Source organism: Massilia rhizosphaerae (assembly GCF_016093545.1).
Classification (GTDB): domain Bacteria; phylum Pseudomonadota; class Gammaproteobacteria; order Burkholderiales; family Burkholderiaceae_D; genus Telluria; species Telluria rhizosphaerae.
This window is the reverse complement of record NZ_JADKYX010000013.1, coordinates 112,272-168,217: the sequence shown is the minus strand read 5'-3', so window position 1 is coordinate 168,217 and position 55,946 is coordinate 112,272. Positions and strand designations below refer to the sequence as shown.

The following is a 55,946-nucleotide window of genomic DNA, read 5'->3' as shown; positions in this document are numbered from 1 at the left end:
CTTGCGTAACGCGAAACTCATCCTCTTTTGGGAGGTCAAGTGAAGCGTCTCGGCCTGTCGGGTGTGTTCTTGATCGTTGGATTTCTCACGACGTGGGCTGCTATGTTCGCTGGCAGTCACATGCCACAGTGGTTTGGCATCAATTTGGCACACCATGGTTCCTCGGGTTGTTACGAAATTGGGCCGTGCTCTGTGCCGTGGTGGGCGACCGCCCTTCTCGCGACGTATTTTCTTGGTCCGTCGCTTGTTTTTTCGGTAACTGGATGGATAAGCGCTCGCCCTGGCGTTTCAACGTCTAAGAAAATTGGCAGGCTCCTGGCTCTAATAGTCATCACCTCTCTACTGTATCTCGTGGCCTATGCCATAAAGAGATGACGGAAATTTACCAGCTTGCGACACACCGGACCTGCGAAATCAAGCAGGCATAACCGCCCTCTGCACGGGGCCGCATCCTCATATCAGCCGGATCGGCACAGCGCGCCCATGTCCCAGAATTTTTCAGCCATATATCACCTCAGTGAGCAGCCCTTTCGGGATGCCTGGGTAACGCCGTTTACCCTAAATTTTCATGAGGCCAATATGACTCTTCGCATTTCCTGTCCCCGCTGTAACTCTTCTCGCATTACTACTCGCGACTATGCCCGCAAGGCCGGTAGCGCTGTCGGCACAGTTGCCGGTGCAGCCGGTAGCGCCGCCGCCGCACTCGGTGGTGCTGAAACCGGCGCTGCGCTCGGCATGGTCGCCGGTCCCATCGGTTCAATTTTCGGTGGGTTGGCGGGCGCGCTCATGGGCGCGCTGCTCGGCGGTGCGGCCGGCTGCGCCGCAGGCTCCACGGTTGGCGAACAGATCGATACACATGTGCTCAATAACTATACCTGCCATGAGTGCAACCATACGTTCAGTAGGCCGCGAACATCCTGACGCCCGGTTTCGCGAGCGTTCACCCCTTATCCCTTTTAATGCCTACAGCCCCTTCCGGGGCTGTAGGCATTTTTCTTCAACTCTCGACGCCTCAAGGCGAAACAACCAAACGGGCAACAAGCCCGAAGGCTCCTCTTCGGGCACATTAGGACCCGCTCACAGCGCTCGGCGGGTCTATCAACAGTTCGGCCATCTCGACGCCCAACGCAATCGCAATTTTCTCGATATTTCGCAACGAGATATTGCGCTCTCCGCGCTCGACCGAGCTGATGTAGTTCGGATGCAGCTCCGCGCGCTCGGCAATTTGTTCCTGCGTGAATGCTTTGGATTTTCTAATGCGCCGCATGTTCATGGCAAAGCGCACCTGAACATCCAGCGTTTGAGTTGGGTGGGACATGGCCGCAGTTTTGCGGGTTGCACCTCCCAAATCCACACACTTTGGGTTTGGTTTGCTATATTCATCACGCCAAACCAAACCCAAAGTGTTATTTATTACTATTTTAACAAGAAAGGTGATTCATGCCGCAGTTTTTTACCAACCTCCGAACCGCTACATTGATGACTATCTTCCTCGCAGGATGTGGAAGTTCAGATATCGCCACCGTCAAAAATGCGTCCCTTCCAGACGTTCAAACCCACACATATGAATCAGCATTGTCTGGTCGCGCCTCCTGTGAAAGTGAGGAGTGGCGGACATTCAAGGATGACAGTAATCGCCCAAGCGTTGAATATCGATGCGTCTTAAAAGGCGCACCAGCACTCATGGCATCTATGCGCACACGACGAATCAACGAAACCAACAAGGAGTTTCAAAACTATTACCAAGCTTTTGATCAACGGATAGAGGAAGCAAAACGTTCTCCTGCTGAGGAAGCTGATCGAGCTAAACAAGCACAGCAGAAATTGGCACAAATTGAGGCCGAAGAAACCAAGGCAAACCAGCAATTTGCGCATGAAAACCCTATATCTGCCATGAGACGTGCCGCAATTCGCAATGAAATGGGTTCTCTTGCCAGCGCACGATCAATAGCGGAACGGTCCCAAGCGGCGGCCAGCGACACGGCATCCAATTTGGAACGCAATCTCGCCAGCTTGCGGAGCGAGAAGGAGCGTTATGAAAGAGATGAGAAAAATACTCTTACTGAAATTGAAAGAAGCTTTGGCAATGTCACCAAAGTTACACAAGTTTTCCAATGGGTCGTCAATGACAAGAAGGTTTTCCCAAATTGGGCTGGCATTGAAATTCAAAAGCAAGACGGCGCCACAGTTCGCACAAGTAGGAACTGGACCATGACAATTCGCGATCTCCTGCATCATCGCGGTGACGATCATGTTCATTACGCTTTGGACATACCGGCCGACGTTACCCCCGGACAATTTCAGACCGCAGAAATTGCCGAGAAAACGTCATCGTCCGTCCATGTTCACGAAGCTGAAAACTCAAAAGAGGCGTGCTATGACAACAAGCTGAAAGGCTTCAAGAGTGGAATGGGGGACGATGCGCCTGTGAGCAACGACATGATGCAGGAGTGGCGAAATCAGTGTGGTCTGCCACCGACCTGAGCCCATTACCTGTAGTAAACGCGACTTGATCTGAAATTTTCTGTCAGTTGGGTTAGAGTTTCGAAAGCAATGCAACGGATAAGTTTGGATAGTCAATGGAACACGAGATGTTCTCTGCTCCTGATTTCTGGAGGTGTCAGTATGCCCAGCGATTTGCACTCCCTTCAAAACCCGAACACGGCTAAGCTCCACCTGTATGTCATGCAGAACGCTCACGGCCTAATCAAGATCGGGCGAAGCTCAAACGTTGATCGACGTCGGTTGCAACTTGAACAGCAAGGGCGGTGCAGTATAGAAATCATCCATTTCATTCCCGCATTCGGCCATCATGAAGAACGGCTGCATCTTCTACTTCAACAATACCGACTCAGCGGTGAATGGTTTTCTGGGAGCGATGACGCCCGAAGGGCCATCTCTGCGGCCCTTAACATGACCCTGCATTGGCGGTTTGCGCTGGATGTTGGAGGAGCCGAACGCTGGCTAGAAACTCTGCTGGATGGGGTTGCAGATCGTTATTGGCGGAAGCGTGAACGCGCAGTGGTCTCAAGGCTGAAGGCGGCGGTCACCGGATACGGCCGGTTCGAGCGGTTCAAAGATGCCGGCTGGTATCAACTTGATGCGGACATCGCCGGGGTATATGGAGTAGACGGCGGTGCCACAATGTACGAAGGTCAATTCTACGACGCGGGCGACCGTATCTTTGGGACGTACCGGCCGAGGGCAGGGAAAGTCATCATGGCGCCCGTGAAAGTCGAAATTCCACCATTTACCCGGTCAATGGAAGCCGCTGTGCAACTGTGGTTGCCGACGGACTCTGCAAGCCTCCGAAGGCCCGTCGCGAACGCGCTGGACTGCTGCCTCGCGGCCCTTTGCGATAGATGGTGTATTGCAGAGGAACGGATTAAGCCACGGGATACGCGTTAGGTCCAACAAGCAGTCCAAACAGATCGTTGTTATCACAATCCCGGATGCGTTTGTCGAAGGGGGCGCGTTGAGGCTTGAGCTACCGCCTAACTGACAGTCTCTGTTAGCTCAAGATCAAGCTACTACACATTACCCAACCTGGGAAAGTATGAACTGCCTGCTGCGTGGCATTCATACCTCCCAGCCCTCCCCGGCAGCTATGCTAACGGTCGAAATCTCGCGTGCCAAACAACTTGTCATCCTTTGTTCGCGTTCTCGGAACTTGATTGGCTTTCGTCATGTAATTCTCGATGAATAGCTGAAGTGAGTCCCGTTTCGAATCTCGGTGACGATTAACCTGTCCGATGCCTACTCCCCATCGGTATTCCAGCCGCTCTTTATCGGCGTTACTATTTCTATATGCACCCCATCCTTTCGTAATTATTTCGGACCAATACTCGCCCAATTGTCTAGCAATCATGACATCGGCACGTCTCTTACCGGAATAAAAAACCACAAGGTGCAAGTGTAGTCCACCCGACCATTGACCTTCCTCCAACTTCCAAATAAGACCACAAATTTCGCCTAGCAACGGATGATCGTCAGACTCCATATAGTCAAAAAATCTGTCTCGATGTCGCTGAACCGTTCCTAGCGTAACATCGTCACGATATTCCTGCTTATAGTTAAGTGTAAGAAACAACACCAGATAACGAGATCTCCGATCAAACATGCGCGCTTCGAATTCCAACCCTCTTCTTCTATTTCTTCGGCTTCTTGTTTGCTCCGCTTTACGGCGCCTTACTTCATCGCCATTATTTACGCAATTCACACAATTCTCTTCAACGGAAAACATTACTGACCTCACTGATATTGACATCAACAAATCAGCGTTGTCAGTTTATTTTTATCCTATCAATTATCACCAAGAATAAATTTCTCAACATATATTACATAAGAAGCAAAAACGCAATATCACAAAACAACGAACGATTAAATAAAAATACCGTCGCCGTTCGCAGCCAACGCCAATGGATGTTACTTTTCCGTATGGACTTTTATGTCGCCACAATACGCCTATTCGAACCGCTACCAAGGTGCCCTTTCCCTCGCTGTGTATTGATCAAGCATTTCGCCTATCGCACATGGGTCACCGAGTTCATACGTCCTTTGACGTTGCCTTACTTGCCTTACTTGCCCTGCTTGCCCTGCTTGCCCTGCTTGCCCTGCTTGCCCTGCTTGCCCTGCTTGCCCTGCTTGCCCTGCTTGCCCTGCTTGCCTTACTTGCCTTACTTGCCCTGCTTGCCTTACTTGCCCTGCTTGCCTGGAATGCCCCGCGTGTTCACGATCTCCATTAAACGGCGAATCGACTTCGCGGCCCTCGGGCCATGACCACTGATGCCATCGGTCCCCACTGCCGTCGCGTATCCTTGTCGAAATCACACCCAGTTTTTCATAGGCGCCCCGCAACATCTTCTGCGTAATGCCCTCTTTTTCCGCGAAAGCATAGGCTTTCGTTACAGCAATCGGCCCATCGTCCAGAAGACGAATCAGGAATTCCTGCGCTCGATTAGGCGGGCAGGTTGCCATATCTTCCTTGGCGCCTTCTGCCCATCGGCGTATGTCCTCGGCGGCGCCTGGGCGTACCTCGCTATGCCACTTGAGCCGTGTTGTATCGATCTCGCGGCCATCGATGGCATTCACTCTTGCCGGATGAATCTCGTAGACTAGCCCACCGCCGGGCTTGCCAATATTGGTCTTAGCCCGGATCAAAACCCCCACGGAGGGAGCATCTTCATCCTGCTCAGGAACATTGACGCGCATGGCAATCAATACATGACGCGCAAGGTTGCTGAAAGCTTGGCTGCCAGCAAGGCTTTTGACCAATCCGCCTTTCTTCGCTTCCTTGACGAGGTGAGCGATACCGATAACGGTGATGCGGTATTTGTGCGCGAGATCAACCAACTTAATCAAGTCCTGACGGACTTTCTTGGCATTTGTACCTCCGCCTGAAACGACCTCCATGACCGTGTCGATCACCAGCATTTTGACATCGCCAATCCGCTTGATTTCCTCGACCAGTCGCGGCAGGTCCTTCGTGAAGTCGAAGCGGCGGCGGTTGCTGAACTCCACGACATCACCGACGAAATAAATTTTCCCGTAGTTCGCGTCGGCCGCATCCAGGCGGGGCTTTAGGGTACGCTGCAAATCGTCTTCGCAAGACCAGATCAGGGCGCTGCCGCGCTGGGCCGGTGTCCCATCGGGAAAGACACCACCACGCCTACCGCTATTGCTCAGGGTCGCAGCCCAATCCAGCGCGATCAATGTCTTGCCTGCGCCCCCATCTCCACCCAAGATGACGAGTTCGCCTTCAGGAAGCCAGCCTTTCATGTGCCAATCCGACGCGACGGAATCAACTTCGTCGGCGCGAACAAGTTGCACGCCATCGTCAGGAGACGGGTAATGGATAATCTTGGACATATGCCCCCTCACATGCCGCTGGGCAGCTTGGTTGCCGTGTGCTGACGGCTCTCCAGCCAAGCGTCTACGTCAGATTCAAGCCAGCCGATTGCTCCGCCAGGACCGGGACTTGCGCTAAGGCGAATCGGACGCGGGAACGAAGCGTCGTAATACTTGCTGCGCGGGTTCATCTTGTTGTATAGGCTCGCGACGGACATCGCGAGCTTTTCCTTCATGTGCTTAACGCGCAGAACTTTCTTCAACTGGGAGGCACTTGCACTCATCGATATTCTCCTTTCGTGTGTTTGGAATCGATGAGGCAACTTTATGCGGCATTGGAGGGACGCCACCAGACCAGTTTGGCGGCAAACTGCGGCGGTTTGCCGCCAAACTGTGGACTTTTTTTTACGAAACGTGGTCCATCCGCCCCAAACAGCGTTGGGCGGGCATGACACAGCTACTTGAGAGTTCTGCTGGAGGGAAATAAATTGACTGCATCAGGCATGTCCTTGAGCCAGCCATCAACGGTCCGCCCAAAGCTCTTCGGCTTGATATTCGGTAGACGAGTAACTTTATCGTCCCCCTGGTAGGCTTTACCGGCCTCCCGAGCCTTCTGCTTTTCAACTTTGATTTCTGCTGCTTTAGCGTCCGCAAGCGCTTTCTGCTCGTTGCAGAATTCCATAGTAGCTTTGGCTATGACTTCAGCAGCGTGACTACGAGAGTCCCACTTCATGCCCGGCCGTCGCGCATACCGCAAAGCAAACTCTCGGATGGGTTGCCAAGCGTCGCTGCGTGCTGCCGCACCTGATTTCGCGTTCTCGCTCGCCGCTTGCGCTTCGCCTTCTGCACGTGCCTCAGTTTGAACCTCAGAGATGAGCGCTCCGACGCCCTTGCTCGTATTCGCTACACCACACCAGAACATGGCATCTGCCATGTTTGACCAAGCCAGTTCATTAAAACCGCTTTTAATGTTCGCCCGCGCCCTCACGCAGTACGCGGCCGAGACAAGGATTGGCCCGAACGGCTGTGCGGCCACCCAATCGACGCCTTTCGCCCTGAGTTCCGCCCCGAGGAACTGCATGATGATTCCTATCGGATCAACAACGGATGGGCTGTCATGTTTCGCGACCATGTCCATGACCTCCCTGAGGAAGTCTTTGGTAGTCGAGCCAGGTCTAAGCTCGGCGTGGCAAGTCGCCAAGTTCAAGATGGCTAGGTCACACATTTGCTTTACACCACGTTCGGGGGCCTGCGGCTTCTTCGTCTCTGTCATCGTTCACTTCCAGTCAAGTTATCAAACGCCTGTCGCGCCGAACGCGTACGAACTCGCGCTAGGCTTAACCGAATGATACCGAACAGCGAACGTGCCAGAGATCAACTTTTGCCCGGTGATGGGCTGTGTGATGGGCTGAAAAACAAAAAACCCTGTAAGTCTTTGAACTTACAGGGTTTTCCGCTTTATCTTGGCGGAGGCGGTGGGATTCGAACCCACGATACAGGTTTAAGCCCGTATGCTTCCTTAGCAGGGAAGTGCCTTCGGCCACTCGGCCACGCCTCCAGTCAGCTTCAACGTTTATGCGTCAGCGCTGAGTGCACGCATATTAATGTCCGCACTTCGTTTGGTCAAGGAAGCACGGACATTTTTTTGAAAAAAGTTAAGCTTGCTCCAGGTTAAACGCCTTATGCAGCGCGCGTACGGCGAGCTCCATGTACTTCTCGTCGATCAGGACCGAAATCTTGATTTCCGAGGTCGAGATCATCTGAATGTTGATGCCCTCTTCCGACAGCGTGCGGAACATCTGCGAGGCCACGCCCACGTGGCTGCGCATGCCGACGCCCACGGCCGACACCTTCGAGACCTTGGCGTCGCCCAGGATCTTCGCGGCGCCGATCTCGGCCTGCACGCCTTCCAGCACGCTCATGGCGCGCTGGAAATCGTTGCGCGACACGGTGAACGTGAAGTCGGTCTTACCGTCGACCGACTGGTTCTGTATGATCATGTCGACCTCGATATTGGCCGCCGAGACCGGCCCGAGGATGTGGTAGGCGACGCCCGGCTTGTCGGGCACGCCCAGGACGGTGATTTTGGCTTCATCGCGGTGGAAGGCGATGCCCGAGATGACGGCTTGTTCCATGTTGCTTTCTTCCTCAAACGAAATCAGGGTACCCGAGTTGGCTTCTTCTTCCAGGGGCATCAGGGGGTCGGTCAGCGACGACAGCACGCGCGTCGGCACGCGGTAGTTGCCGGCAAATTCCACGGAGCGGGTCTGCAGGACTTTCGAGCCCAGCGACGCCAGTTCCAGCATTTCCTCGAACGTGATCTTGGACAGGCGGCGCGCGTCGCTCACGACGCGCGGGTCGGTCGTGTAGACGCCGTCGACGTCCGTGTAGATCAGGCATTCGTCGGCCTTCAGCGCGGCCGCGATCGCGACGGCGGAGGTGTCCGAACCGCCGCGGCCCAGCGTGGAGATATTGCCTTCATCATCCACGCCCTGGAAGCCGGTGATGATGACGATCTTGCCGGCGTCCAGGTCGGCGCGCACGCGGCTGTCGTCGATCGACTGGATGCGAGCCTTCGTGAACGCGGAGTCGGTCTTGATGCCGACCTGCCAGCCCGTGTACGACACGGCATCCTTGCCGCGCGCCAGCAGCGCCATGGCCAGCAGGCCCACCGACACCTGTTCGCCGGTCGATGCGATCATGTCCAGTTCACGGGGGTCCGGCTGCGACATAATCTCTTTCGCCAGGCCGATCAGACGGTTGGTTTCACCGGACATTGCCGAGGGGACAACAACGACTCTGTGGCCGGCGTCGTGCCATTTGGCGACGCGGGCCGCGACGTTTTTAATGCGTTCCGTCGAACCCATCGACGTACCGCCGTATTTGTGGACTATTAAGGCCATGACTGAAGGGATTTCCGCTTGTAAAAAATCAAATGAGCCTTTTACTCTACATGCTGCGGCGCGGAATCACAAGCCGTCAGGCCGGGAAATCTATACCGAATAGGAATATGGTAATGCAGAAAGGACATTATCCGGGGATGGCCGGCGTGGCGCTTTCCCAACGCAATGCGACGCGCCCCGGCCCGTCTGCCACGTGTCGGCAATCCATGCCGAGTCCCGCGGCGAACAACAGGTCGAAGCCGGCATTGACGATGGGCAGGCGCCCCCGCTCCCAGGCCCGGATGCCGCTCGCCTGGTAATGCATCTTGAGACTGCGCGTGGGGCGGTTGGGCGCCAGCTTGAGCCGCTCGCCGCCCTTGCGGAAATCGATCTCGAGACATTGCCCCCGCAGCCAGACGGGATCGAACCCGCGTTCCGCCGGATCGAAGTGGAGCACGCCGCCGTAGTCCGGGAAGGCGATGGCCGCCTCGCCGCGCCACACGAACGCCTGGGCGCGCTTGTCGATGATGCCGGCGTCCTCCGGATCGCGCATGCCCGCGAGGTCCGGCAGGCGCGGCACGAGGAACAAATGGTCGCGGTGCCGGCGCACGTGCACATCGGGATGTTGTACGAGCAGTTGCGCGTCGTCGCGCGCCGACAGGATCTGCGCCACCATCTGCGCCAGCCACGCCGTCGACGGCATCGCCAGGCGGCGCACGGCGAACCAGTGGCGCAGCAGGTTGTCGATGCGGTCGCGGCTCAGCACGCGTACGCGCGCCAGGTCGAGGGCATCGCTGGCCAGGCAGGATTGCAGGTCTTGTTCGCCCAGTTCGTCGAGCAGCCGCTGGGCGGAGCGTGCGTGCGCGCCGCTGCGGGCGATGCGTTGCTGGAAGCCGGGAAACGCTGCGGCCAGCGCCGGCATCACCTGGTGGCGCAGCGCATTGCGGGCATAGCGCGGATCGACGTTCGATTCGTCCTCGACCCACGCGATGCCCTCCTCCCGCGCCACTTGCTCCAGGTCGGCGCGCGCCACGCCGAGCAACGGGCGCGCCATCAGCAGGCGCGCGTCGCCCAGCAGGCCGGGCGCGCGGTTCGCCGCATCCATGCCGGACAGGCCGGCCGGGCCGGATCCGCGCAGCAATTGCAACAGCACGGTTTCGGCCTGGTCGTCGAGGTGGTGCGCCGTGAGCAGCACGTCGACGCCGTGGGCCCGGCACATGTCGCCCAGCGCCGCATAGCGCTGCTTGCGGGCTGCGGCTTCGATGCCGCTCTTGCCCTTGGCAACGGAGACGGCGCGCCAGTCGAAAGGGACGCCGAGTTCGCCGGCGGCCGTCGCGCAATGCTCGCGCCAGGCGTCGGCGTTCGGGCTCAGGCCGTGGTGGACGTGGAATGCGTGAGGATGCAGCCCGTACGCGTGCGCGAGGCGCAGCAGCACCATCGAATCGAGGCCGCCACTGAGGGCGACCGCGATGCATGGAGTACTGGAATCGGGGAAATGCTCATCGCGCAAGGCCTGGATGGCCCGCGCGAATGCCGCGGAAACGGTGGTTGTAGCGGCGGACGAACGGCTCACTCTTCGCGCGGCATCGTTTCCTTGAACTTGCCGTAGGCCATCAGCTTCGCGTGACGGGCATCCAGCAGGTCCTTCGTCTTCATGCCCTGGAACTGGCGCAGCGAATCGGCCAGCGCGCGCTTCAGCAACTGCGCCATCTGGGCCGGGTCGCGGTGGGCGCCGCCCAGCGGTTCGTTGACGATCTTGTCGATCAGGCCCATCGCCTTCAGGCGGTGGGCCGTCAGGCCGAGGGCGTCGGCCGCGTCGGCCGCGCGCTCCGACGTCTTCCACAGGATCGACGCGCAGCCTTCCGGCGAGATCACGGAATACGTCGCATACTGCAGCATCAGCACGGCATCGCCGACGGCGATGGCCAGCGCGCCGCCGGAGCCGCCTTCGCCGATGATCGTCGCGATCAGCGGCACTTTCAGCTCGGCCATCACGTACAGGTTGTGGCCGATGGCCTCCGACTGGCCGCGCTCTTCCGCGTCGATGCCGGGGAATGCGCCCGGCGTGTCGACGAAGGTGAAGATCGGCAGGTTGAACTTCTCGGCCAGCTTCATCAGGCGCATGGCCTTGCGATAGCCTTCCGGCTTCGGCATGCCGAAGTTGCGCAGGGCGCGCTCTTTCGTGTCGCGGCCCTTCTGGTGGCCGATTACCATGCACGACTGGCCGTTGAAGCGGGCCAGGCCGCCGATGATCGACTGGTCGTCGGCGAAGGTGCGGTCGCCGTGCAGTTCATGGAAATCCGTGAAGATCGCGTTCACGTAGTCCATCGTGTACGGACGCTGCGGATGACGGGCGATCTGCGAAACCTGCCAGGGCGTCAGCTTGGCATAGATGTCTTTCGTCAGTTGCTGGCTCTTCTTGGCCAAGCGATCGATTTCTTCCGAGATGTCGACGGCGGAATCATCCTGCACGAAGCGCAGCTCTTCGATCTTGGAATCGAGCTCGGCAATCGGCTGCTCGAAACTGAGGAAAGTTGTTTTACTCATTGTACCTCCGGGTGTGTTCGTGGCCGCGGAACATCATCCGCGCGGCGGCAAGGGCGCTATTCTATACCGGAACCGGGTCCAGGCTACGCCACAAATACCACGTGGCAACGGTTCGCCAGGGTTCCCAGTTGGCCGCCACCTCGCGCGCATCGCTGCGCGAGACTGGCTCACCGGAAAAATAATTCTGGCTAATACCTTGGATCAGGCCAGGGTCGTCCAGGGGCAGGACGTTCGGTCTGAGCAGATTAAATATCAAAAACATCTCGGCTGTCCAGCGCGTGATGCCGCGGATGCGGACCAGTTCGGCGATAACGGCTTCGTCGTCCATTTGCGACCATTGATCCGCATGGACGCGCTTCGCCTTGAAGTGATCGGCCAGGTCGAGGATGTATTCCGTCTTGCGCTTCGACAGGCCGCAACCGGACAATTCCGCCCCGACCTTGATCACCTGGGACGGCGTCATCTTCGGGCACAGCACGCGCAGCTTCGCCCACGCGGCCTCGGCGGCCTTGACCGTCACCTGCTGGCCGACGATGGAACGGGCCAGCGTGGTGAACGGATCCGGATGGCCGCGCAGGTGCATGTCGCCGAACTGCGGGATCAGCTTGTTCATGATGCGGTCCCGGCGCATGAGTTCGTCCTTCGCTTCCGCCCAATAGGGTGGAAGCGAAGGCTGAACGTCCGGCGGCGCCGGAACGGCGCCCGCGATGTCCTTGGAAAGTGCCATGCTCGTGATTGCCCGGGCGCGCTGGCGTCAGGCGCGGCGCCAGTTGGTGCTGCCGTCCGGCTTGTCTTCGAGGACGACGCCGCCGGCGGTCAGCTCGGCACGGATCGCATCGGCCTCGGCGAAGTTGCGCGCCTTCTTGGCGGCGGCACGGCGCGCGATCGCGTCGACGATCGCAGCCTCGTCCAGGCCATCCGCGCGCGGGCTGCCGGCCCGCAGGAAGGCCTGCGGGCTGCGTTCCAGCAGGCCCAGCACGCCCGCCAGCGCTTTCAGCTGGCGCGCGGCCGCCACCGATCCGGTCTTGTTCACTTCCGACGCCAGGTCGAACAACTCGGCCACCGCCAGCGGCGTGTTGAAATCGTCGTCCATCGCGGCTCGGAAGCGCTCCGCATGGGCCTCGTTCCAATCGACGGCGACCGGTTCGCCGCCCACGTCCACCTCGGACAGCGCCGTGTACAGGCGCGTCAGCGCGCCCTTGGCGTCGTCGATGTGGGCATCCGAGTAATTCAGCGGGCTGCGGTAGTGCGCGCGCAGGATGAAGAAGCGGATGACTTCGGGATCGTATTGCTTCAGGACGTCGCGGATCGTGAAGAAATTGCCCAGCGACTTGGACATCTTTTCGTTGTCGACGCGGACGAAGCCGTTGTGGATCCAGTAGTTGGCCATCGGCGGACCGAACGCGCCTTCCGACTGGGCGATCTCGTTCTCGTGGTGCGGGAACTGCAGGTCGGCGCCGCCGCCGTGGATGTCGAAGTGTTCGCCCAGCATGGCGCACGACATGGCCGAGCATTCGATGTGCCAGCCCGGACGGCCCTTGCCCCATTTCGAATCCCATTTGGCCTCGATGGGCTCGGATTCCTTGGCGGCTTTCCACAGCACGAAGTCGAGCGGGTCGCGCTTGCCCGTGTTGACGTCCACGCGCTCGCCGGCGCGCAGATCGTCCAGCGACTTGCCGGACAGCTTGCCGTAGCCCGGGAAATTACGCACGGCATAGTTCACGTCGCCGTCTTCGCCCTGGTACGCCAGTTCCTTCGCTTCCAGCTTCTCGATGATGGACAGCATGTGCGGTACATAGTCCGTCGCGCGCGGCGCGACGTCCGGCGGCAGGATGCCCAGCGCGGACGTGTCGTCGTCCATCGCCTTGATGAAGCGCGTCGTGAGCGCCGTCATGGTTTCGCCGTTCTCGACGGCGCGCTTGATGATCTTGTCGTCGATGTCCGTGATGTTGCGGACGTATTTGACGTCGTAGCCCGACGCCTTGAGCCAGCGATAGATGACGTCGAACGCCATCATCATCCGGGCGTGACCGACGTGGCAGTAATCGTAGACCGTCATCCCGCACACGTACATGTTGACCTTGCCGGGCTGGAGGGGAACGAATACCTGCTTGTCACGCGCGAGCGTGTTGTAGATCTTGAGTTGGCTCATCGGATGTCTGCTAGAGGGTTGGAGCATGACGCTCGAAACGCAGCCTTGCGGCGATGCCGGGACGGGGCGGGCGCGTCGGGAGAGTCAGGACAGCGATTCGGGAAACTTGTTCTTTTTGATAGAATCGGCAGTCCGCCGCAAAGTATAGCATTGATAAAATCCCGACTGGCCGCATATGCCTTAGGTTTATTTTTCTGCAAAACCCTTGACAGCACTTTGCTCTATATCCACCGAGAGGAAGCTACGATGCACGTCCTGAAATCGCCTGGCATGCGCCTTGCCGCCCGCTTCGCCGCGGGGTTCGCCGCGCTGACCCTGTCCGCCGCCGCGTTCGCGGCCGACCCGCAAGTCGCATTGAAAACGTCGATGGGCGAGATCGTCCTGGAACTGAACCCGGAAAAAGCGCCCGTCACCGTGGACAATTTTCTCAAGTACGTGAAGTCCGGCTTCTACAAGGGCACGATCTTCCACCGCGTGATCGACGGCTTCATGATCCAGGGCGGCGGCATGGATGCCCAGTTCCACGGACGCCGCACGAACAAACCGATCAAGAACGAGTCCAACAATGGCCTGACGAACGCAAAGTATACCGTCGCCATGGCACGCGAATCGAATCCGGACTCGGCCACTTCGCAATTCTTCATCAACGTGGTCGACAATCCGGGGCTCGACTATCCGAACATGCAGGGCTCGGGCTATACCGTGTTCGGCAAGGTCGTGAAAGGTCAGGACGTCGTCGACAAGATCAAGGGCGTGCTCGTCGACGACATTCATGGCCTCGAGAACGTGCCCGTGACGCCCGTCGTGATCCAGTCCGCGACCATCCTCAAGGGCGATAAACTAGTAAAATAGCGAACTCGCAACTCCGCGCCGGATGCCTGTGCGTGCTTCGCGCAAGGTTTTCCCGGCATGTATAACCAACACAGGACAACCAACATGACCACCGTACTCATGACCACCAACAAGGGCAACATCAAGGTCGAACTGGACGCCGAGAAGGCGCCGAAGACCGTTGCCAACTTCCTGGACTACGTGAACAAGGGTCACTACACGAACACCGTCTTCCACCGCGTGATCAAGGACTTCATGATCCAGGGTGGCGGTTTCGAACCGGGCATGAAGCAGAAGCCGACCGAGCAGACCGTCGAGAACGAAGCGAAGAACGGCCTCAAGAACGACAAGTACACGATCGCGATGGCCCGCACGATGGCACCGCACTCGGCCTCGGCCCAGTTCTTCATCAACACGAAGAACAACGACTTCCTGAACTACCCGGGCCAGGACGGCTGGGGTTATGCCGTGTTCGGCAAGGTCGTCGAAGGCCAGGACGTCGTCGACCAGATCAACGCCGTCAAGACGAGCCGCGCCGGCATGCACTCGGACGTACCGAGTGAAGACGTCGTCATCGAAAACGTCGAAGTCGTCCAATAATCCGACAAGGCAGGCATGACGCGCGGGCGCCCTGCTCCGGCGATTGATCCTGGCAGCACATGACCGCACCCGCGCGCACGCTCGCACTCTTCATTTCCGACCTGCACCTGCAGGCATCGCACCCGCGTACGGCCGAGGCATTCTTCCGCTTCCTGGCCGAGCGCGCGGCACAGGCCGAGCGGCTGTACCTGCTCGGCGACATCTTCGAATACTGGGCCGGCGACGACGACCTCAACGATCCGTTCAACCGCAGCGTCGCCGACGCGCTGCGCCGCGTGAGCGACGGCGGCACGGCCGTCTACTGGCTCGGCGGCAATCGCGACTTCCTCGTCGGCGCCGGCTTTGCCGACGCGGCCGGCCTCACCCTGCTGCCCGAACCGCACGTGGCGACGATCGGCGGATGCAAGGTCGTACTCGTCCACGGCGACGCCCAGTGCACGGACGACGTCAAGTACATGGCCTTCCGCGCGCAGGTGCGCGACCCGGCGTGGCAGCGCCAGTTCCTCGCCATGCCGCTGGCCCAGCGCAAGGCGATCATTGCCGGCCTGCGCGAAGGCAGCCGCGCCGCGCACGGCGAAAAATCGTACGAGATCATGGACGTCACCCCGGCCGCCGTCGCCGCGCTGCATGCGGACAGCGGCATCGACGTCATCATCCACGGTCACACCCACCGGCCCGCCCTGCACGAGGCCGACGGCAAGCGTCGCTACGTGCTGCCCGACTGGGAACTGGACGCCGAGCCCGTTCGCGGCGGTTGGATCGCCATCGACGAGGCCGGACGCATCCTGCGTCATGACCTCGACGGCCGGGTACTGTGACCGTTTGACAGAACGGCCCGGACTACGTTCCGGATCCCGCGCACCACCCTCTCAATCCTGCTAGGTCATCCCCATATTGACCATCGCCGACTTGGTGTTATACTTCACTACATCACCACGACTGTACATCACCAACATGAAACCATCACGACGAAAGGAGGCCGGCGATGACGATCGGCTGGAATGACAACTCTCCGATCTATCGGCAGTTGAAGGACAAGGTGATCGGCATGATGCTCGATGGCGCGTTGAAGGCCGGGGACCCGCTTCCTTCCGTGCGCCAGATCGCCGCCGAATACCAGCTGAATCCGATCACGGTCTCGAAGGCTTACCAGGAACTGGTCGACGACAACTTAGTAGAAAAACGAAGGGGGATCGGTATGTATGTGACGGAAGGCGCGAGCGAGAAATTGCTCGCCAGCGAAAGGGAACGCTTCCTGCGTGAAGAATGGCCGGCGATGCTGGAGCGGATCCGCCGCCTCGGCCTCAATGTCGAGCAATTGCTGCGCGAACCGAACGGAGGCGCGCGATGACCGCCGTGATCGAAGCGAAGGGCCTGACGAAGCGCTACGGCAAGCGCACGGCCGTGGACGGCATCGACTTCACCATCCCTGCCGGCCGCATCGTCGGCCTGATCGGCCCGAACGGTTCGGGCAAGACCACCACGCTCAAGGCGGCGCTGGGCCTGATCCCGTTCGAGGGCCAGTTGTCCGTGCTGGGCCTCGACCCGCGTACCCGGCGCGACGAGCTGATGCAGGACGTCTGTTTCATCGCCGACGTCGCCATCCTGCCGCGCTGGCTGCGCGTGCGCGACGCCATCGACTTCGTGGCCGGCGTGCACCCGCGCTTCGACCGCGAAAAGGCGGAACGCTATCTCGCCAACACGAAGCTGCAGCCGGCAATGAAGGTCAAGGAAATGTCCAAGGGCATGATCGTGCAACTGCATCTTGCCCTCGTGATGGCCATCGACGCCAAGCTGCTCGTGCTGGACGAACCGACGCTGGGCCTGGACATCATCTACCGCAAGCAGTTCTACCAGAACCTGCTGGAAGACTATTTTGACGAGCACAAGACGATCGTCATCACGACGCACCAGGTCGAAGAAGTCGAGCACATCCTGACCGACCTGATGTTCATCCGCGACGGCCGCATCGTGCTGGCCGCGTCGATGGAAGAAATCGGCGAACGCTACATCGAAGTGATGGTCCCGCAGGAAAAACTGAGCGCCGCCAACGCGCTGCAGCCGATCGACCGCCGCACCGTGTTCGGCAAGGCCGTGCTGCTGTTCGACGCCGGCCCCGGCGGCGCCTCGCGCCAGCAATTGGCCGCCCTCGGCGAAACCCGCAATCCCTCCGTCGCCGACCTGTTCGTCGCGACCATGAAAGGAACCTACGCATGAAACCGAACACCAGCGCGAATATGAGCGCGAACACCATGACCTGGCTGCTGCGCCGCGAGTTCTGGGAACACAAGGGCTCGATGTTCTGGGCGCCCGTGGTGGTCGGCGCACTCCTCGTGGTGCTGATGGGCGGCATCCTCGCCTATGTCATCACGGTGCACGGCTATCCGGAAAAGCTGACGATGAATTTCCACCCGGACGGCGTCCCGGTCCATAAGGCGATAATGGCGGCCGGGATGCTCGCCACCGGCGCTTACATGAGCGCGTCGGCACCCCTGTTCGCGATCCTGACCGGGGTCGTATTCTTCTACTGCCTTGGCGCACTGTACGACGAGCGCCGCGACCGCAGCATCCTGTTCTGGAAGTCGCTCCCCGTTTCCGATCCGATGACGGTACTGTCCAAAGCCATCACGGCGATGGTCGTCGCGCCCGTGATCACGATCGCGCTGATCGTCGTCGTCGCACTGGCGCTGATACTCATCGCCTGCGTGGCGCTCGGCACCCACGGCCAGGACATCTCCGCCAAGCTGCTGACATCGCCGGAGCTGTATCTGTCGCCGCTGCGCGCCGCCGCCCTGCTGCCGGTGTACGTCGTGTGGGCGCTGCCCACCGTCGGCTGGCTGCTGCTCGTGTCGAGCTGGGCGAAATCGAAGCCGTTGCTGTGGGCGGTGGGCATCCCCGTCGTGGCGCTCGTCGTCATCAAATGGATCAACGCGGCGCTCGAGAATTTCGCCGGCCAGACGCTGTTGCTGGCGCATTATGCGAACGACGTCGTCGTACGCATCCTCGGCGGCATCGTGCCGGGCATCTGGTTCACGTTCCCCGGCAACGCGCCGAACGCCATGTATCCGACCATGCACCCCATCAACGCCGGTGGCGTGCTCACCATCTCTTACCGCAGCCTCGCCGGCATCGACGCCTGGATCGGCGTGGCGATGGGCATCGCGATGCTGTACGCCGCGATGCGCATGCGCCGCTGGCGCGACGAGGGCTGAAGGCCATGCGCCCCGACGGAACCATGCGCATCGTCCGTATCACCGTCGTGCTGGGCGCGCTGCTGGCATGCGCCCTCCCCGCCGCGCATGCCGGCGAACCCGTGCCGTCGGTCCACGTGGCCGGCATCGCGGACCCGGAGATGCGCTCGTACCGCAGCGTCGCCGCCGGCCTCGACGCCTTCGACGCCCACCGTGAACTGGCACCGCACGCCACGCTGCGCTTCCGCATGCGCCACGCGGACGGCGCCCCGGCGAACGCGGACGACGGCCTGCAACTAAGGCTGGCGAGCGACGACGGCCGCTTCCAGGAAAGCGTGCCGGTCGACGCCGCCGGCCTGCTCACCCTGGCGCGCGACCAGGCGGCCTACGACGCCGACGCCACCTTCATCCTGAACCGGAAGAACGGCAAGTACACCGGGCATCCGGAGGTGCGCACGGCCGGCTTGCCGGACGACGTGCGCCGGCTGGGCGACCTGCGCCTGGAATGCCGGGTGACGATCGCCATCGTCAAGCACGACATGCCGTTCCTGGCGAAAGCGGCCCTTAGCACGCTGATGATGACGTCGGACTGGTGCGGCAAGAAGGATTTCAACTTCGGCGTCCCCGCCGCCCGGCGCGACGCGCGGGCGGTGCTGCGCGACGGCGCGCGGTCGCGCACGCTGGACACGCGCGGCTGGAACGTGATGGTGCCGATCGGCGACCCGGCATGGCCGGACGACGCGCTCGTGCAATTCGGCGACGGCGCGCCCGACGCCGCTACTCGAACTGCTGACGGAACGCCGCGAACTGCGCCTTGAGTTCGTCGACTTCGCTGCGCAGCGCCGTCACTTCCTGCTCGAGCTGGGCCACGCGGGCGCCGGTCGATCCGCCGGACGCGCCGCCGCCCGCAGCGGCGGCCGCGTCCACGCGCGCGACGTCGATCGGACCGCCCAGCAATTGCCCGTAGCGGGATTCCTTGGTGCCGGGCGCGCGCTCGAGCCGCGCGACGAGCGGCGGATATTTGTCGATCAGGAACTGCAGCGCGGACTCCGCCTCGGCCACCGACTTGAATTCGTGCAGGCGGCCCGTGCGGCTGCGGATCTCGCCGGCCGTCTGCAGGCCGCGCAGCATCAGCACGGTCAGCACCGCAAGCTTGTCCTGTTCGAGCGTCCACTTGATGCGCATGCGGTGCTCGTACTTGATGACGCGCGCGCCGGCCTGGGCGATGCCGTTCACGAGCTTGCGCTGCATGAGGCGCTGCAAGGTGTCGTGGACGACGTCTTCCGACAGCTGCATCACGGGATCGCGGCTGGACAGCTGGTTGCAGCCGTTCATCACGGCATTCAGGGACATCGGGTAATTGTCGGGCGTGAGCGCCTCTTTTTCGGCGAGCACGCCCAGCACGCGGATTTCGTTCGGGTCGAGGTCGGAGGCCGGGTCGAAGCTGCCCGGGATGTCGTCTTGCATCGGTGGTCCTTTGTTCGTTCGGCGCCCGCCGATCGCTTCAATCGACGAGCCGGTTCAGTTGCGCCTGGTCGAGTTTATCACTCTCGTCCGGCGTATGGCAGCGGATGCCGGCCGCCTTCATCGTCGCGCACATCCGCTCGATCTGCTCGTCCTGCTGGGCCACGTGGTTGATCAGGTTGCGCAAGGCCTTCGACAGCGGATCGTCGCCGTTCGGCGTGACGCCGTAGGCCGCGAACATCTGGGCGCTGCGCGTCTGGTCTTCCTTGCGCAGGATGTGGGCCGGGTTGCCGACGGCCGTCGCGCCGGCCGGGACCGGCTTGACGACGACGGCGTTCGAGCCGACCTTGGCATATTCGCCCACCGTGAACGCGCCCAGCACCTGCGCGCCGGCGCCGACGATCACACCGCGCTCGAGCGTCGGATGGCGCTTCGTGCCCGCGACGAGCGTCGTGCCGCCCAGGGTGACGCCCTGGTAGATCGTGCAATCGTCGCCGATGACGGCCGTCTCGCCGATCACGACGCCGAAGCCGTGGTCGATGAACACGCGGCGGCCGATCGTCGCGCCCGGGTGGATTTCGATGCCGGTGAGAATGCGTGCGAAGTACGAAATGAAGCGGCCCAGCCAGCGGAGGTTGGCGCGCCAACAGGCGTGCGCCCAGCGGTGCATGACGACGGCATGCAGGCCCGGGTAGCAGGTGAGCACTTCCCATGCGTTACGGGCGGCAGGGTCGCGTTCGATGATGCTTCGGATATCTTCGCGCAGGTTGGAGAACATGGTCGTGATTCGTGCAAGTGACACGGCATGGTAGCCTATCCGCGCCGTACTTGCTTGTGAGGGAATCAATTTTGAAAGACAGGTACGTCAGCGTCCGGCGGGCTCGGGGAGCCCGCCCTACGGCGGAGGTATCGTAGGGTGGGCACCCCGTGCCCACCATCACGCACGCGTTACGCCGACGGGTATTTCGGTTCGCGCGCCAGGCGCTGGCGGCGTGCCTCGTACAGGCAGACGCCCGAGGCCACGGAGACGTTCAGGCTCTCGACCGAGCCGAACATGGGAATGGAAACGAGCATGTCGCAGGTCTCGCGGGTGAGGCGGCGCATGCCCTCGCCTTCCGAACCCATCACGAGCGCCGTCGGGCCCGTGAAATCGCCTTCGTACAGGCCCTTGTCGGCATCATCGGACGTGCCGATCAGCCAGATGCCCCGCTCCTTCAGGTCGCGCATCGTGCGCGCGAGATTCGTCACGGTGATGTAAGGCACGGTCTCGGCGGCGCCGCTGGCCACCTTGGCCGCGGTCGCGTTCAGGCCGACGGAACGGTCTTTCGGAGCGATGACGGCATGCGCGCCGACGCCGTCCGCCACGCGCAGGCAGGCGCCGAGATTGTGCGGGTCGGTGATGCCGTCCAGGATCAGCAGCAGCGGCGGGCCTTCCACGGCGTCCAGCAGCTCGTCCAGGTTGCGCGCCAGCGACAGCTGGCTGGCGAACGCGATCACGCCCTGGTGGCGGCGCGTGCCGACGATCTTGTCGAGGCGCTCGGCGTCGACCGGCATCACCCGCACGCCGGCTGCCTTCGCGTTCGCGATCAGGTCCTGCATGCGGCGGTCCTGGCGACCCGCGTCGACGAAGATCTCTTCCACGCTGGCGGCCTCGTGGCGCAGGCGCGAGGTCACGGCGTGGAAGCCGAAAATCATTTTATTTTTCATGCGTTACTTCTTCTTCCTGGTTTTGGAGGCGTTTCTCGTGGAAGCGCCTTGTTTCGCCGCGGTCTTTTTCGTCGCGGTCGGTTTTGCTGCGGCCGGTTTTGCTGCCGATGATGCACCCCGGGCGCCGCGGCGGCCGCGCGGTGGCGGCACGAACACGACGTCTTCCTCGCTCTCGTCGGTGGCGCCGAACGTGGATGCGGCCGGCTCGGCCGGGGTCGCACGCGCTTCCTGCTGCGACACAGGCACGGCGCCCTTGGCCGCTTTTGCTTTCCTGCGCCGCGGCGGCTTGGATTCCGTGGCTTCCAGCGCGGCGGCGCGGGCACGTTCCAGCGGCGCCGGCACGGGTTCCTGCGCCCTGGACTGCGCCAGCACGAGGTCGATCTTGCGCGATTCCAGGTCGACGCGCGCCACCTGCACCGTCACCCGGCCCGTCAGCTGGTACACCTGGCCCGTGCGCTCGCCGCGCAGCTCGTGGCGCGCCTCGTCGTACTGGAAGTAATCGGTGCCGAGACCCGTCACGTGCACGAGGCCCTCGACGAACAGCTGGTCCAGCTGGACGAAGATGCCGAACGGCGTCACGCCCGAGATCACGCCGGTGAATTCCTCGCCGAGGCGGTCCTTCATGTAGTAGCACTTGAGCCAGTTCTCGACGTCGCGCGACGCCTCGTCGGCGCGCCGTTCGTTGGCCGAGCAATGCACGCCCAGCGCATCCCAGATCGTCAGGTCCTTCGGATCCTTCTGCCTGCCTTCCGCCTTGTCCTTGGCGGCCTGCTTGCGCACCGTCTTCGACACAGTCGTGTTCAACTTGGACAGGTCGATACCGGTCGGCTCGTACTTCTTGCCTTTCAGCACAGCCTTGATGGCGCGGTGCGTCAGCAGGTCGGGGTAGCGGCGGATCGGGCTCGTGAAGTGGGCATACGCCTCGTACGCGAGGCCGAAGTGGCCGACGTTGTCCGGGCTGTAGACGGCTTGCTGCATGGAGCGCAGCAACATCGTCTGCAACAGCGTGGCGTCCGGGCGCTCCTTGATACGCAGCATCAGCTCGGCGTAATCGCGTGCCTGCGGCGTCGTGCCGCCGCCCAGGTTCAGGCCCACCTGTTTCAGGAACGTGCGCAACTGGTTCAGCTTTTCCTCGGTCGGCACGGCGTGGATGCGGAAGGTGCTCGGCTGGTCGTGGCGGATGAGGAAGTCGGCCGCGCACACGTTGGCGGCCAGCATGCATTCCTCGATCAGGCGGTGCGCGTCGTTGCGGGTGCGCGGCAGGATCTTCTCGATCTTGCCCATCGCATTGCAGACGATATAGGTCTCCGTCGTTTCGAAGTCGATCGCGCCACGCTCCTGGCGCGCCTGCAGCAGCGCGCGGAACACCTCGTTCAGGTTCAGCAGGTGCGGCACGATGCCGGGACGGCGGCCCGCTTCCGGACCGTTGGTGTTGCCCAGGATGGCCGCGACCTCGTTGTACGTAAGGCGGGCGGCCGAGTGCATCACGGCCGGGTAGAACTGGTAGGCCTTCACTTCGCCGGCGGTCGTCACGACCATGTCGCACACGAGCGTGAGACGGTCGACGGCCGGGTTCAGCGAGCACAGGCCGTTCGACAGTTTTTCCGGCAGCATCGGGATCACGCGGCGCGGAAAGTACACGGACGTCGAGCGCTCGATCGCATCGCCGTCGAGCGCGTCGTTCGGCTTGACGTAGTGGCTCACGTCGGCGATCGCCACGAGCAGGCGGTAGCCCTTCGTGCGGCCGATCTTGACGGGTTCGCAGTACACGGCGTCGTCGAAGTCGCGCGCATCCTCGCCGTCGATCGTGACGAGCGGCACGTCGCGCAAGTCGACGCGGTCCGCCAGGTCGGCGTCGCGCACTTCGTTCGGCAGCTTGTTCGCCTGCTTGATGGCGCCAGGGGAAAAAATGTGCGGCACACCGAACTTGCGCACGGCGATCTCGATCTCCATGCCCGGATCGTCCAGTTCGCCCAGCACTTCGACGATCTTGCCGGTGGGCTGGCGGAAGCGCGACGGCTGCTCGATGAGCTCCACGCTGACGATCTGGCCTGACTTGGCCTTGCCGGGCGCGCCGGACACGAGGATGTCCTGGCCGATGCGCTTGTCTTCCGGCGCGACGACCCAGACGCCGTTCTCGTTCAGCAGGCGGCCGATCACGTGGGTGTTGGCGCGCTCGGTGACTTCGACGATCGTGCCTTCGGCGCGGCCGCGGCGGTCGGTGCCGACGACCCGCGCCAGCACGCGGTCGCCGTGCAGGACTTTTTGCATTTCCTTGTCGGACAGGAACAGGTCGTCGCCGCCCTCGTCCGGGATGACGAAACCGAAGCCGTCGCGGTGCGCGCTGATGCGGCCGGAAATGAAACTGGAATGGTCCGTGAGCGCATATTCGCCCGCCGGATTGGCGCGCAGTTGGCCGTCACGCTCCATCGCATTCAAGCGGCGCGTCAGCACGCCTTCCGCTTCCGGGTTGACTTGCAGGGCTCGGGCCAGGGCGCCGCTGTCGAGCGGTCCCCGGGCCTGGCGGAACACGCCGAGGATTTCCTCGCGGCTTGGGATGGTATGAGTTGGGTGCTTCAAATTCGTATTCTTATCTTTTCAGTGGTGACGCCGTCCTCTGTCTGACGGCGTGGATATCGTTACATTGACACGCAGGCAGGCGTAGTGTAACGGAGGACGGGTGGATTCGCCTAACTTCGCCCGCGAAGCGTGCAGCGATTGTCCCGCTCGGAGGCCTTTGACATTTGCCGGCCATCCGCTATACTTTCGGTCTCTTCGGAAACGGCCCAGCCGAAAACGAAGGCGCTGCGCAGGCGATGCGCGCCGGGATCGAACGAAAGTTGGTCTAGCGCAAAATGGCAAAGCCTGATATCGTAGCGGAATTCGACGGCGACGTCGAGCAATGCAAGCAAAGCGGTCCAATGCCCACGTGGCGGAATTGGTAGACGCGCATGGTTCAGGTCCATGTGCCGCGAGGTGTGGGGGTTCGAGTCCCTCCGTGGGCACCAGCTGGCGAGCATTGCGCAAGGTTGTTTGATTGCCCACGTGGCGGAATTGGTAGACGCGCATGGTTCAGGTCCATGTGCCGCGAGGTGTGGGGGTTCGAGTCCCTCCGTGGGCACCAAAAGCTACCTTGTTGTCGGATGTGTTGATTGCCCACGTGGCGGAATTGGTAGACGCGCATGGTTCAGGTCCATGTGCCGCGAGGTGTGGGGGTTCGAGTCCCTCCGTGGGCACCAAAAGCTACCCTGTTGTTGGAAGTGTTGATTTGCCCACGTGGCGGAATTGGTAGACGCGCATGGTTCAGGTCCATGTGCCGCGAGGTGTGGGGGTTCGAGTCCCTCCGTGGGCACCAAAAGCTACCCGGCCGTAACGGCCACCGGAATACCGGCGCAAAACGCCGCAATCTTTGCACAAGGATTGCGGCGTTTTGCGCTTCCGGCGTCCGGCTCATCGTTCATCGTTCATCGTCCGTCGGTGACGACTACCGGATCGAGGTGCGCCGCCAGGAACCCGCCGACTCGCCGTTCGTAGTCGGCCGGCGCGTAGGCGTGCAGGTCGACGTGCGCGGCGCCCTCCACCACCCACAAATCCTTGGGTTCCCCGGCCGCGGCGAACAGGCGCCGCGTTTCCGGCAAGGTCGTGTGCAGGTCGGCGCTGCCGGCCGCGATCAGCACCGGCGCGTTCAGCTCCGCGATGCGCGCGATCGGACGCAGCGCATCGGGCCGGATGCCAAGGCGCAGCGGCAACTGCCACAGCAGCAACCCGGACAACGGCCCGCCCACGGGCCCGAGCCGCATGCGCAGGCGGTTCGCGACGGCTTCCTCGATCGTCGGATACATCGATTCCAGCACGACGGCATCGACGGGAGGACAATCGCGGCACAGTACCAGCGACGCCGCGCCCAGCGACACGCCGATCACGCCGACGCGCTGCCCCGGCGCGCGGCGCCGCAGTTCCGCGAGCGCGGCCCGCACCCCATCCGCTTCGCGCAGGCCGAACGTCACGGACGACGCGGTGCTGGCGCCCTGACCCGGCAAGTCGATCAGCAGCACGGCATAACCGTGCCCTTGAAGGAAACGGGCGCGGGCCGCCATGTCGCGGCGGTCGCCATGGATGCCGTGCAGCAGCAGCACGGCGCCCCGGCCGCGTCCCGCCAGGAAGGAGCCGGCCACGCGCTGGTCGGGCGCCGGGCGCAATACCACGTCTTCCGCGCCCAGGCCGGGCAGCGCCACCGGATGCGGCTCGACCGCGATCAGTTTCGATCCGATCGCCCAGACGACGGCCCCGCCCAGCACGACGATGGCGAGCACGATCAGGCAGGCGGACAGCGGCAGGCGGACAAGCATGGCGAATGGCTGGGTGAACTCGTCAGCCATTAGACCGCATTGCCGCCGCGCGGTCCAGCCGCCTGGATCAGTGGGCCGCCAGATCGTCCAGGATGGGGCAGTCGGACCGCGCGTCGCCGTGGCAGGAGCCGGCCAGCGTGGCGAGGGTGCGCTTCATCGCTTCCAGCTCGGCGATCTTGCGGTCCAGCGCATCGATGTGTGCGAGCGCAAGACGGCGCACGTCGGCGCTGGCGCGGTCCTTGTCGCGCCACAGCGCGAGCAGGTCGGCGATCTGATCCAGCGAAAAGCCCAGGGCGCGGCCGCGGTGGATGAATTGCAGCATGCGCACGTCGTCCATGCCGTACAGCCGGTAGCCGGCCTCCGTGCGCCGCGCGGGCGGCAGCAGGCCGATCGCCTCGTAATGACGCACCATCTTGGCCGTCACTCCGGACGCGCGCGCCGCTTCGCCGATGTTGAACCGGATATCCGCCGTCGAATCGTTCATATTGCCTTCCTTGCCGAATGTGGCCAGCATACACCTTCCCACGATGGGAAGCTCAAGCTTGCTTGACTTGGCGCGTGAAGCGGTTAAGCTCGGCAAACCATGAAGAAAACTGTCTTGATCGCACTCAGCCTGGCCCTCGCCGGCCCCATCGTCCTGAACGCGGCGCCCGCGCCCTGGTATCACTGGCGCAGCAAGAGCACGGGCACGCTCGTCTGTTCGCAGACCCCGCTGGGCGACGGCTGGGCCCGCGCCGACGGCCCTTATCGTGACGCCCATTGCGAAAAGCCATTGCCTGCTAAATAATTGAGGAGCAACACCAGGTCGCCGTAGTTTCCTAACCGAGGAGAAATCGATGTTCAACAATCCCGAGCAATTCGCATCCGCCACCAAGACCCTGTTCGACCTGCAAATGCAGACGTTCAATGCCCTGGCCAGCAAAGCCGTGCAGGGCGTCGAGCAGGTCGTGGCGCTGAACCTGGCGACCGCCAAGCAATCGTTGGAGAACACGCTGGAAGCGGGGCGCCAGCTCAGCCAGGCGCAGGATCCGAAGGCGGCGATGGATGCCCTGTCCGCGCACATGCAGCCGGGCATGACGGAAGCGACGGCCTACGGCGACCAGCTCAAGCAGATCATCGGCGACATCAAGAACGAATTCGAGCAGGCCGCCGACACCCACCTGGCCGAAGCGAAGAACACCCTGTCCGCGCTGATCTACGACGTCACCCAGAACGTCAAGCCGGGCCAGGAAAACGCGGTGGAGATCATCAAGGTCGCGATCGAGAACGCGTTCAAGGGCTATGAGCAGGTGACGCAATCGACGCGCGAGGCCATGCACCGCGTCGAGGAACAGGTCGCGCGCGCGACCGAGCAGCTCAGGGCCGCCCAGTCGCAAGCGCAGCCCGCGCCGGGCGCACGGCATTGATCAGGATGGGCGCGGCCCGACGCCCAGCATCTCTTCGATGTGGGCGAACGCCGCGTCGTCCTTGACCACCGCCCGCAACCACACGTGCAGGGGCTGTTCGCCCCACTGCGCGGCCTTGTCGGCCAGGTAGGCGACGGGGCTGTGCGGCTCCGTGCGGCGGAAGTAGTCGGCCACCGCGCGCAGCTGGGCCAGCGCCTGGGCGCGCGATTGCAGCGGCCCGGCCGACGCCGCGGCCTGCGCCGGCGCCGCCACCGCACCGTCGGCCGCAGCGGCCGGCGGCGCCGCTTCCTTCAATGCCGGCTTGATGAACAGGACGAGGCTTTCCAGCGCCGACCGTGCCGCGCTGAAGCTGGGACCGTCGGCACCCGCCACGGCATCGACGCTCCGCTCCAGCCGGTCGATCGCGGCCGCGCAATGCTCGCAGTCGTGCATCAGATTCGTGTAGAACGCCTGCGGCGTGCGCTGGCGCGCGCCCTCCAGCTTCGCCAGCGCGTCCGCGCCCTGCGCGCGCGCGACGTCGAAATCGCGCAGCGCATGGCCGCCCGCGCCCTCGGTGAGCGGGACGTCACGCAGCCATGGCGCGATGCGCGCGGCCAGCCAGGACAGGTTGCCGATGCGGCGCTCGACGCCATCCTCGTCCGGCAGCGGATACAGGCCGTCCCAGTAACGCTCGCACAGCATGGCCGTCAACAACAGGCTGTCGCCGAATTCGCGCAAGCCGGCCGTGCGGACCGTGGCTTCCGCCAGCCAGACGGCCAGTTGCAGATCCTTGCTGCGCTTTTCGATCAGTTGGGCGCACTCGCGCGCGACGAACTTCCAGTCCGCTTCCTTCAGCTCCGTGACCCACGCGCCCTGCTCCAGCGACGGATCGTCGGCCTGGCGCGCGCGCACGATGGCGTCGATCTCGCTGGAAAACGCGAGATCGTCGCCGCAGGGCTTGTCGGCGCTGACGGGCGCCAGCAGCCGTTCCAGGTTCAGCATCGTCGCCTCCTCACGCCGGTTCGACGGCATATTTGATCTTGCCCGCCTTGGTCGCGCCGACCTTCACGCGGCCGATCGCGCCGCCTTCCGCCATGCGCGCCAGCACCGCGTCCGCGATCTCGGGCAGCAGGGTACCGTTCAGGATCGTGTCGACGTTGCGCGCGCCGGAATCGACTTCCGTGCAGCGCGCCAGCACGGCCGCGACCAGCGCGTCGTCGTACTCGAAGCGGGCATTGTGGTTCACGGCCACGCGCTGCTTGATGCGGTCCAACTTCAGCCGGATGATGTTGCCCAGGACCGCGTCGTCGATCGGATAGAACGGCACCACGGTCAGGCGGCCCAGGAACGCGGGCTTGAAATGCTTCATGAGGGTCGGGCGGATCAGTTCCGCCAGCGCGTCCGGCGTCGGCCGTTCGCTCGGCGCCTTGTTCAGGCAGGCCTGCATGATCTGGCTCGACGCCGCGTTCGACGTCAGGATGATGATCGTGTTGCGGAAGTCGATCTGGCGGCCTTCCGCGTCGTCCAGCACGCCCTTGTCGAACACCTGGAAGAACAACTCCAGCACGTCCGCATGCGCCTTCTCGACCTCGTCCAGCAGCACGACGCTGTACGGATTGCGCCGCACGGCTTCGGTCAGCACGCCGCCTTCGCCGTAACCCACATAGCCCGGCGGCGAGCCTTTCAGGCCCGAGACGCTGTGCGCTTCCTGGTACTCGCTCATGTTGATGGTGACGAGCTTGCGCTCGCCGCCGTACAGCAGGTCCGCCAGCGCCAGCGCCGTTTCCGTCTTGCCGACGCCCGACGTGCCCACGAACAGGAACACGCCCTTGGGCTTGTTGGGGTCCTCGAGGTTCGCGCGCGCCGTGCGCACGCGCTGGGCGACGATGCCGCTGGCGTGGCCCTGGCCGAGGATCCGTTCGTCCAGCAGCCCCTGCAGGTTCATCACGGTACGGATCTCGTCCTTCACCATGCGCCCGAGCGGAATCCCGGTCCATGCGGCCACGATGGCGGCCACGGTCTGGGCATCGACCTGCACCGGCACGAGCGGCGTCTCGCCCTGCAGCGCGCGCAGTTCCTCCACCTTGGCGTGCAGCGCCGGACTGTCGCCCTGCCCCGCCTCCAGGCGCGCGCGCATCGCGTGGATCTCGGCGCACAGCGCCTGCTCGGCGTCCCAGCGCGCGCGCAGGCGCTCCTGGTCTTCCAGCGCCTGCGCCCGTTCCGCGCGCAGCGCGGCCAGCGCGGCGGCGTGCATCGCGCCCGCGCTCTCCTCGCGTACGAGGGCCTGGATGCGCGCATCGAGATGTTCCACGCGGCGCGTGCAGTCCTCCAGCACGGCGGGCGTCGCCTTCTGGCCCAGCGCGACCTTCGCGCACGCCGTATCGAGCACGCTGACGGCCTTGTCCGGCAGCTGGCGCCCGCTGATGTAGCGGTGCGACAGGCGCACGGCTTCATTGACCGCCTCGTCATAGATGCGCACGCCGAAGTGGGCCTCCATCAGCGGCGCCATCGCGCGCAGCATCGCGCACGCCGTGTCCTCGCTCGGCTCCTCGACCTTCACGACCTGGAACCGGCGCGCCAGCGCGGCATCCTTCTCGAAGTATTTCTTGTACTCGCTCCACGTGGTGGCGGCCACGGTGCGCAGCTCGCCGCGCGCGAGCGCGGGCTTGAGCAGGTTGGCCGCGTCGTTCTGGCCGGCCGCGCCGCCGGCGCCGATCATCGTGTGGGCCTCGTCGATGAACAGGATGATCGGATGCAGGCTTTTCTTCACCTCGTCGATCACGTTTTTGAGGCGGTTCTCGAACTCGCCCTTGACGCTGGCGCCGGCCTGCAGCAGGCCCAGGTCGAGCACGTGGATCTCGACACCCTTCAGCACGTCCGGCACGTCGCCTTGCGCGATGCGCAGCGCGAGGCCTTCGACGACGGCCGTCTTGCCCACGCCCGCCTCGCCCGTCAGGATCGGGTTGTTCTGGCGCCGCCGCATCAGGATGTCGATGACTTGCCGGATCTCGGCGTCGCGCCCGATCACGGGATCGAGCTTGCCCTCGCGCGCGCGGGCCGTGAGGCAGGTCGTGTACTGGTCGAGCGCGGGCGTCTTGCCCGGCGCCGCCGCCTGCAGTTCGCTGACCGGGTCCGCGGACGGCGCCTGCGCCTCGGCCGCGACGGCCGGCGCTTCGCCGGAGCCGTGCGTCAGCTTGTCGAAATCGTGCTTCAGGCGATCGACCGGAAACGCGGCGAAATGGCGCGACGCGCGCTGGGCCAGTTGCGCGAGGCCGGGCTCCGTCAGCAGCGCGAGCAGCAGGTGGCCGCTGCGGATGCGTTGCGGCTGCGCAGTCGTATTCAGCGATGCGATCAGCCAGGCATGCTCGAACAACACCGGCAGGTGGCGCGAGAACACGGGCGTGCGCGCGCTGCCGGAAGGCAGGCGCTCGACCTCCTTGCGCAGGTCCGATTCGAGGCCGGTCGTGCTGATGCCGGCCTCGCGCGCCACCACCACGAGGTCGCTCCCGGGCTGCTCCAGCAGCGCGAGGAACAGGTGTTCGATGTCGACTTCGTACTGGCCGAACCCGACGCAGATGCCGGCCGCGCGCGTGGCGGCCGTACGCGTGACGTCGTTCAGCTTGGCGATCAGGGTCTTGAGGTTGATATCCATCGTCGATGTCCTTGTCTGTGGTGGTCACGTACGCGCGGCGCGGGCGACCTTGCTGATCGCGTAATGCAGCGAGGAAGGCTGCAGCACGGCGTTGAAATTGACGGCCTCGGCGTCCGGACCGGCGTGCAGCGTCGCCGTGATCACGAAGCTGAGGCGATTGACGCCGCCCTCGTCTTCTTCGAGCGCGGCGCTGACGTTCTTCAGGCGCGGCTCGTGGCGCTCGATCGCCTCCTTGAGACAGGCGCAGATGGCGGCGCGGTCTTCGCTGCTGGACAGGCAGAAGGCGGCGAAGTCGGTCAGACCATAGTTCAGGATGGAGGCGCGCGCCAGCGGATAGGCGTCGAAGGCGGCGGGCGGCATGCCGGCGCGGGCGTTCAGCAGGGCTTCCAGGTCGCGCGCGACGTTGTCCTTGAGCTGTTCGACCCCGAGGCGGCCGGGGTGGGCCCGCTGTCCCATCAGGCAATCGAGCAGGCCGGGAAGATAGGCTGTCATCGCTGCTCCCGTTCAAAGCCGCAGGAAAAAAGACCGCGGCCGAGGGGCCGCGGCAAACGCGGGGAATGCGGGAATGGCGGTCAGACGACCCGGTTGGTGGCGAGGTCCCAGCCGCCCGACGTGTTGCCGCCGGCGCCGCCGCCGATCTTCTGCTGGGTGTACTTCCACTTGACCTTCGAGAATTTCAGGCCGACCGTCTCGTGCAGGAAATCACCTTCGCCGACCTGGGGCTTGACGGAGCCGATCAGGACGTTCTCCAGCTCGATCTCGAAGTACTTGACGCGTTCGCCCTGCCCGTCGGCGCGCATGAATTCGAATTTCGCCTTGGGGATGGTCTTGCCCGACGAGCAGGTCTGCAGCAGCAGCGGCGAGGACAGGTCGGCCAGCTTGGCGATCTCGATCTCCTCGTGCTCGCAGCGCTCGGCGGTGTGGCCGCCGCCGGTCGACGCCGTGGCGGACTTGGGTTGCGTGACGCCCCAGTTGACCGATTTGCACTCGATCCAATCCTTGTGCTTGTCGTCGGCCGATTCGCCCTTGATGCCGTCGATTTGCAGGTACACGTCAATTGCCATGTTCTACTCCAGTTCAGGTTGTTGAAAAAATCAGTTCTTGGTCGATTGCGGCAACTCCGCGACCAGTCGGAGCGAAACGGACAATTCGTCGAGCTGGAAATGGGGGCGCAGGAACGACACCGCGCGGTAGACGCCGGGACGGCCCGGCACCTCGGCCACCTGCACGCTCGCTTCGCGCAGCGGGAATTGCGCCTTCTGCTCCTGGCTCGCGTTGTCGTCGAGGAGCACGTATTGCGTCAGCCACCGGTTCAGGTAATCCTCGACGTTCGACGCCGCGGCGAAGCTGCCGATCTTGTCGCGCATCATGGCCTTCATGTAGTGCGCGATGCGCGACACGGCGAAGATGTATTGCAGCTGCGACGACAACAGCGCGTTCGCATTGGCCGCGTCGTTCGCGTACTTGCGCGCCTTCTGCGCCGACTGCGCGCCGAAGAACGCGGCGTACGACGTGTTCTTGCAATGCACGAGCGAGATGAAGCCGAGGTCCGACAATTCCTTCTCGCGGCGGTCGGTAATCGCGAGCTCCGTCGGGCATTTCAGCGCGATCTCGCCTTCATCCGTCTTGAACGTGTGCGTGGGCAGGTTTTCGACGAGGCCGCCGCCCTCGACGCCGCGGATCGCCGCGCACCAGCCGTAATCCTCGAACGCCTTCGTCAGCTTGGTCGCGAACGCGTACGCCGCGTTACACCACAAGTATTTCTGGTGGTCGGTGCCGTCCACGTCCTCGACGAAATTGAAGCCTTCCGTGGCGGTACCGTCGGCCGGGTTGTACGGCAGGCGGCCCAGGAAGCGCGGCAAGGTGAGGCCGACGTAGCGCGCGTCTTCCGATTCGCGGAACGCCTTCCATTTCGCGTATTCGACCGTGTCGAATACCTTCGCCAGGTCGCGCGGCTTGCCCAGGTCGCCGAAGCTCTCGATGCCGAACAACTCCGGTCCCGCCGACGTGATGAACGGCGCATGGCTGGCCGCCGCCACGTGCGACATCTGCTCGAGAAAATAGATGTCCTCGGGCTGGCGCGTGATCTCGAAGTCGCCGATCAGCGTACCGTAAGGCGCGCCGCCGAAGCTGCCGAATTCCTCTTCGTAGACCTTCTTGAACAAGGTGCTCTGGTCGAATTCCAGCGCCGACTGGAAGTCCTTCACGAGGTCGCGCTTGCTGGCGTTGAGCATGCGCACCTGCAGGCCCGTGCTCGTGGCCGTGTTCTTGACGAGGTAGTGCAGCCCGGTCCAGCTGCGCTCCAGCTTCTGGAACTCGGGCGCGTGCATGATCGCGGACAGCTGGGCCGAGATCATGCGGTCCAGCTCCGCCAGGCGCGCATCGATCGTGGCCGACAGGTTCGTCGACACGACCATCGTGCCCTCCATCACCTGGCTCACGAGTTCGGAGATGATGTCGCGCGCGCGCTCATGTTCGCTGCTCGATTTCGCCACCCGGCTCTGCTCGACGATCTGGTCGAGGAGGGACATGTCCAGTTCACCGGCTGGCGCCGGGGCGGCATTGGCCGTGTCGAGGATCGCGCTCATGCTTCCTCCTTGCCCGGGTTGCCGCCGCCCTTGCGCAGGCTGCCCAGTTTTTCCGTGTTGGTCAGCACGTCGTTCAGCAGGTCTTCCAGCTTGTCGTTGCCGGCCAGCTTGTTGCGCAGGTCGGCCAGCTTGGCGCGCGCGTCCAGCAACCCTTTCAGCGGCGCCACCTGCTGGACGACGGCTTCCGGACGGAAGTCGTCCATCTGCTTGAATTGCAGCTGCACGGCGAATTCGCCGCCTTCCGGCGACAGATGGTTCTGGACGCGGAAGCTCGTCGCCGGCGCCACGCCGCCCAGCACTTCGTCGAAGTTGTCGGCATCGACGTTGACGAATTTGCGGTCCTTGAGCCGCTTCTTCGGCGCGTCCGGATCGTTGCCGAAGTTGCCCAGCACGCCGACGACGAACGGCAATTCCTTGTTCTCGATGGCGTCGCCGATCTCGACGTCGTACGTCATCTGCACGCGCGGCGCGCGCACTTTCTGCAGGCGTTTCTGCACGCTTTCATTCTTGGCCATGTCGTCTCCAGTGGGCAGGGTTATTTGAGCGCGCCGAACGGATCGCTCGATGCGGTGGAACGGGCGGCGGACGCGGCCCTGCGCACCGTTTCGCGCGCATGCGTGGCGGCCGGACGGGTGGTCGGCACGAGGACTTCTTCGTTCAGGCTCGTGCGCAGCAGCTTGGCGAGATCCTGCGCCTCGGTGCGCACATTGCCCGTCAAATTGTTTTTCTTGCTCAGGTCGGCCAGCGCCTTGCTCGTCACGCGCAGGCCGCTCACGGCGACGATGCTGTTGGCCAGCGTGTCGTCCGGGTCGCGCTCCAGGGCTTCCAGCGCGTCGACGATCGCCTCGCCGTAATTCGTGCTGTCGAAGTGCATCTGGGCCATGCGCACCCACGGCGTCTTGTCGGTCGGGAAATTGCCGCCGGCTTTCCTGAGGATCGCGTAGGCCTTGTCGTTCTGGCCCGCCAGCATGGCGGCATCCGCATCCGCCATCGCCGTCGCCATCGTCGGTACCGGCTTGACGACGGCCGCGGCGTGGCTGGCCGCCGGCGTGCCGGTGCTGGCGCAGGCCGACAACAGCGCGACACAGGTGAAGGGCACCGCGGCAAGCGGCATCAGGCGTTCGAATGTCATCTGGCTCTCCCGGTTTGAAATCAGACGCCATTATTCGTGAACGGTTTCCAGGGAGAATTGCGTGTCATCAACGCACCTTTGCCGCCACCTTGCGCCTGATCGAATACGCGGTTGAGCCTGTATTGCGCCCGCTCAGGGCGCATGGCGGGCGATCCCGTTAAATCTTCCTGTCCCCTTAACCAGATGCAAGGAGCGCCGATGAAACGATCATGGATGGGATTGTGCTGCCTGGCCTGGATGCTGGGCGGCTGTGCCGGCGGTCCCGATACGTTGGGCAGTCATGCGCTGGAAGCGATGGGACTGAGCAAGCCGCCTCCCGTTCCGGAATCCCAGCTGCCGCCGCGCAATGTCGTCCTGCACCTGCATGCGGCGACGCGACTGAACGTCGATGCGCGCGGCCAGTCGCTGGCCCTGCTGGTGCGCATCTACAGGCTGCGCCAGCGCGACGCGTTCGAACAGGCGCCATACGCCGCCTTCCTGTCGCCACGGGCCGAGCGCGACGCCCTCGGCAGCGACCTCGTCGACGTCAGGGAGGTGACGCTGGTGCCGGGCCAGCACCTCGACGTCAACGAGACGCTGGCGCGCGACACGCCGTGGCTCGGCGTCGTCGCGTTATTCCATGCACCGGCCGAGCGCGGCTGGCGCGTCGTGTTCCCGGCCGCCGACGCCGAACAGGCCGGCGTCACCATCGGCCTCCTGGCCTGCGCGCTGACGGTCGGCACGGGTGCCGCGCCGGCCGGCGATGACGTCAAGCCTGTGTCTCTTGTCCACTGTCAATAAGCGCCGCAACGTTTCCAGCAAGCTAGAGATTTGTGAAGGGAGGCTCATGAACATACCGTCGAAAGTCATGTGGGGCGAAGGACTGTTCCTGCGTCCCCAGCACTTCCAGCAACAGGACCGCTACCACGAAGCGCGCCTGAACGAAACGGCCAACGCCCTGCATCCGTATTGCTGGGGCGTGCGCAGGCTGGCCATCGATACGGACGCCCTCAAGGCCGACACCTTGCGTGTGACGGAGCTGTCGCTGATCTTCCCGGACGGCGACCTCGTGCGCGCCCCGGACCGGGATCCGCTGCCGCCGCAGGCGCGCCTGGACGAGCTGCCGCCCGAGGTGCAGACGATCACCTTCCACGCCGCCCTGCCCGTGCTGAAACCGCACGGCGACAACTGCGCGGGCCGCGGCGAAACCCGGCCGGACGCCCGCTTCGGCCAGCGCGAACACGATACCCTGGACCTGTTCAGCCAGGCCGCGCCGGCCCCGGTGGCTTATCTGACGCGCACCGTGCGCCTCGTGTCCGAGCTCGAATCGCTGGACGCCTACGACAGCTTCCCGCTCGTGCGCCTGCAGCGCGTGGCGACGGGCGGCTTCGAAGTCGACCAGGCGTTCACGCCGCCCAGCCTGTCGATCGCCGGTGCCCACGGCCTGCACGGCCGCCTCGTGCGGCTGATGGAAAAACTATTGGCCAAGGTGAACGCGCTGTACGGCCATTACCGCGAACCGGGCCGGCACGTCGTCGAACTGCGCGGCGGCGACGTCGCGTCGTTCTGGCTGCTGCACACGGTCAGCACCGGCTATGCCGCGCTGACCCATTACCTGAACCACCGCGAACTGCATCCGGAACGCCTGTTCCAGGAATTGCTGACACTGGCCGGCGGCCTGATGACGTTTTCGCGCACGGCCAGGCTGGAAGACTTGCCGGCCTATGCGCACCAGGACCCGGGCCCGGCCTTCGCCCGCCTGGACGGCATCCTGCGCGAGCTGCTCGATACCGTGATCTCGTCGCGCTACTTCGCCGTCGCGCTGTCGAACGACCGGCCGTCCTACCACCTGGGCGCGCTCGACTCCGGCAAGATCAATGCGCAGACGACACTGTACCTGGGCGTGGCGGCCGACCTGCCGGCGCTGCAGCTCGTCGACATCGTACCGCTGCGCTTCAAGATCGGCGCGCCCGAGGACGTGGACAAGCTGGTGCTGACGGCCATGCCCGGCGTGAAGCTGGCGCATGCGGCCCAGGTGCCCAGCGCGCTGCCCGTGCGGCCGGACATGGTGTATTTCGTGCTCGAGAACCGCGGCGTGCTGTACGACAGCATGCTCAAGGCGCAAGCCATCTCGATCTACGTGCCGAACGGTATCCGTGACCTCAAACTCGAACTGATTGCGATCGCAGCATGAACCATCCCGTCGAACGGCGCGCCGCGCCCACCCAACGCGGCGCCGCCGGCACCGCCCCCGCCTCCCTCGTCGACCTCATGGTCGAGGGATTCTATGCTCTGTTCCTCCTCAAAAACGGCTGCGGACCGCAAGACCAGGCCGGCTTCGCCGACCGCATGACAGGCTTCCTCGGCGAAGTCGACCGCAGCGCCAAGGCGCTCGGCATCGCTGCCGACGACGTGACGGCCGCCAAGTATGCATTCTGCGCGGCCGTCGACGAGATCATCCTCGGCTCCGACTACGCCATCCGCGAGGCCTGGGAAACCCGGCCGCTACAACTGCGCCTGTTCGGCGATCAACTGGCCGGCGAGCACTTTTTCCAGCGGCTGGAAGACTTGCGCGCCAAAGGCAGCGCGCACCTGCAGGCACTCGAGGTCTACCATCTGTGCCTGCTGCTGGGCTTCCAGGGCCGTTTCGCCCTCGACGGCCGGGACAAGCTGAACTACCTGACCGCGCGCCTCGGCGACGAGATCGCACGCATGCGCGGCAAGACCCGCGCTTTTGCCCCGCACGCGGAACGGCCGGACCAGATCGTCCACAAGCTGGGGAGCGATACGTCGCTGTGGCTGTTGTGCGGCGTGTTCGCGCTGGCCGGCCTGGGCGCCTATCTGGGCTACCGCAGCGCGCTCGGCCACGAGACTGACCGGGCGCTGGCCAGCTACAACGATCTGATCAAGCTGCCGCCGCGGTCGGCCAACGTGACGATCACGCTGCCCTGATGCGGCGGCGTCCGGCGCCTGCGCGGTGCCCGTCCGGCACCCGCGGGGTACCCGTCCGGCACCCGCGGGGTACCGGACGCCTACTGCACGACCTTGAATTCGATGCGTCGGTTGCGCGCCCGTCCTTCCGGCGTGCGGTTGTCGGCGACAGGACGGTCGGGGCCTTCGCCGGACACGGCGATCATGTCCGGATTGACGCCGCGCCCGACCACATAGGCCTTGACGGCTTCCGCGCGCGCCTGGCTGAGCGACAGGTTGCCGGCGCGCGAGCCGGCGTTGTCCGTATGGCCGATCACTTGGACCCGCTTGTCCTTGAGGCGCAGCAGCGCCGCGCTCATCTGGTCGAGGATGGCCTTGCCGGAATCCGTCAACGTAGCCTGGCCGGACTCGAATTCGATGATGCGATTGGCCAGCGCCGCATCCAGCATGCCCTGTTCCGACGCCGCCACCCGCAAGCCATTGTTGACCGTGTAGGCAGGGTCGAGGGCCAGCGCAATGTCGTTCGCGACCTGCGTGCGCTGGGCTTCGCTCGCGACGTCGCCGCGCAGGCTGACGTTCGTGCCGTCGACCTGCAACTGTCCGCGACTGATCAGCTTGAGGTTCGGACCGATCAACTTGCCGACGTGCTCGTTCCAGTTCGCCGGCATCGAGACCCGGCCGACCGCGAGCTGGTCCACGATCCGGTCGGCGCCGTACACGGCGCGCAGGCGGGCCAGCAGCGCGGCCTTGCTGGCTTCGTCGCCGACCGTGCCGGAGACGACGATGGGCGCGGCCGCTTCCGCCCGGGCGACGGGCGGCATGCAGGTGGCGGCCGCGACGGCCATGTTCACGATCAGGGTTTTCGGATTCAAGATGCGCCTCCGATAAAGGTTTTCAGGAACAATTCGCGCGCCAGGCGCAGGGGCAGCGCCGGCTGTTCGAGGTAGCTGGCCAGGGTGCGCACCTCGACGTCCAGGCCCAGCTGCTCGTCGATCCAGGCGTTGTCCGCCAGGTGCACCTGCTGGTCGACGGCGACGAGCGGATCGATCAACGCATGGAGCGTGCCGGCCGCCTCGCCGCCGAAGCCGACGACGAGGGCCGGCCGGTCGCGCACGCGGGTGAGGAACAGCACGAGATCGAATCCGCTGCGCCGGATGAATGGCAGCACCAGTCCCAGCCAGAACGCGGCCGCCGCGTGCCGATTGGCGCCGTCGCGCGGCAGCGGCAGCACGAGGCTCTTGTGGAGACTGGCGGGACGGCTGTGCATGACGGGCTGCAGCAGCAGGCCGAGTCCGAGGACCATGCGGTCCAGCGCCAGCTCCAATTGCGCCGTCAATTCACCCACGGTGGCCAGGGCCAGGTAACTGTCCAGGGCGCCATCGTGCTCGCCCTGCACCACCGGCGCCTCCGCAATCGCCTGCAGATAAGCGCTCGGGTCGGCGCTGCCCAGCACGCGCGGCGCCATGCCCTCCAGATAATCCCACAACGGCCCGAAGGCCAGCGGGCAGCCGGCGACGAAGCCGGCCGGATCGGGCACGTCGACGGTGCGCATCATCAGGAACGGGAAGCGCCGCCCCGACCGGTCATGGCTGGCGACGAGGTGGCCGGCCACGGCATGGCGCCGGTCCGGCCCGACGAAGGCGAAGCTGGCCGGCGCCATCGCATCGTAATTCAGCTTCCAGCGGGCATCGGCAGGCAGCCGTGCCATCACCTGGGCGATCCAATCGTCCAGCATGCCGATGACCGGCTGGTCGTCGGCATGCTTGATGAAGTCGCTGTGCGCCGGGATCTTGCCGAAATAACCGATCCGGCTGGCCGCGGGCACGCGTTGCGAGGGCCGGTTCGCGGCGCGGTTCACTGCGACGCTCCCGCCAGCGCCGGGCCGGCAGCGGCCGTCGCGTGGCCGACGACGGTGTCCGGCAAGCGCAGGCCGCGGAAACCCTGGCTGGCCTGCGCATCGCCCGCCGTGGCCTCCGTGCTGCTGATCCGCTTGAGGTTGACGGCCACCGAGACATTGCCGGTGTTCCAGCGCAATTCGAACGTGCCGCCGTCGAGGCGCTTCTTGGCCGCCGCCTCGATCATTTTCTGTAGCCCGAACTGGCCCGGCTCGTTGAACAGTTCGACCGTGCGGCCGTCGAACGTGACGGCGCTGATCTTGGCCCCGCTACTGCCCTGCGGCCCCGGATGCACCATATTGACCCAGGCCGGCGGCGTATTGCGGTAGCGCAGCTGCTGGCCATCGATTTCGATCGTGTATTCGGTGACGCCGGGCGCGGTCAACGGCAGCAGCTGGAACACGGTCTGCGGTCCGCTGCCGGCCGCCACGCCGTTGGCCGACAGTGGCGCCACCCAGCCGGGAAAGCCGCTCACGACCTGCGGGGCCAGCGCAATGCCGACATCGGCCCACGTACGGCTGCTGAGGACGTCACCGCGCCGCACGACCAGCGGTCCCATCGTCGTGCCCACGAATTTCGCGACGGCGCCGTCCGGGCCGAACACCTGGCCGATCTCGGCCGGGGTCGCCTGGATCTGGGCCGAAGGCGCGAACGGATATTTGGCCGCCAGGGTTTTCTGGAACGGCTCGACGACCTGGGCCTGCCACGTCTTGTTGATCTCCGATTCCGACGGCAGCACGATCATGGCGAAGGTCTGCACCAGCGGGCGCACGAGCAGCGGACGCAGCATCTGCTTCTGCGACTCCGTCATGCCCGTCAACATCTGCTCGTCGACATATTTCAGCGCGTCCGCCAGCTCGGAACCATTGCCCTCCAGTGTCTGCTGCATCAGCTGCTTGGCGCCGGGGCCGGGATCGCCCTGGTTCTTGAGCTGGTTCAGGCGGCTGCGCAGTTTCGACAACGCGTCGAGGTAGCCCGTCATCAGCGACGCATCCTTTTCCTTGACGCCGACCAGGCGCGCGACGCCGGCAAATTCGCGTCCGACGGGGCCCGCCGCCAGCACGCCGCCCACGGGCAAGGGCCCCATGGCATCGGCGGCCTGGCGCGCCCCGCTTGGCGCCTGTCGCAGCACGACTTCGCGGAACCATCCCGTGAGACCGCGCTTGAGCTTGACGGTATCCACCCGCGCCTGCGCCGGGTCGTCCCAGGCCGTCTGGTCGTGGACGAACTTGAGCACTTTCGCCAGCGGCGAGCTCAGCGGATCGCCGAGGCGGTTCATCGCCTGCACGCTGGCGTCGAAGCCGTTCAGGTCGGCGATCGTCACGCCTTGGACGAACTTGCTCCATTCGCGCGCGTAATCGGCTTTATACATGTCGACGAGCGCCTTCTGGATCTGTTCCGGACTGCCTTCCAGCGTGAGATCGTCCTTGGCGACGCTCTTGAGGACCCAGTCGCTGCTTTGCAGCTCGTGGGTCGACGCTTCGCGGATCGCGCCCTGGACGAATTTCTCCCACGCTTCACGCGTGTAGGCGCCGCTGATGGCATAGCTGCCCACGACCAGCGCCTGGTCCTGTTCGCCGACGATGCGCGCCACCGTCACGCCGGGGAAGCGGGTCGCGGCGCGCGTGCGGATGTCCGCATACACACGCTCGCGCGCAGGCGTCCCGCGCACGACGCGGCGCAGGTTTTCGCGGGCCGTGTCCAGCAGGCTGAGCTTGGGCGTGATCTGGGGCCAGGCCTGGTCGTCGATATGGGCCAGGACGAAGGTCAGTTGGCGCTCGGCGCTGCGGATCATTTGTTCGCGTGGCATCGCGCCGCGGTTCGCTTCCAGCCAGCCGCGCCAGAAGCGCGTCAGCTGGTCGTTCAGGTGGCCCGGTTCGGCATGCGATTTGTCGGCCAACATCAGGTAAGTCTTGAGCGCATTGTAGGCGTCGCCGACGTTCGTGGCGGAGACGTCCTGGTACGGCTGGCCCGGCTTGGGCGCCGGCGTCGCCCGCACGTTCGGGTCGAGCTGGGCGGCGTTCGCGTTCATGTCGGCCAGCAGGCTCTCCAGCGCGCCCGCCACCGGTTGCACCATGACCTCGCGTACGCCCGCGAAATATTCGTCGCGCAGCTTGCGTTCCAGCGCCGCGCCCTGGTACAGGCCGAACGCCAGCGCCCACGGGCGATCCTTGCGGTATTTCTCGAGCTGCTCGATGCGGTCCTGCAGGATGTCGAGCCCTTCCAGCCGCGCTTGCAGATCGGAGCGGCCGGCTTGCAGCCTCATGACCTTGTCCAGGTCGGCCCTGACGTCGGCGACCAGTTGACGGTTCCCCATGTACGACCAGCTCCAGCCGCCCAGCGCACAGCCGAGCAGGAGCGTGGCCGCGAAGAATGCGCCGATCTTCATGCGCGTGGCGGCCGGGCTGGTGTACCGCTTGACCAGGTCGCGATCGGCGAAGATCACATTGCGGAACAGCTGCAACAGGAAGAACCCGGACTGACCCGGGCCCTGCGCCGGTTCGTCGCCGGCGGCCTTCTCGCCGAGCGGGCGCAGCTGCAAGTCGAACCGTCCCGCCACACGCCGTGCCGACAGGTTCTCGACGCTGCCCTCCTGCAACGCGCTGGTGAAATAAAAGCCGCGGAACACGGGTTTGAATTGCCACGTGTTTTCTTCGAACAGCGTGGCGAGAAAGGCACGCAGCTGGGGCTTGAGTGCGGCGAACTCGAGCGGGAACGTGAAGACGCCGGAACGCGGCGCGGCACTGCGGTTGCCGGCCATGCTGGCGAGGCTCATCTCCTTGAGACCGTCGTGCAGCTCGTCGAAATGCTGGTCGAAGAACGCGAGGACGTCGTGCGGCATGCTGCGCCGGTTGTAGCGCAGGGTCGCGCCCCAGACGCGTTCGCGCTCCGTCCGTTCGCAGTCGTGGAAGAAGTCGGCAAAGCCCGCGATCAGGTCGGCCTTCGTGAACATCACGTAGACCGGCGCGTGGACGCCCAGCCGTTCGGTCAGTTCCTGCACCCGCGTGCGCAGGCTCTTGGCCAGCTCGATCGACGCCTCGGGACTGCCGCCGGCCAGCTCGGCGACACTGACCGCGATCAGGATGCCGTTGATCGGGGCCCGCGGGCGATGCTTGCGCAGGAGATCGAGGAAGCTGAACCATTCGGTACGGTCCCCTTCGAAGACGGAATAACGGCCTGCCGTGTCGAGCAGGATCCCGTCGGTGGTGAAGAACCAGTCGCAGTTGCGGGTGCCGCCGACGCCCTGCACCGCCTTGTTGCCCGGGATGGGGAACGTCAGGCCGGAATGCTTGATCGCGCTGCTCTTGCCCGCCGCCGGGTTCCCGATGATCATGTACCACGGCAACTCGTACAACGCCGCCGCGCCGCGCGTCAGGCCCAGTTTGGACGTCTTGATCGTGTTGATGGCTTCCAGCATGCCCTTGCGCAACACTGCGGCGTCGTTGCGCGCGGCCTGGGCCTTGCCGTCGGCGTCTCCGCCCGTCAGGATCGCGTCGCCCAGCCGGCTGGCCGCGCGCTTGCGCAGCCAGGCCCGGATGAGCCAGGCGAGCCCGCCTGCCCCCAGCAACAGCAGGCCGAGCAGCGCGGCCCAGATGAGGGCCACGTCGATGGATGTCGCGCCCAGCAGCAGGAATGCCGCGAGCACGCCGAAGCCGATCACGGCCAATACACGTCTGTCGGTGAGGAACTGCCAGAGTCGGGCCATCATATTCGTTCGAAAGTTGGTGAATACCATCGGCAATACTGGCACTATTTCCTTATCGAAAATTTGAGGTGAGACAACGCTCCGGGAACCCCGTCCGGGATCAGCGATGCATCACCCCGCGCATCCGCAATTCGGCATGGCCGAAATCCATCATCGTCCAGCGTCCGCCCCAGGTGAGGCCGACCGACTCTGCGACCTCCCCGTAGAGCTGGTAACCACGCATGGCCCACGGGTCCTTTTCCGAGATCACGAGCTTGCCGTCGCGCCAGAATGCGCAATCGGCCGCCAACCCGTACTGATGCCAGCTCTGGAATGCGCGCGCGTTCGACACCTGCGACCCCATGCCCGCCAACATGTCCTGGCGCGCGGGACTGCGGTAACCCTCCAGCAAGGCCATCTCGTAACCGTATTTCTCTTTCATGATCTTAAAAACCAATAACAGGCGCTGACTGAATTCCGGCCGCAACAGCCCCCAGTTGCGGCTGGCGTCGACCAGCATCGGGCGCACCAGTTCCACTTCGCGCGTACTGAACGCGAGCGGCGGCAATGCGGCCGGCGGCACCAGCTGCTCGCCCTTGAGCAGCGCGGCGACCTGCGCGTCGACGACCGGGGCGGACGGCTCGTAGTCGGGCAGCATATCCGGCCGGCGCATCAGCAATGCGACCAGCGTCGGAATCATCACGAGCGGCACGCCGACGGCGAACCAGGCCCAGTGCCGGCGCAACACCTTGCGGCCGTCGTACAACAACCGGCGCGCGCCCGACCGGGACGCCTGCAGCGTGGCGTTGCCGCTACGTTGCCAGCCGCCCACGCGCCACTGGAGGCGCCGCTGCAACAGGCCCAGCACTTGCAGCACCGAGGCACGGCCCCCCGGAAACACGACGAGCCAAATCACGCTGCAGGCCACGCAAAAGTACAAGAATGCGACGAAGATCAGCATCGGCTTCTCCGGTTTGTTTCTAATTGGAACTAGTTTTCCAATCTTAGGAGTAACGCGGTGCGCCCTACAGATGAAAATCAAGCCGGCTCCAGACGTCCCAACCTGATGTCGTCGTCGCGCCGGACGAACGGCGACATCAATATCCTCGCCATGCTGGATGGGCAGGCCCCGGGCCGGCGCATCTTCGCCCGGCCGGCTGTCTTCTGGTACGGCGCCGGCGGCCTCGTGGCCTGCACCCTGCTCGTCGTCCTGGCCTGGCTCGTGCGCGACGGGACGCCGGCGCGCGACATGGAGACCGCCGGCGCGGCCCGGACCACCCTGCGTCCCACCGTTCCGGCCACCGGTACGGCCGCCGCCGCCCACGATGCCGCGCACGACGCCGCGGCCGCCGCCATGCATCCCGGCGACGTCTACGCGGCGCGCGCCGGCACCACGGTCGCGCTGCCGGACACGCATGCGGCGCTGGCCGCCGAAGCGCCCGCATCCGCCCCGATACCGCCGCACCCCGGCGAACCGCGCGATGCGCCGGCCCCGGCAACCGCGCGCGGCGCCGTCATCGTCGATGCGGCGCCGCCGACGCCGGCCGCTTCGCAGGACCCGGCCGCCGCCACGCCACATGCCGCCGCCGGGCCGACGGTCCGCGCGCAAGCGCCCGCCGCCCGTCACACGCCGGTTCGGCCGCAAACGCCGGCGCTGGCGCATGCCGAACCGGCGCCGCGGCAAAGACGGGGCACATCCCGAACGGCGCCGTCATCCGCGACGGTCGATTCGGACGTTGCCCTGATCTCGGCCATCCTGCAGCACACCGGCGCCCACAATGACGCCGCCGATGCCACAGGAAGGCCCGCATGCGCCGACCGATCCTGCAACCCGCGCTTGCCATCCCGACAATAGGAGCGCATGCGCGAGGCGGCGCGCGGCTGGAAAACCACGCCGCACGCCGCCGCGGCGCCAAAACCACTGGGCCAGCGTCGTCGTCGCCGTTATACTGTACAAAAATACAGTTTGTGCGGTATGACGATGATCAGAGTGCTGGAAAACGAGTTTTATTATCTGGACAACTTCCAGCGCGTGCTGGATTGGATCGCCGAGCGCTACGCCGACCTGCTCATCGACGACGAGCGTGCGTTCATCGCCGCCTTTCCCCGGCTGCCGCAGCCGGCGCGCGCCCTGTTCGTGCGGATGGTGATGCGCAAGGGCACGCTGTTTCGCGCAAGCAAGCTCCGCTATGCCGAGATCGGTTGTCCCGTCGCGGCGGCCCACGCGCTGCTGCCCAGCAGCTGGATCGAATCCGATCCCGTGCTCACGCTCGACGAATTGTTCGACCTGCTGGCCAAGCCGGAACTCGCCGCTGCCCTGGGCCTGACGGGCGCGCGCAAGACTGCGCGCAAGGCCGATCAACTGGAAGCGTTGCGGGCCGACACCGCCTATGCCGAACACCGCCCGTTCTCGCAGTGGTATGCCGGCTGCGACGATCTTGCGCTGCGCCTGCTCGTGCAACCCCTGTGCGACCGCCTGCGCCTCATCTTCTTCGGCAACCTCTCCCAGGACTGGACCGAATTCGTCCTGTCCGACCTCGGCCTGTTCCGCTACGAGCGCGTCGAATTCTCGCCGGCGTCGCGCGGCTTCCGGGCCCGCCGGGACATCGACCATTACCTGCAGCTGCACGCCTGCAAGGAGCGCTTTTACGCGGGCGAGCCGGCGCTGGACATCCTGGCCGGCCTGCCCCGCCACGCCTTCGGCAACGACTGGCTCGACAGCCGGCGCGAGCGCCTGCTGTTCCAGATCGGCCAACTGCTGGAAAAGGAAAGAGACTGGGACAACGCGTATGCCGTGTATGCCGACTGCCGCTATCCGGGCGCGCGCGGACGCGCCATCCGCGTGCTGGAAAAGCACGAGAAGTTCGACCAGGCCCACGCCTTGTTCGAGGCGGCACGACAGGCGCCGGAAAGCGAGGCGGAACGCCAGCACCTGCTGCGCCTCGGCCCGCGCCTGGCGCGCAAGCTGGGCCACCCGGCCAGCCCGGTGCGCCGCGCGCCGCCGGCCGCCCGGCTCGACCTGTGCCTGCCGTTGCCGGACGGCGACTGGCGCGTCGAAGGCGTCGTGCTGGACCACCTGTGGCGCGACGACGCGCCCGTCTTCTATGTCGAGAACACGCTGGCCAACACGCTGTTCGGCCTCCTGTGCTGGCGCGCCGTCTTCGCGGCCATTCCGGGCGCGTTCTTCCACCCGTTCCACCGCGGCCCGGCCGACCTGTTCGCGGCCGACTTTTACCAGCGCCGCAAGGACGACTTCGAGGCCTGCCTCGCGCTGCTGGACGACGGCCGCCACCGCGCCGCCATCCTCGCGACGTACGAAGAAAAGGCGGGGCTGCAGTCGCCGTTCGTCGCGTGGGACTGGCTCGATCGCGGCATCATCGAGCTGGCCCTCGACTGCATTCCCGCCGCGCACCTCCAGCTGTGGTTCCGCCGCATCCTGCAGGACGTGAAGGAAAACCGCACGGGCTTCCCCGACCTGATCCAGTTCTGGCCGGACGAAAAGCGCTACGACATGATCGAAGTGAAGGGCCCGGGCGACCGCCTGCAGGACAACCAGCTGCGCTGGATCGACTATTGCGCCACGCACGGCATGCCGGTCACGGTGTGCTATCTGCAGTGGGAGCAGGCGGCGGCATGAGCGGCACGGCGGCCGGTCCGCGCTACGTCGTCGCCGTGCGCGCCCTGTGCGAGTTCACGGCCAAGGAGGGCGACCTCGACCTGCGCTTCACGCCCTCGCCCACGGCGCAGGAAGGCATCGCCGGCCATGCCGTCGTGGCGTCCCGGCGCGGCGAGCGGTATCGCAGCGAAGTGACGCTGGAAGGCGACTGGGGGCCGCTGCACGTGCGCGGACGCGCCGACGGCTACGATCCGGACCGGAACCTGATCGAGGAAGTGAAGACCTACCGCGGCCAGTTCGACCGCATCCCCGACAACCACCGGCGCCTCGCCTGGGCCCAACTGCGCGTCTACGGCCACCTGTTGTGCGAACAGGAAGACCTGGACGACGTCGAGCTTGCGCTCGTCTACTTCGACATCGGGAGCCAGCAGGAGACCGTGCTCTCCGAGACCCGCACGCGCTTTGAGCTCGCCGCGCAGTTCGACGACCAGTGCCGCCGCTTCGTCGCCTGGGCCGAGCAGGAACTCGCGCACCGCACGGCGCGCGACGCGGCCCTGACGGCGCTGCGCTTTCCGCACGCGGACTTCCGCCCCGGCCAGCGCCAGCTGGCGGAAGCCGTCTTCCGCGCCAATGCCGGCAAGCGCAGCCTCCTCGCGCAAGCCCCGACCGGCATCGGCAAGACCGTCGGCACCCTGTTCCCGGTGCTGAAGGCGGCGCCCGCGCAGAATCTCGACAAGATCTTTTTCCTGGCCGCGAAGACGCCCGGACGCCAGCTCGCGCTGGACGCGGCGGCCACCCTCAGGTCAGGCGGCACGGTGCCCCTGCGCGTGCTCGAACTGAGCGCGCGCGACAAGGCCTGCGAGCACCCGGACAAGGCCTGCCACGGCGACGCCTGTCCGCTCGCCCGAGGCTTCTACGACCGCCTGCCGGCCGCGCGCGCGGCCGCCGCCGGAGCGGACATGCTCGACCGCGCCACGCTGCGCGAGATCGGCCTCGCGCACGACGTCTGCCCGTACTACCTGGGCAGCGAGATGGTGCGCTGGAGCGACGTCGTCGTGGGCGACTACAACTACTGGTTCGACGGCGGCGCCATGCTGTACGCGCTGGCGCTGGAGCGAGGCTGGAAGGTCAGCGTGCTGGCCGACGAGGCGCACAATCTCGTGGCCCGGGCGCGCTCCATGTACAGCGCGACGCTGCAGCGGAGCAACCTGCGCGCGGCCCGCGCCGCTGCACCGCCGGAGCTGCACAAGCCGCTCGACAAGGTCAAGCGCGCGTGGACGGAGGTGGGCAAGACAGCCCCGCAGCCCTACCAGGTGCTGGACGGCCTGCCCGACAAATTCCTCGGCGCGCTGCAGGGCGCGGCCAGCGCCGTCACGGAGCACATGGCGGCATTGACCGTGCCGCTCGATCCCGCGCTGCAGGACTTTTATTTCGCCGCGCTGCAGTTCGGCCGGCTGGCCGAATCGTTCGGCGAGCACTCGCTGTTCGACGTCACGCGCGACAACGAGCGCGACACGACGCTGTGCATCCGCAACGTGGTGCCCGCGCCTTTCCTCGCACCGCGCTTTGCCTACGCCCACTCGACGACCCTGTTCTCGGCCACCTTGAGCCCCTGGCATTATTGCGCCGACCTGCTCGGCATGCCCGCGGACACGGCGTGGATCGACGTCGACTCGCCGTTCACCGCGAGCCAGCTCGACGTGCACGTGGCACACGGCATCTCGACGCGCTACCAGGCGCGCGCCGGCTCGCTCGCGCCGATCGCCGCGCTGATGGCGGACCAGTACCACGCGCGGCCCGGCAATTATCTCGCGTTCTTTTCCAGCTTCGAGTACCTGCAGCAGGCGGCGGACCGCTTCGAGCGCGACCATCCCGACATTCCCGTGTGGCGCCAGGCGCGCCGCATGAGCGAGCCGGAACGGGCGGAATTCCTCGCGCGCTTCGCCGTTGGCGGCCGCGGCATCGGCTTCGCGGTGCTGGGCGGCTCGTTCGGCGAAGGCGTCGACCTGCCGGGCGAACGCCTCATCGGCGCCTTCGTCGCGACCCTCGGCCTGCCGCAGGTGAACCCGATCAACGAACAGCTGCGCCGGCGCATGCAGGCGATGTTCGGCGCCGGCTACGACTACACCTACCTCTATCCCGGCATGCAGAAAGTCGTGCAGGCGGCCGGCCGCGTGATCCGCACGGAGCAGGACCGCGGCGTCGTCTGGCTGATCGACGACCGCTTCGCCCGGCCGGAAGTGCGGGCCTTGCTGCCCGCCTGGTGGCACGTCGGCATGGCTGCCTAGCGCATCAAATCGCGCACCTTTTGATAGCCGCTGCGGCTGATGGGAATGCGCGCGCCGGATTTCAAGATGGCGCAATGCCCGTCCTTGCCCGTCGGTTCGATGCGCGCGATGGCGGCCAGGTTGACGATGTAGGACCGATGCACGCGCAGGAAGGCGCGCGGATCCAGCTGGCTTTCCAGTTCGGCCATGCGCTGGTTCTTGAGCCACTGCCGGCCCTCGGCAAAGAAGGCCACGTAATCGTCCTGCGCCTCGACGTAATCGATGCGCGCGACGGGAATCACCTGCACGCGCGCGCCGTCGCGGATCAGCACCCGCTCGAGCGGCTGGTGGCGCGCCTGCGCGTCGCTCACGAGCGCGCGCATCGCGTCCTCACCCTGCGTCGCGGCCCCGTGCGCGGTGAAGCGTTCGCGCGCGTGCGCGAGCGCCCGCGCGAGGCGCTCGCGCGTGAAGGGTTTCAGCAGGTAGTCGAGCGCATGCACGTCGAAGGCGCGCAGCGCGAACTGGTCGTACGCGGTGACGAACACGTAATGCGTCTTCGCGCCGGCCAGTTCGACGACCTCGAAGCCGTCCAGCTTGGGCATCTGGATGTCGAGGAAGGCGAGATCGGGCGCCAGCTCCGCGATCGCCTTCACGGCCTCGAAGCCGTTGGCGCATTCGCCGACGATCTCGACGTCGGCATGCGCCCCCAGATGTTCGCGCAGCACGGCGCGCGCCAGCGGTTCGTCGTCCACGATGATCACGCGCATGCGTCAGGCTCCTTCCACGTCGGTTGCGGTTTGCGGTTCGTTGGCCGTTTCGGCCGGCAGCGCCAGCTCCACGATGAAGCGGCCGTCGCGGCGCGCCCAGTGCGCGCTGGCCTCGTGCCCATGGTCCGCGGCGAGGCGCTGGCGCACGTTGACGAGACCCAGCCCGGTGCCGCGCGCGCCGCCGCCACCGGCGACATCGTCGGGGTCGACGTCGTTCTCCACGCGGATGCGCAGGATCGATCCGGCACGCGCCGCCTCGATGCGCACGAGGCCGGGCCCGATCATCTGGCCGATGCCGTGCTTGATGGCGTTTTCCACGAGCGGCTGCAGCAGCATCGGCGGTAGCAGGCAGGGCGCGGCGGCGGGATCGACGTCGGCCTCGAAGCGCAGCCGGTCGCCGAAGCGCACCTGTTCGATGGCGACGAAATGGCGCACGAGCTGCAGTTCGCGCTCGAGCGTCACCTTGCGGCCGGCGCGCAGGCCCAGCGTGTGGCGGAAGAACTCGGCCAGTTGCACGGTCATGGCGCGCGCGGCCGCCGGGTCGATCGACGTCAGCGCGCTCACCGAGTTCAGGCTGTTGAACAGGAAGTGCGGATCGACCTGGGCGCGCAGCATGCGCAGCTCGGCGTCCTGCGCCATCAGCTTCATCTGCAGGCGCTGCGTGTCGAGCAGGCGCACGCGTTCCGCCTCGATCAGCAGGTAGTTCACGGCGATCATCAGCCCGTACAGGATCGTGCCGAGCCCGAACATCGACGCCAGCACGGGGCCGCTCGCGACCGGCGCATATCCCGCCGGCGCCAGCGCGGCCAGCAGGCTGTCCCACGCGGCGCCGAGCGCGCACCACAGCACGGCCGCGCACGCAGCCGTCACGGCGACGCCGGCCGCGATCGCCGGCGGGCGGCGCCGGTCCAGCGGATACGCCCGGCACACGTAATAGGAGGAAAAGCCCGTGGCGTAGGCGTACACGAGGGCCAGCGGCACGGCGAACACCACACTCGCGCCCCAGGCGGCGCCGCTCGAGGCGAGCATGCCGGCCAGCAGCAGGCCCAGCATCAGCCAGGCCAGCAGGTAGAGCAGCGCCGCGCGCCAGTTGGCGAAGACTCCGTGCACCGGCGGCACTCCTTCAGTTGCGCACTTCCACGCCACCCATGATGGCGTAGCCGGTGATCACGAGGCGCTTGCTGCCGTCGGGCGGCGTGATCGTCTTTTCCGCGAAGCCGCCCATCACAGGCGTGCCGTTCAGGACGACGGTCCAGTCGGGCGGCACCTTGACGGTGATGCCGCCCAGGATCGCGCAGATGTGGATGACGGCCTCCTTGACGATGCCCGCCCCACGCAGGTCGAGCTCGCATCCGCCCAGGATTGCCGTGATCTCGCCGCCGCGGAAATCCGGCGTGGTGATCCGGCGCTCGAAGCCGCCCAGCACCGCGACGATGTCGACGACATTGTCCGGGCTCTCTCCCGCCATGGGGCTCGGGCGCGCGACCCGTCCCGGGCCCAGCGAGCGGTACAGCACGAGGCCGCCCAGCGCGATCAACACGAGCGGCCACAGCGTGCCCCAGCTGATGTAAACATAACCCATGCGGCCGAGGATCATCAGCACGCCGATCCCGATCAGCACGGCCCCCATGTAATTGCCGCTGCGCGCGCCGTTGCCGAACAGCGCGGCGCAGCCGGCCACGATGAAGACGAGCGGCCAGAAGCCGACCGCGTGGCGGAAATCCAGGATGTCCAGGTTATCGAGCAGGAACAGGACGCCGATGCCCACGACGAGCAGGCCCAGCACGACCTGGCTCGCGGCGCGGTTCGTATTATTTTCCATGGCCGTTCCCTCCCTTGGAACCGAAGCGGCGCTCGGCGATCGGACGGATCGCCATCGTGACGCCGCTGATGATGATGAACAGGGGCCAGCTGTTGCCGAACGTGAGGCCCCACAGGCCTTCGAGCACGGCGAACAGCCATAGGCCGATGAAAACAGTCCACAGACCACCGGAAAATTCGCGGGCGCTCGGGTAGCCGATGGTCTGGTTGATGCCCACCACGACCAGCAGCAGCGGCGCGTAATGCCACAGCGCACGGATATCGACCACATCCATCTGGTCCAGCAGGAAGGCCACGCCCAGCCCCACCAGCACCAGGCCCCACAACACCTGGCGCCGCAGATGATAGGAAGCTTCGCTATTCATGTTACCTCCGGGTTGTCGTTGGATCGAATGACGACACGATAACGGAGACAGGGCCGTTCGCGAAAGCGCTTTTCGGTCAACGGCGGCGCGGCGCCGGTGAACGGCGATGCCGTCGGCGAATGCAAGCGGGCCCGCCATGTCGCCATGGCGGGCCCGGAAAAATGCGTGAGGCGGGCGGATCAGGCCATGATCACGCGGCCGCGGCGGCCGGCGGACGCTGGCCCTTCTGCTGGTTGCGGTATTTGGCGCGGGCGGCTTCGATCTTGAGGGCTTCGCGCGCGATGTTCATCTTGCGGATTTCCTGGCGCTCTTTCTTGCCGCGGTGCTGGGCGATGTTCTTGCTGCCGATCTTGGCGGTCATTGGCTTCTCCTGTTCGGTGACGGTAAGACTGCGAATCGTTTCAGGAACGGGAGGCGCCGATCCGGTCGTCCGACGGCATCAACAAGCCCCAGCCCAGCTGGCGCCGGATTTCTTCCGGCGTCGGCGGCGGCCTGGTGTCCTTCGAGCGGCGCTCGAGGTATTCGCGCACGAGATGCTTGGGTGGGTGGCTCGTCGTAGTCGTCGTCGTGGACATGGCAACCTCCGCTTCCGGTGAGGCCGGCGCCTGCGCGGTTCGATGGCCGCAGGTGGCGCCGGCTTGGGAATCTGGTGCCGGTCCTCGAGGCGACCGGCTAACCTGTCGAGGTGGTTGGCCGCCGCGGAATATCGCTTGCGCCTCACTCGACGCCTCCATCGTAGCGAGACCGCGCGGGTGTGGACCGTTAGATGCCGCACACTGTTCGAGCCCTTGAGTTCTAGTCCTACAAACCACCTTCAACTGCGCCTACGCAACGTCGAAAATGCAAGAAAAAAGGGGCTGCGCGCCCCTTTTCTTCGCTGTGCGAACGGCGTCAGAACCGGTACTTCAGGTTCACGTAGAACTGGCGGCCGCTGACATCGAGCTTCTGCTGTTCCTCCTCGCTGTAACGGTAATAGGCGCGCTTCACGTTCGTCAGATTCGTCGCGTCGAACGTGAAAAGAAGGTTGGGCGTGATGTTCCAGCCGGCGTTGAAGGCCAGCGTCGTCACCGGCGCGGCCATCGTGGGCGCGGACGGCATCAGGACGCCGTTGACGCTGTACAGGCCCTGGCTGTTCGCGGTCGGCGCCGGCGCCGTGGAGCTGTTCACGTACTCGCTGCGATAGTTCGCCACCAGCCGCAACGACACCTTGTCGTTCTCGAAATAGCCGCCCAGGTTCGCGGCCCATTCGGACGCACCGACCATCGGCCGGCCGTCGTCGACCTTCGTGCGGGCGCGGCTGATGTTGCTCGTGAAGCCGAATCCCGTCGTGCCGATCGGCTGCTCGTACGACAGCTCCAGGCCCGCGATGTGGGCGCCCTGCTGCTCCGACGTCTGGACCGCGTACGTCTTCATCGCCTGCGCCGCCGCGTCCCACAGGTCGATCGTGGCGCCGCCCTTGGTGCCGGTCTTCGCATAGCCCTGGATGCGCGAGTAGAACAGGTCCACGGCGACGAGCGAACGGCGCGCGAAATACCACGCCCACGAGGCGTCGAGATTGTCCGCCGTGAGCGGTTTGATGTCCGGGTTCGGTCCCGTCACGCGGCAGCCCTGGGCATCGCACGTGGGGTTGCCGAAGCCGGCGCCCAGCAGGTTGTAGTTCTGGCGCCCCACCGTGCGGCTCGCGCCGAAACGCACGATCTGTTCCTTCGTCAGCTCGTAGCGCAGATTCATGCTGGGCAGCCAATTGTCGAAGCGGCGGTCCGTCTTCGTGAAGTAGTAGGTGTTGCCCGTGTTGTTCTTGAAGGGTTCGTTGTCGTAGTACGGCTGCAGGTCGCCCGCGGTGGTGATCGCGCCCGGATAGGCCGCGCACGGAATCGCCGGCTGGCCCGGCGCCGCGCGCAGGCAGACGCCGGCCGGGATCGGCGTCGGGATGTCGGCATTGATGCGGGTCTGCACGAAGCGCAGGCCGACGTTGCCGGACCAGCGCTCGCCTTCCAGGTTGGCCATCACATAGCCCGCGCTCTGGCGCTCGCGCATGTGCAGCTCGGATGCGATGCGGCGCTCGTAGTCGGCGCTCGTCGCCTTCGTCGCGCCGGCAAAATAGTCCATCAGCACGCTTGGCGCGAACGTGTAGCCCGTGTTGTCCCAGCCGGCCGGGCCGTCGAGGCCCGCGCCGAAGTCGGCCGGCCATGGAATCGTGGTGGTGGGCGCGCCGATCGTGATGTCGCGATTGTGATAGGCCGGATAGCGGCGGGCGCTGTCGCGGTGATGGTCGGCGTAGCGCAGACCGCCTTCGACCGACTGCAGCCAGCCCCTGGCAACGCGGTACTCGCCGTCGACCTGGCCGCTCGTCTCGCGGTCCGTCGTCTTGAGGCCGGAGATCGTGCGCACCACGAGCTGGTCCGGCTTGATGCCGGTGCCGTAGTACTGCACGTACGGCGCGTTGTCGACGCCGGCCAGCGCGTACGACACGCCCGTGCCGAAGCGGGCATAGGTCAGGCCTTGGTCGAAGTCCGTCTTGCCGACCCCGCGCGTCGTCGACAGCAGCGTCTTCAACGTCAGGTCCGGATTGACGCGCCACTTGCCGTCCAGGTCGAGGAAGGAGCTGGTGGCGCGCGCGCCCTGCCGATAAAAGCCTTCCGAGTTGCCGATGTATTGCGGCGTCGTCCCGTCCGGGAACAGGATGTCCGCGCTTTTCAGCACGCGCAGCTGGTCGCCGTACATCGTGGTTTCGTCGACGATGACGGGGTTGCGGATCGATGCGAACACCTGCTGGCCGTTCGAGTTCGTGTTCGCCGCGGACGCGCCGGTGGCGCCGTCGGCCAGCGACGCCTTACCGAGCAGCATGCTGTAGATGGCGCCGGCCTTCAGGCGCCCGTAGTTCGGCGCCTTCAGCGTGGACGTGAAGCCGGTCACGGTGAGGTCCAGGTCCCGGTTCGGCTTGAACTCCAGCGAGAACATGCCGCCCTTGCGGTCGCGCACGCCCTCGACGAACTCCGTGCTCATCGAGCCGGGCATGCGCACGCCGTTCAGGTCCGCGGCCTTGTAGCCGCTGCCGGCCAGCGACGCATCCGTGATGCCCTTCATGGTCGACGTGTTGATGACGTCCCAGCCGCTGCTCGTGCCGTAGGCGAGGCGTGACGCGGAATCGCGCCGGATGTAGCGCTTTTCCGCGAAGCCCTGGACGATGAAGCCGAACGTGCCCGCCTCGTTCTTCCAGTTGACGGAGGCGTTCAGGTCCGGCGCCGTCTTGCCGGGCAACGTCGCGTAGCTGGCGCCCACGCTGGCCACGCCCGACAGCCGCTCCTTCTGCGCCAACGGTTTGCGCGTCGTGACGTTGATGGTGCCGGCCAGGCCGCCGTCGACGATGTCCGCCCGCGACGTCTTGTAGACGATGGCCTGGTTCAGCACCGACGACGGCATCAGCGACAGGCTCGTCGACCGGCTGCTCGACGCCTGGTCCGCGATGTACCAGTCGCCACTGCTGACCGTGTGGCCGTTGAAGACGATGAGGGACATGTCCGGATTGGTGCCGCGCATCGCCACCTTTTCCGCCTCGTCGTAATCGGTGCGCACGGCCACGCCGGGCAGGCGCTGCAGGGAGTCGGCCAGGTTCTTGTCCGGCATCTTGCCCACGTCCTCGGCCGTGATCACTTCGACGTTGGCGGTGGCGTCGCGCTTGACGGCCAGCGACTTGGCCATCGACGCGCGGATGCCGGTCACTTCGACCGTCTGCATCGGGACGCTGCCGGCGCCGTCCTGGGCCAGCGCGGGCGCGCCCGTCACGCCCAGCAACGCCATCGACACGGCGGCCGCGAGCGGCTTTTGCTTCAACATATCTCTCTCCTCTCATTCGCATCGTAGGGCCGGTGTGTCCCGGTCGCGCGCTCAGTATTGATGACGAAAAAAGCGTTGGATAATGATTACTGTTGCATAATATATAACTAAAAGGAATGCTCGGCCGTGCGGACCAGGCATTTTGACAGCAACGTCCGGCCGGGTTAGCGTAGCGGTTTATCGCCTGCCCGAGGAATGCCATGCATCGAACCCGCGCGCCGTCCGCGCTTCTGGTCCCCACCCTGATCGCCCTGCTGGGCGCCGGTTGCGCGACGCCGCCCGCGCCCGTCGCGGACGCCGTGCAGGCCGCCGCCGCCGAACCGCTCGCGACGGTCCTCGCGAAGCCGCTGTACCGCATGCATCCCGTCGAGGCGGGCCGCTACATCGCCTGGGTGCACGACGCCGAGCCCGACCTGCGCAAGCGCATCGCCGCCATCGCCCGCAAGAACCTCGGCC

Annotated in this window: 54 protein-coding genes and 5 tRNA genes (2 of these 59 cut by a window edge); 24 read left to right on the top strand and 35 right to left on the bottom strand. The window is 65.0% G+C overall.

The window, feature by feature from the left end; genetic code table 11:
• A protein-coding gene (locus ISF28_RS19350; protein WP_198118799.1) for a type VI secretion system amidase effector protein Tae4 crosses the window boundary here: on the top strand, positions 1-43 show its 3' portion. The gene continues 605 nt to the left of window position 1, outside the view; 43 of the gene's 648 nt are visible here — the last part of the coding sequence; its start codon lies beyond the left edge, outside the window; its stop codon occupies positions 41-43.
• A 440-nt stretch (positions 44-483) separates the two neighbouring features.
• Positions 484-921 (top strand): hypothetical protein, encoded by a 438-nt coding sequence (locus ISF28_RS19345; protein WP_229519203.1) that lies wholly within the window; start codon positions 484-486, stop codon positions 919-921.
• Positions 922-1,066: 145 nt separating this feature from the next.
• Here the strand turns inward: ISF28_RS19345 and ISF28_RS19340 are convergent, their stop codons facing one another.
• Entirely contained in the window at positions 1,067-1,318 is a 252-nt protein-coding gene (locus tag ISF28_RS19340; RefSeq protein WP_198118798.1) for a helix-turn-helix domain-containing protein, read from the bottom strand.
• Between the two features lie 161 nt (positions 1,319-1,479).
• On the opposite strand from ISF28_RS19340, the gene ISF28_RS19335 reads away from it, so the two are divergent.
• Together ISF28_RS19335 and ISF28_RS19330 are read left to right on the top strand one after the other, a co-directional pair.
• On the top strand, positions 1,480-2,484 hold the full coding sequence (locus ISF28_RS19335) for a hypothetical protein (protein WP_198118797.1): 1,005 nt from the start codon (positions 1,480-1,482) through the stop codon (positions 2,482-2,484).
• Positions 2,485-2,625: 141 nt separating this feature from the next.
• The gene (locus ISF28_RS19330) at positions 2,626-3,408 is read left to right on the top strand and encodes a GIY-YIG nuclease family protein (RefSeq protein ID WP_198118796.1); all 783 of its coding nucleotides are present in this window, start codon (positions 2,626-2,628) and stop codon (positions 3,406-3,408) included.
• A 202-nt stretch (positions 3,409-3,610) separates the two neighbouring features.
• Here ISF28_RS19330 and ISF28_RS19325 read toward each other — a convergent pair whose 3' ends face one another.
• The 10 genes from ISF28_RS19325 to cysS all read right to left on the bottom strand — a co-directional run bounded on the left by ISF28_RS19325 (position 3,611) and on the right by cysS (position 13,428).
• Positions 3,611-4,138: a rolling circle replication-associated protein gene (locus ISF28_RS19325; protein WP_198118795.1), complete on the bottom strand. Its 528-nt coding sequence runs from the start codon at positions 4,136-4,138 to the stop codon at positions 3,611-3,613.
• Between the two features lie 338 nt (positions 4,139-4,476).
• Positions 4,477-5,868, bottom strand: coding sequence for an AAA family ATPase (locus ISF28_RS19320; protein WP_198118794.1), 1,392 nt, complete (start codon positions 5,866-5,868; stop codon positions 4,477-4,479).
• Between the two features lie 8 nt (positions 5,869-5,876).
• Positions 5,877-6,131 carry a helix-turn-helix transcriptional regulator gene (locus ISF28_RS19315; protein WP_198118793.1) on the bottom strand — a complete coding sequence of 85 codons (255 nt, stop codon included), beginning with the start codon at positions 6,129-6,131 and terminating at the stop codon, positions 5,877-5,879.
• A 173-nt stretch (positions 6,132-6,304) separates the two neighbouring features.
• Positions 6,305-7,120, bottom strand: coding sequence for a hypothetical protein (locus tag ISF28_RS19310; protein WP_198118792.1), 816 nt, complete (start codon positions 7,118-7,120; stop codon positions 6,305-6,307).
• A gap of 191 nt (positions 7,121-7,311) precedes the next feature.
• A tRNA-Ser gene (locus ISF28_RS19305) sits at positions 7,312-7,405 on the bottom strand.
• 97 nt (positions 7,406-7,502) lie between these two features.
• A complete protein-coding gene (locus ISF28_RS19300; RefSeq protein ID WP_198118791.1) occupies positions 7,503-8,750 on the bottom strand; it encodes an aspartate kinase in 1,248 nt (415 codons plus the stop codon).
• A 127-nt stretch (positions 8,751-8,877) separates the two neighbouring features.
• Positions 8,878-10,302 (bottom strand): tRNA lysidine(34) synthetase TilS, encoded by a 1,425-nt coding sequence (gene tilS, locus ISF28_RS19295; RefSeq protein WP_198118790.1) that lies wholly within the window; start codon positions 10,300-10,302, stop codon positions 8,878-8,880.
• The gene (locus ISF28_RS19290) at positions 10,299-11,276 is read right to left on the bottom strand and encodes an acetyl-CoA carboxylase carboxyltransferase subunit alpha (protein ID WP_198118789.1); all 978 of its coding nucleotides are present in this window, start codon (positions 11,274-11,276) and stop codon (positions 10,299-10,301) included. Before ISF28_RS19290 ends, tilS begins: the two co-directional genes overlap by 4 nt.
• A 61-nt stretch (positions 11,277-11,337) precedes the next feature.
• The gene (locus ISF28_RS19285; RefSeq protein ID WP_198118788.1) at positions 11,338-12,003 is read right to left on the bottom strand and encodes a DNA-3-methyladenine glycosylase family protein; all 666 of its coding nucleotides are present in this window, start codon (positions 12,001-12,003) and stop codon (positions 11,338-11,340) included.
• A gap of 27 nt (positions 12,004-12,030) precedes the next feature.
• On the bottom strand, positions 12,031-13,428 hold the full coding sequence (gene cysS / locus ISF28_RS19280; protein ID WP_198118787.1) for a cysteine--tRNA ligase: 1,398 nt from the start codon (positions 13,426-13,428) through the stop codon (positions 12,031-12,033).
• A gap of 246 nt (positions 13,429-13,674) precedes the next feature.
• Between cysS and ISF28_RS19275 the strand changes: the two genes are divergently transcribed.
• From ISF28_RS19275 to ISF28_RS19245, 7 genes are all read left to right on the top strand, one after another.
• Positions 13,675-14,280: a peptidylprolyl isomerase gene (locus tag ISF28_RS19275; RefSeq protein ID WP_198118786.1), complete on the top strand. Its 606-nt coding sequence runs from the start codon at positions 13,675-13,677 to the stop codon at positions 14,278-14,280.
• An 84-nt stretch (positions 14,281-14,364) separates the two neighbouring features.
• Positions 14,365-14,859, top strand: a complete 495-nt coding sequence (locus ISF28_RS19270) for a peptidylprolyl isomerase (protein WP_198118785.1) — start codon at positions 14,365-14,367, stop codon at positions 14,857-14,859.
• A gap of 59 nt (positions 14,860-14,918) precedes the next feature.
• Positions 14,919-15,677: a UDP-2,3-diacylglucosamine diphosphatase gene (locus ISF28_RS19265; protein WP_198118784.1), complete on the top strand. Its 759-nt coding sequence runs from the start codon at positions 14,919-14,921 to the stop codon at positions 15,675-15,677.
• Between the two features lie 167 nt (positions 15,678-15,844).
• Positions 15,845-16,210 (top strand): GntR family transcriptional regulator, encoded by a 366-nt coding sequence (locus ISF28_RS19260; protein WP_198118783.1) that lies wholly within the window; start codon positions 15,845-15,847, stop codon positions 16,208-16,210.
• The gene (locus ISF28_RS19255; RefSeq protein ID WP_198118782.1) at positions 16,207-17,076 is read left to right on the top strand and encodes an ABC transporter ATP-binding protein; all 870 of its coding nucleotides are present in this window, start codon (positions 16,207-16,209) and stop codon (positions 17,074-17,076) included. The genes ISF28_RS19260 and ISF28_RS19255 overlap by 4 nt, the downstream gene beginning before the upstream one ends.
• On the top strand, positions 17,073-18,071 hold the full coding sequence (locus tag ISF28_RS19250) for a hypothetical protein (RefSeq protein ID WP_198118781.1): 999 nt from the start codon (positions 17,073-17,075) through the stop codon (positions 18,069-18,071). The genes ISF28_RS19255 and ISF28_RS19250 overlap by 4 nt, the downstream gene beginning before the upstream one ends.
• 23 nt (positions 18,072-18,094) lie before the next feature.
• A complete protein-coding gene (locus ISF28_RS19245; protein ID WP_198118780.1) occupies positions 18,095-18,868 on the top strand; it encodes a hypothetical protein in 774 nt (257 codons plus the stop codon).
• Here the strand turns inward: ISF28_RS19245 and ISF28_RS19240 are convergent.
• The 4 genes from ISF28_RS19240 to rnr all read right to left on the bottom strand — a co-directional run bounded on the left by ISF28_RS19240 (position 18,828) and on the right by rnr (position 23,801).
• Positions 18,828-19,517, bottom strand: a complete 690-nt coding sequence (locus ISF28_RS19240) for a YceH family protein (RefSeq protein WP_198118779.1) — start codon at positions 19,515-19,517, stop codon at positions 18,828-18,830. The two genes, ISF28_RS19245 and ISF28_RS19240, sit on opposite strands and share 41 nt — an antisense overlap.
• A 37-nt stretch (positions 19,518-19,554) precedes the next feature.
• Positions 19,555-20,292: a serine O-acetyltransferase gene (gene cysE, locus ISF28_RS19235; RefSeq protein WP_198118778.1), complete on the bottom strand. Its 738-nt coding sequence runs from the start codon at positions 20,290-20,292 to the stop codon at positions 19,555-19,557.
• A 170-nt stretch (positions 20,293-20,462) separates the two neighbouring features.
• Positions 20,463-21,221, bottom strand: coding sequence for a 23S rRNA (guanosine(2251)-2'-O)-methyltransferase RlmB (gene rlmB, locus ISF28_RS19230; protein ID WP_198118777.1), 759 nt, complete (start codon positions 21,219-21,221; stop codon positions 20,463-20,465).
• A gap of 3 nt (positions 21,222-21,224) precedes the next feature.
• Positions 21,225-23,801 (bottom strand): ribonuclease R, encoded by a 2,577-nt coding sequence (gene rnr / locus ISF28_RS19225; protein ID WP_198118776.1) that lies wholly within the window; start codon positions 23,799-23,801, stop codon positions 21,225-21,227.
• A gap of 343 nt (positions 23,802-24,144) precedes the next feature.
• Between rnr and ISF28_RS19220 the strand changes: the two genes are divergently transcribed.
• From ISF28_RS19220 to ISF28_RS19205, 4 genes are all read left to right on the top strand, one after another.
• A tRNA-Leu gene (locus tag ISF28_RS19220) sits at positions 24,145-24,229 on the top strand.
• A 31-nt stretch (positions 24,230-24,260) separates the two neighbouring features.
• Positions 24,261-24,345 (top strand) — tRNA-Leu (locus ISF28_RS19215).
• A gap of 30 nt (positions 24,346-24,375) precedes the next feature.
• Positions 24,376-24,460, top strand: a tRNA-Leu gene (locus ISF28_RS19210).
• Between the two features lie 31 nt (positions 24,461-24,491).
• Positions 24,492-24,576 (top strand) — tRNA-Leu (locus tag ISF28_RS19205).
• 109 nt (positions 24,577-24,685) lie between these two features.
• On the opposite strand, the gene ISF28_RS19200 is transcribed toward ISF28_RS19205, so the two are convergent.
• Together ISF28_RS19200 and cueR are read right to left on the bottom strand one after the other, a co-directional pair.
• Positions 24,686-25,600, bottom strand: a complete 915-nt coding sequence (locus ISF28_RS19200) for an alpha/beta hydrolase (protein WP_229519202.1) — start codon at positions 25,598-25,600, stop codon at positions 24,686-24,688.
• A 37-nt stretch (positions 25,601-25,637) separates the two neighbouring features.
• The gene (gene cueR / locus ISF28_RS19195; protein WP_229519201.1) at positions 25,638-26,084 is read right to left on the bottom strand and encodes a Cu(I)-responsive transcriptional regulator; all 447 of its coding nucleotides are present in this window, start codon (positions 26,082-26,084) and stop codon (positions 25,638-25,640) included.
• A 69-nt stretch (positions 26,085-26,153) separates the two neighbouring features.
• Between cueR and ISF28_RS19190 the strand changes: the two genes are divergently transcribed.
• Both ISF28_RS19190 and ISF28_RS19185 read left to right on the top strand, forming a co-directional pair.
• A complete protein-coding gene (locus ISF28_RS19190; protein WP_198118775.1) occupies positions 26,154-26,357 on the top strand; it encodes a hypothetical protein in 204 nt (67 codons plus the stop codon).
• Positions 26,358-26,406: 49 nt separating this feature from the next.
• Positions 26,407-26,976 carry a phasin family protein gene (locus tag ISF28_RS19185; RefSeq protein ID WP_198118774.1) on the top strand — a complete coding sequence of 190 codons (570 nt, stop codon included), beginning with the start codon at positions 26,407-26,409 and terminating at the stop codon, positions 26,974-26,976.
• Here the strand turns inward: ISF28_RS19185 and tssA are convergent, their stop codons facing one another.
• The 7 genes from tssA to ISF28_RS19150 form a co-directional block, all read right to left on the bottom strand.
• Entirely contained in the window at positions 26,977-27,957 is a 981-nt protein-coding gene (gene tssA, locus ISF28_RS19180; protein ID WP_198118773.1) for a type VI secretion system protein TssA, read from the bottom strand. It lies immediately after the preceding gene.
• A gap of 10 nt (positions 27,958-27,967) precedes the next feature.
• Positions 27,968-30,607, bottom strand: coding sequence for a type VI secretion system ATPase TssH (tssH, locus tag ISF28_RS19175; protein ID WP_198118772.1), 2,640 nt, complete (start codon positions 30,605-30,607; stop codon positions 27,968-27,970).
• A 24-nt stretch (positions 30,608-30,631) separates the two neighbouring features.
• Positions 30,632-31,099: a type VI secretion system baseplate subunit TssE gene (tssE, locus tag ISF28_RS19170; protein ID WP_198118771.1), complete on the bottom strand. Its 468-nt coding sequence runs from the start codon at positions 31,097-31,099 to the stop codon at positions 30,632-30,634.
• An 80-nt stretch (positions 31,100-31,179) separates the two neighbouring features.
• Positions 31,180-31,671, bottom strand: a complete 492-nt coding sequence (locus ISF28_RS19165) for an Hcp family type VI secretion system effector (RefSeq protein WP_198118770.1) — start codon at positions 31,669-31,671, stop codon at positions 31,180-31,182.
• A 30-nt stretch (positions 31,672-31,701) separates the two neighbouring features.
• On the bottom strand, positions 31,702-33,195 hold the full coding sequence (gene tssC / locus ISF28_RS19160) for a type VI secretion system contractile sheath large subunit (protein WP_198118769.1): 1,494 nt from the start codon (positions 33,193-33,195) through the stop codon (positions 31,702-31,704).
• Positions 33,192-33,710, bottom strand: coding sequence for a type VI secretion system contractile sheath small subunit (gene tssB, locus ISF28_RS19155; protein WP_198118768.1), 519 nt, complete (start codon positions 33,708-33,710; stop codon positions 33,192-33,194). The genes tssC and tssB overlap by 4 nt, the downstream gene beginning before the upstream one ends.
• A 20-nt stretch (positions 33,711-33,730) precedes the next feature.
• Positions 33,731-34,327, bottom strand: coding sequence for a tetratricopeptide repeat protein (locus tag ISF28_RS19150; protein WP_229519200.1), 597 nt, complete (start codon positions 34,325-34,327; stop codon positions 33,731-33,733).
• 198 nt (positions 34,328-34,525) lie between these two features.
• On the opposite strand from ISF28_RS19150, the gene tssJ reads away from it, so the two are divergent.
• From tssJ to icmH, 3 genes are read left to right on the top strand one after another with little or no spacing between them, the layout of a single operon-like run.
• Positions 34,526-35,107, top strand: a complete 582-nt coding sequence (gene tssJ, locus ISF28_RS19145; RefSeq protein WP_229519199.1) for a type VI secretion system lipoprotein TssJ — start codon at positions 34,526-34,528, stop codon at positions 35,105-35,107.
• 46 nt (positions 35,108-35,153) lie between these two features.
• Positions 35,154-36,500: a type VI secretion system baseplate subunit TssK gene (tssK, locus tag ISF28_RS19140; RefSeq protein WP_198118766.1), complete on the top strand. Its 1,347-nt coding sequence runs from the start codon at positions 35,154-35,156 to the stop codon at positions 36,498-36,500.
• Positions 36,497-37,258, top strand: coding sequence for a type IVB secretion system protein IcmH/DotU (gene icmH, locus ISF28_RS19135; protein ID WP_198118765.1), 762 nt, complete (start codon positions 36,497-36,499; stop codon positions 37,256-37,258). The genes tssK and icmH overlap by 4 nt, the downstream gene beginning before the upstream one ends.
• An 80-nt stretch (positions 37,259-37,338) precedes the next feature.
• Here the strand turns inward: icmH and ISF28_RS19130 are convergent, their stop codons facing one another.
• From ISF28_RS19130 to ISF28_RS19115, 4 genes are all read right to left on the bottom strand, one after another.
• Positions 37,339-38,082: an OmpA family protein gene (locus ISF28_RS19130; protein WP_198118839.1), complete on the bottom strand. Its 744-nt coding sequence runs from the start codon at positions 38,080-38,082 to the stop codon at positions 37,339-37,341.
• A gap of 23 nt (positions 38,083-38,105) precedes the next feature.
• The gene (gene tagF / locus ISF28_RS19125) at positions 38,106-39,095 is read right to left on the bottom strand and encodes a type VI secretion system-associated protein TagF (protein ID WP_370663469.1); all 990 of its coding nucleotides are present in this window, start codon (positions 39,093-39,095) and stop codon (positions 38,106-38,108) included.
• The gene (gene tssM / locus ISF28_RS19120) at positions 39,092-42,838 is read right to left on the bottom strand and encodes a type VI secretion system membrane subunit TssM (protein WP_198118837.1); all 3,747 of its coding nucleotides are present in this window, start codon (positions 42,836-42,838) and stop codon (positions 39,092-39,094) included. Before tssM ends, tagF begins: the two co-directional genes overlap by 4 nt.
• 100 nt (positions 42,839-42,938) lie before the next feature.
• Complete coding sequence (locus tag ISF28_RS19115) at positions 42,939-43,778, bottom strand: M15 family metallopeptidase (RefSeq protein WP_198118764.1); 840 nt, start codon at positions 43,776-43,778, stop codon at positions 42,939-42,941.
• A gap of 57 nt (positions 43,779-43,835) precedes the next feature.
• Between ISF28_RS19115 and ISF28_RS19110 the strand changes: the two genes are divergently transcribed.
• The 3 genes from ISF28_RS19110 to ISF28_RS19100 all read left to right on the top strand — a co-directional run bounded on the left by ISF28_RS19110 (position 43,836) and on the right by ISF28_RS19100 (position 48,721).
• Positions 43,836-44,672: a hypothetical protein gene (locus ISF28_RS19110; protein ID WP_198118763.1), complete on the top strand. Its 837-nt coding sequence runs from the start codon at positions 43,836-43,838 to the stop codon at positions 44,670-44,672.
• 126 nt (positions 44,673-44,798) lie between these two features.
• Complete coding sequence (locus ISF28_RS19105; RefSeq protein WP_198118836.1) at positions 44,799-46,454, top strand: VRR-NUC domain-containing protein; 1,656 nt, start codon at positions 44,799-44,801, stop codon at positions 46,452-46,454.
• On the top strand, positions 46,451-48,721 hold the full coding sequence (locus ISF28_RS19100) for an ATP-dependent DNA helicase (RefSeq protein WP_198118762.1): 2,271 nt from the start codon (positions 46,451-46,453) through the stop codon (positions 48,719-48,721). Before ISF28_RS19105 ends, ISF28_RS19100 begins: the two co-directional genes overlap by 4 nt.
• On the opposite strand, the gene ISF28_RS19095 is transcribed toward ISF28_RS19100, so the two are convergent.
• The 7 genes from ISF28_RS19095 to ISF28_RS19065 all read right to left on the bottom strand — a co-directional run bounded on the left by ISF28_RS19095 (position 48,718) and on the right by ISF28_RS19065 (position 55,490).
• Positions 48,718-49,467 (bottom strand): LytR/AlgR family response regulator transcription factor, encoded by a 750-nt coding sequence (locus ISF28_RS19095; RefSeq protein WP_198118761.1) that lies wholly within the window; start codon positions 49,465-49,467, stop codon positions 48,718-48,720. The genes ISF28_RS19100 and ISF28_RS19095 overlap by 4 nt on opposite strands.
• A gap of 3 nt (positions 49,468-49,470) precedes the next feature.
• Complete coding sequence (locus tag ISF28_RS19090; RefSeq protein ID WP_370663468.1) at positions 49,471-50,577, bottom strand: sensor histidine kinase; 1,107 nt, start codon at positions 50,575-50,577, stop codon at positions 49,471-49,473.
• Between the two features lie 13 nt (positions 50,578-50,590).
• A complete protein-coding gene (locus ISF28_RS19085) occupies positions 50,591-51,289 on the bottom strand; it encodes a LiaI-LiaF-like domain-containing protein (protein ID WP_198118760.1) in 699 nt (232 codons plus the stop codon).
• Positions 51,279-51,653: a LiaF transmembrane domain-containing protein gene (locus tag ISF28_RS19080; protein WP_198118759.1), complete on the bottom strand. Its 375-nt coding sequence runs from the start codon at positions 51,651-51,653 to the stop codon at positions 51,279-51,281. The genes ISF28_RS19085 and ISF28_RS19080 overlap by 11 nt, the downstream gene beginning before the upstream one ends.
• A 190-nt stretch (positions 51,654-51,843) precedes the next feature.
• Entirely contained in the window at positions 51,844-52,014 is a 171-nt protein-coding gene (locus ISF28_RS19075; RefSeq protein ID WP_198118758.1) for a hypothetical protein, read from the bottom strand.
• A 40-nt stretch (positions 52,015-52,054) separates the two neighbouring features.
• The gene (locus ISF28_RS19070) at positions 52,055-52,228 is read right to left on the bottom strand and encodes a hypothetical protein (protein ID WP_198118757.1); all 174 of its coding nucleotides are present in this window, start codon (positions 52,226-52,228) and stop codon (positions 52,055-52,057) included.
• 316 nt (positions 52,229-52,544) lie between these two features.
• Positions 52,545-55,490, bottom strand: coding sequence for a TonB-dependent receptor (locus tag ISF28_RS19065; protein WP_198118756.1), 2,946 nt, complete (start codon positions 55,488-55,490; stop codon positions 52,545-52,547).
• Between the two features lie 200 nt (positions 55,491-55,690).
• Here ISF28_RS19065 and ISF28_RS19060 point away from each other — a divergent pair, with 200 nt between their 5' ends.
• On the top strand, positions 55,691-55,946 hold the beginning of the coding sequence (locus ISF28_RS19060; RefSeq protein ID WP_198118755.1) for an N-acetylmuramoyl-L-alanine amidase-like domain-containing protein. The gene runs 722 nt beyond the window's last position; the window shows 256 of its 978 coding nt (coding positions 1-256); its start codon is at positions 55,691-55,693; its stop codon lies beyond the right edge, outside the window.

Bases quoted from the DNA above. Each gene is read 5' to 3' on its own strand.
- ISF28_RS19075 (WP_198118758.1), bottom strand. From the start codon at position 52,014: ATGACCGCCAAGATCGGCAGCAAGAACATCGCCCAGCACCGCGGCAAG.
- ISF28_RS19150 (WP_229519200.1), bottom strand. From the start codon at position 34,327: ATGACATTCGAACGCCTGATGCCGCTTGCCGCGGTGCCCTTCACCTGT.
- ISF28_RS19285 (WP_198118788.1), bottom strand. From the start codon at position 12,003: ATGGCACTTTCCAAGGACATCGCGGGCGCCGTTCCGGCGCCGCCGGAC.
- ISF28_RS19130 (WP_198118839.1), bottom strand. From the start codon at position 38,082: ATGGCCGTCGCGGCCGCCACCTGCATGCCGCCCGTCGCCCGGGCGGAA.
- icmH (WP_198118765.1), top strand. From the start codon at position 36,497: ATGAACCATCCCGTCGAACGGCGCGCCGCGCCCACCCAACGCGGCGCC.
- ISF28_RS19255 (WP_198118782.1), top strand. From the start codon at position 16,207: ATGACCGCCGTGATCGAAGCGAAGGGCCTGACGAAGCGCTACGGCAAG.
- ISF28_RS19300 (WP_198118791.1), bottom strand. From the start codon at position 8,750: ATGGCCTTAATAGTCCACAAATACGGCGGTACGTCGATGGGTTCGACG.
- ISF28_RS19095 (WP_198118761.1), bottom strand. From the start codon at position 49,467: ATGCGCGTGATCATCGTGGACGACGAACCGCTGGCGCGCGCCGTGCTG.
- ISF28_RS19250 (WP_198118781.1), top strand. From the start codon at position 17,073: ATGAAACCGAACACCAGCGCGAATATGAGCGCGAACACCATGACCTGG.
- ISF28_RS19200 (WP_229519202.1), bottom strand. From the start codon at position 25,600: ATGGCTGACGAGTTCACCCAGCCATTCGCCATGCTTGTCCGCCTGCCG.
- ISF28_RS19165 (WP_198118770.1), bottom strand. From the start codon at position 31,671: ATGGCAATTGACGTGTACCTGCAAATCGACGGCATCAAGGGCGAATCG.
- tssB (WP_198118768.1), bottom strand. From the start codon at position 33,710: ATGGCCAAGAATGAAAGCGTGCAGAAACGCCTGCAGAAAGTGCGCGCG.
- ISF28_RS19065 (WP_198118756.1), bottom strand. From the start codon at position 55,490: ATGTTGAAGCAAAAGCCGCTCGCGGCCGCCGTGTCGATGGCGTTGCTG.
- ISF28_RS19245 (WP_198118780.1), top strand. From the start codon at position 18,095: ATGCGCATCGTCCGTATCACCGTCGTGCTGGGCGCGCTGCTGGCATGC.
- ISF28_RS19335 (WP_198118797.1), top strand. From the start codon at position 1,480: ATGACTATCTTCCTCGCAGGATGTGGAAGTTCAGATATCGCCACCGTC.
- ISF28_RS19290 (WP_198118789.1), bottom strand. From the start codon at position 11,276: ATGAGTAAAACAACTTTCCTCAGTTTCGAGCAGCCGATTGCCGAGCTC.
- ISF28_RS19270 (WP_198118785.1), top strand. From the start codon at position 14,365: ATGACCACCGTACTCATGACCACCAACAAGGGCAACATCAAGGTCGAA.
- ISF28_RS19080 (WP_198118759.1), bottom strand. From the start codon at position 51,653: ATGAATAGCGAAGCTTCCTATCATCTGCGGCGCCAGGTGTTGTGGGGC.
- cueR (WP_229519201.1), bottom strand. From the start codon at position 26,084: ATGCTGGCCACATTCGGCAAGGAAGGCAATATGAACGATTCGACGGCG.
- tssA (WP_198118773.1), bottom strand. From the start codon at position 27,957: ATGCTGAACCTGGAACGGCTGCTGGCGCCCGTCAGCGCCGACAAGCCC.
- ISF28_RS19070 (WP_198118757.1), bottom strand. From the start codon at position 52,228: ATGTCCACGACGACGACTACGACGAGCCACCCACCCAAGCATCTCGTG.
- tssC (WP_198118769.1), bottom strand. From the start codon at position 33,195: ATGAGCGCGATCCTCGACACGGCCAATGCCGCCCCGGCGCCAGCCGGT.
- ISF28_RS19345 (WP_229519203.1), top strand. From the start codon at position 484: ATGTCCCAGAATTTTTCAGCCATATATCACCTCAGTGAGCAGCCCTTT.
- ISF28_RS19190 (WP_198118775.1), top strand. From the start codon at position 26,154: ATGAAGAAAACTGTCTTGATCGCACTCAGCCTGGCCCTCGCCGGCCCC.
- ISF28_RS19100 (WP_198118762.1), top strand. From the start codon at position 46,451: ATGAGCGGCACGGCGGCCGGTCCGCGCTACGTCGTCGCCGTGCGCGCC.
- ISF28_RS19340 (WP_198118798.1), bottom strand. From the start codon at position 1,318: ATGTCCCACCCAACTCAAACGCTGGATGTTCAGGTGCGCTTTGCCATG.
- ISF28_RS19260 (WP_198118783.1), top strand. From the start codon at position 15,845: ATGACGATCGGCTGGAATGACAACTCTCCGATCTATCGGCAGTTGAAG.
- ISF28_RS19105 (WP_198118836.1), top strand. From the start codon at position 44,799: ATGATCAGAGTGCTGGAAAACGAGTTTTATTATCTGGACAACTTCCAG.
- ISF28_RS19315 (WP_198118793.1), bottom strand. From the start codon at position 6,131: ATGAGTGCAAGTGCCTCCCAGTTGAAGAAAGTTCTGCGCGTTAAGCAC.
- tssM (WP_198118837.1), bottom strand. From the start codon at position 42,838: ATGGCCCGACTCTGGCAGTTCCTCACCGACAGACGTGTATTGGCCGTG.
- tssE (WP_198118771.1), bottom strand. From the start codon at position 31,099: ATGACAGCCTATCTTCCCGGCCTGCTCGATTGCCTGATGGGACAGCGG.
- tssK (WP_198118766.1), top strand. From the start codon at position 35,154: ATGAACATACCGTCGAAAGTCATGTGGGGCGAAGGACTGTTCCTGCGT.
- ISF28_RS19240 (WP_198118779.1), bottom strand. From the start codon at position 19,517: ATGCAAGACGACATCCCGGGCAGCTTCGACCCGGCCTCCGACCTCGAC.
- ISF28_RS19310 (WP_198118792.1), bottom strand. From the start codon at position 7,120: ATGACAGAGACGAAGAAGCCGCAGGCCCCCGAACGTGGTGTAAAGCAA.
- tssJ (WP_229519199.1), top strand. From the start codon at position 34,526: ATGAAACGATCATGGATGGGATTGTGCTGCCTGGCCTGGATGCTGGGC.
- ISF28_RS19330 (WP_198118796.1), top strand. From the start codon at position 2,626: ATGCCCAGCGATTTGCACTCCCTTCAAAACCCGAACACGGCTAAGCTC.
- ISF28_RS19275 (WP_198118786.1), top strand. From the start codon at position 13,675: ATGCACGTCCTGAAATCGCCTGGCATGCGCCTTGCCGCCCGCTTCGCC.
- cysE (WP_198118778.1), bottom strand. From the start codon at position 20,292: ATGTTCTCCAACCTGCGCGAAGATATCCGAAGCATCATCGAACGCGAC.
- ISF28_RS19265 (WP_198118784.1), top strand. From the start codon at position 14,919: ATGACCGCACCCGCGCGCACGCTCGCACTCTTCATTTCCGACCTGCAC.
- ISF28_RS19185 (WP_198118774.1), top strand. From the start codon at position 26,407: ATGTTCAACAATCCCGAGCAATTCGCATCCGCCACCAAGACCCTGTTC.
- tssH (WP_198118772.1), bottom strand. From the start codon at position 30,607: ATGGATATCAACCTCAAGACCCTGATCGCCAAGCTGAACGACGTCACG.
- rlmB (WP_198118777.1), bottom strand. From the start codon at position 21,221: ATGAAAAATAAAATGATTTTCGGCTTCCACGCCGTGACCTCGCGCCTG.
- ISF28_RS19085 (WP_198118760.1), bottom strand. From the start codon at position 51,289: ATGGAAAATAATACGAACCGCGCCGCGAGCCAGGTCGTGCTGGGCCTG.
- ISF28_RS19115 (WP_198118764.1), bottom strand. From the start codon at position 43,778: ATGCTGATCTTCGTCGCATTCTTGTACTTTTGCGTGGCCTGCAGCGTG.
- cysS (WP_198118787.1), bottom strand. From the start codon at position 13,428: ATGAGCCAACTCAAGATCTACAACACGCTCGCGCGTGACAAGCAGGTA.
- ISF28_RS19320 (WP_198118794.1), bottom strand. From the start codon at position 5,868: ATGTCCAAGATTATCCATTACCCGTCTCCTGACGATGGCGTGCAACTT.